General features: G+C 68.3%; 49 protein-coding genes and 1 pseudogene. 23 read left to right on the top strand and 27 right to left on the bottom strand.

Going from position 1 to position 52,690, the window contains the following annotated elements; translation table 11 throughout:
* Positions 1 to 56: 56 nt before the first annotated feature.
* The gene (ddaH, locus tag HMPREF2716_RS16095) at positions 57 to 821 is read right to left on the bottom strand and encodes a dimethylargininase (RefSeq protein ID WP_003086612.1); all 765 of its coding nucleotides are present in this window, start codon (positions 819 to 821) and stop codon (positions 57 to 59) included.
* Positions 822 to 1,031: 210 nt separating this feature from the next.
* Here ddaH and ddaR point away from each other — a divergent pair, with 210 nt between their 5' ends.
* From ddaR to HMPREF2716_RS16070, 5 genes are all read left to right on the top strand, one after another.
* The gene (gene ddaR / locus HMPREF2716_RS16090; protein WP_003112458.1) at positions 1,032 to 2,432 is read left to right on the top strand and encodes a transcriptional regulator DdaR; all 1,401 of its coding nucleotides are present in this window, start codon (positions 1,032 to 1,034) and stop codon (positions 2,430 to 2,432) included.
* Positions 2,433 to 2,444: 12 nt separating this feature from the next.
* Complete coding sequence (locus HMPREF2716_RS16085) at positions 2,445 to 3,215, top strand: NAD-dependent deacylase (RefSeq protein WP_003112457.1); 771 nt, start codon at positions 2,445 to 2,447, stop codon at positions 3,213 to 3,215.
* A gap of 65 nt (positions 3,216 to 3,280) precedes the next feature.
* Positions 3,281 to 3,898, top strand: a complete 618-nt coding sequence (locus tag HMPREF2716_RS16080; RefSeq protein WP_003082470.1) for a C40 family peptidase — start codon at positions 3,281 to 3,283, stop codon at positions 3,896 to 3,898.
* Between the two features lie 82 nt (positions 3,899 to 3,980).
* On the top strand, positions 3,981 to 4,514 hold the full coding sequence (locus HMPREF2716_RS16075) for a C40 family peptidase (protein WP_003082473.1): 534 nt from the start codon (positions 3,981 to 3,983) through the stop codon (positions 4,512 to 4,514).
* Between the two features lie 22 nt (positions 4,515 to 4,536).
* Complete coding sequence (locus HMPREF2716_RS16070; RefSeq protein ID WP_003086626.1) at positions 4,537 to 5,199, top strand: O-methyltransferase; 663 nt, start codon at positions 4,537 to 4,539, stop codon at positions 5,197 to 5,199.
* 7 nt (positions 5,200 to 5,206) lie between these two features.
* Here the strand turns inward: HMPREF2716_RS16070 and HMPREF2716_RS16065 are convergent, their stop codons facing one another.
* Positions 5,207 to 6,121: a LysR family transcriptional regulator gene (locus HMPREF2716_RS16065; protein ID WP_003082475.1), complete on the bottom strand. Its 915-nt coding sequence runs from the start codon at positions 6,119 to 6,121 to the stop codon at positions 5,207 to 5,209.
* A gap of 300 nt (positions 6,122 to 6,421) precedes the next feature.
* Here HMPREF2716_RS16065 and ycaC point away from each other — a divergent pair, with 300 nt between their 5' ends.
* From ycaC to HMPREF2716_RS16030, 7 genes are all read left to right on the top strand, one after another.
* Entirely contained in the window at positions 6,422 to 7,039 is a 618-nt protein-coding gene (ycaC, locus tag HMPREF2716_RS16060) for an isochorismate family cysteine hydrolase YcaC (RefSeq protein ID WP_003082476.1), read from the top strand.
* Between the two features lie 142 nt (positions 7,040 to 7,181).
* Positions 7,182 to 7,589, top strand: coding sequence for an OsmC family protein (locus HMPREF2716_RS16055; RefSeq protein ID WP_003140490.1), 408 nt, complete (start codon positions 7,182 to 7,184; stop codon positions 7,587 to 7,589).
* 28 nt (positions 7,590 to 7,617) lie between these two features.
* Positions 7,618 to 8,175 (top strand): NAD(P)H-dependent FMN reductase, encoded by a 558-nt coding sequence (locus HMPREF2716_RS16050; RefSeq protein ID WP_003082483.1) that lies wholly within the window; start codon positions 7,618 to 7,620, stop codon positions 8,173 to 8,175.
* Between the two features lie 26 nt (positions 8,176 to 8,201).
* Positions 8,202 to 9,149: a pirin family protein gene (locus HMPREF2716_RS16045; protein ID WP_009315491.1), complete on the top strand. Its 948-nt coding sequence runs from the start codon at positions 8,202 to 8,204 to the stop codon at positions 9,147 to 9,149.
* Between the two features lie 159 nt (positions 9,150 to 9,308).
* Complete coding sequence (locus HMPREF2716_RS16040) at positions 9,309 to 9,782, top strand: SRPBCC family protein (protein WP_003082488.1); 474 nt, start codon at positions 9,309 to 9,311, stop codon at positions 9,780 to 9,782.
* Positions 9,783 to 9,784: 2 nt separating this feature from the next.
* Complete coding sequence (gene kefB / locus HMPREF2716_RS16035) at positions 9,785 to 11,626, top strand: glutathione-regulated potassium-efflux system protein KefB (RefSeq protein WP_003086638.1); 1,842 nt, start codon at positions 9,785 to 9,787, stop codon at positions 11,624 to 11,626.
* 166 nt (positions 11,627 to 11,792) lie between these two features.
* Positions 11,793 to 13,292, top strand: coding sequence for a flavin-containing monooxygenase (locus tag HMPREF2716_RS16030; RefSeq protein WP_003082495.1), 1,500 nt, complete (start codon positions 11,793 to 11,795; stop codon positions 13,290 to 13,292).
* Positions 13,293 to 13,308: 16 nt separating this feature from the next.
* On the opposite strand, the gene HMPREF2716_RS16025 is transcribed toward HMPREF2716_RS16030, so the two are convergent.
* From HMPREF2716_RS16025 to HMPREF2716_RS15955, 15 genes are all read right to left on the bottom strand, one after another.
* Positions 13,309 to 14,244, bottom strand: coding sequence for a DedA family protein/thiosulfate sulfurtransferase GlpE (locus HMPREF2716_RS16025; RefSeq protein WP_003112452.1), 936 nt, complete (start codon positions 14,242 to 14,244; stop codon positions 13,309 to 13,311).
* A gap of 169 nt (positions 14,245 to 14,413) precedes the next feature.
* Positions 14,414 to 15,112 carry a pirin family protein gene (locus tag HMPREF2716_RS16020; RefSeq protein ID WP_003086661.1) on the bottom strand — a complete coding sequence of 233 codons (699 nt, stop codon included), beginning with the start codon at positions 15,110 to 15,112 and terminating at the stop codon, positions 14,414 to 14,416.
* Positions 15,113 to 15,230: 118 nt separating this feature from the next.
* Entirely contained in the window at positions 15,231 to 15,866 is a 636-nt protein-coding gene (locus HMPREF2716_RS16015) for an alpha/beta fold hydrolase (protein ID WP_003082501.1), read from the bottom strand.
* A complete protein-coding gene (locus tag HMPREF2716_RS16010) occupies positions 15,863 to 17,092 on the bottom strand; it encodes an MDR family MFS transporter (protein WP_003082502.1) in 1,230 nt (409 codons plus the stop codon). The genes HMPREF2716_RS16015 and HMPREF2716_RS16010 overlap by 4 nt, the downstream gene beginning before the upstream one ends.
* The gene (locus HMPREF2716_RS16005; RefSeq protein WP_024928804.1) at positions 17,089 to 18,048 is read right to left on the bottom strand and encodes a clavaminate synthase family protein; all 960 of its coding nucleotides are present in this window, start codon (positions 18,046 to 18,048) and stop codon (positions 17,089 to 17,091) included. Before HMPREF2716_RS16005 ends, HMPREF2716_RS16010 begins: the two co-directional genes overlap by 4 nt.
* Positions 18,045 to 19,643, bottom strand: a complete 1,599-nt coding sequence (locus HMPREF2716_RS16000; protein WP_070621957.1) for an asparagine synthetase B family protein — start codon at positions 19,641 to 19,643, stop codon at positions 18,045 to 18,047. The genes HMPREF2716_RS16005 and HMPREF2716_RS16000 overlap by 4 nt, the downstream gene beginning before the upstream one ends.
* Positions 19,643 to 21,121: an ANL family adenylate-forming protein gene (locus HMPREF2716_RS15995; RefSeq protein WP_023518494.1), complete on the bottom strand. Its 1,479-nt coding sequence runs from the start codon at positions 21,119 to 21,121 to the stop codon at positions 19,643 to 19,645. Before HMPREF2716_RS15995 ends, HMPREF2716_RS16000 begins: the two co-directional genes overlap by 1 nt.
* Before the next feature lie 9 nt (positions 21,122 to 21,130).
* Positions 21,131 to 21,877, bottom strand: a complete 747-nt coding sequence (locus tag HMPREF2716_RS15990) for a class I SAM-dependent methyltransferase (protein WP_003112447.1) — start codon at positions 21,875 to 21,877, stop codon at positions 21,131 to 21,133.
* Entirely contained in the window at positions 21,874 to 23,241 is a 1,368-nt protein-coding gene (locus HMPREF2716_RS15985; RefSeq protein WP_003082506.1) for a 2-isopropylmalate synthase, read from the bottom strand. The genes HMPREF2716_RS15990 and HMPREF2716_RS15985 overlap by 4 nt, the downstream gene beginning before the upstream one ends.
* Positions 23,238 to 24,116 carry a phytanoyl-CoA dioxygenase family protein gene (locus HMPREF2716_RS15980; protein WP_023518495.1) on the bottom strand — a complete coding sequence of 293 codons (879 nt, stop codon included), beginning with the start codon at positions 24,114 to 24,116 and terminating at the stop codon, positions 23,238 to 23,240. Before HMPREF2716_RS15980 ends, HMPREF2716_RS15985 begins: the two co-directional genes overlap by 4 nt.
* Positions 24,113 to 24,727, bottom strand: a complete 615-nt coding sequence (locus HMPREF2716_RS15975) for an alpha/beta fold hydrolase (protein WP_003086680.1) — start codon at positions 24,725 to 24,727, stop codon at positions 24,113 to 24,115. Before HMPREF2716_RS15975 ends, HMPREF2716_RS15980 begins: the two co-directional genes overlap by 4 nt.
* Complete coding sequence (locus HMPREF2716_RS15970) at positions 24,721 to 25,983, bottom strand: hypothetical protein (RefSeq protein ID WP_023518496.1); 1,263 nt, start codon at positions 25,981 to 25,983, stop codon at positions 24,721 to 24,723. Before HMPREF2716_RS15970 ends, HMPREF2716_RS15975 begins: the two co-directional genes overlap by 7 nt.
* Positions 25,980 to 27,737 carry a non-ribosomal peptide synthetase gene (locus HMPREF2716_RS15965; RefSeq protein WP_229749261.1) on the bottom strand — a complete coding sequence of 586 codons (1,758 nt, stop codon included), beginning with the start codon at positions 27,735 to 27,737 and terminating at the stop codon, positions 25,980 to 25,982. Before HMPREF2716_RS15965 ends, HMPREF2716_RS15970 begins: the two co-directional genes overlap by 4 nt.
* Before the next feature lie 782 nt (positions 27,738 to 28,519).
* Complete coding sequence (locus HMPREF2716_RS15960) at positions 28,520 to 29,677, bottom strand: murein transglycosylase A (protein ID WP_016561665.1); 1,158 nt, start codon at positions 29,675 to 29,677, stop codon at positions 28,520 to 28,522.
* Between the two features lie 95 nt (positions 29,678 to 29,772).
* Entirely contained in the window at positions 29,773 to 30,666 is an 894-nt protein-coding gene (locus HMPREF2716_RS15955) for a LysR family transcriptional regulator (protein ID WP_023518498.1), read from the bottom strand.
* Between the two features lie 84 nt (positions 30,667 to 30,750).
* On the opposite strand from HMPREF2716_RS15955, the gene HMPREF2716_RS15950 reads away from it, so the two are divergent.
* Positions 30,751 to 31,530, top strand: coding sequence for an NAD(P)H-dependent oxidoreductase (locus HMPREF2716_RS15950; protein ID WP_003112444.1), 780 nt, complete (start codon positions 30,751 to 30,753; stop codon positions 31,528 to 31,530).
* A 7-nt stretch (positions 31,531 to 31,537) separates the two neighbouring features.
* Here the strand turns inward: HMPREF2716_RS15950 and HMPREF2716_RS15945 are convergent, their stop codons facing one another.
* Entirely contained in the window at positions 31,538 to 32,164 is a 627-nt protein-coding gene (locus HMPREF2716_RS15945; RefSeq protein ID WP_003082512.1) for an NAD(P)H-dependent oxidoreductase, read from the bottom strand.
* A gap of 105 nt (positions 32,165 to 32,269) precedes the next feature.
* Here HMPREF2716_RS15945 and HMPREF2716_RS15940 point away from each other — a divergent pair, with 105 nt between their 5' ends.
* Positions 32,270 to 32,878, top strand: a complete 609-nt coding sequence (locus HMPREF2716_RS15940; protein ID WP_003123120.1) for a TetR/AcrR family transcriptional regulator — start codon at positions 32,270 to 32,272, stop codon at positions 32,876 to 32,878.
* 38 nt (positions 32,879 to 32,916) lie between these two features.
* Positions 32,917 to 33,765 (top strand): aminoglycoside phosphotransferase family protein, encoded by an 849-nt coding sequence (locus tag HMPREF2716_RS15935; RefSeq protein ID WP_073647858.1) that lies wholly within the window; start codon positions 32,917 to 32,919, stop codon positions 33,763 to 33,765.
* Between the two features lie 76 nt (positions 33,766 to 33,841).
* Here HMPREF2716_RS15935 and HMPREF2716_RS15930 read toward each other — a convergent pair whose 3' ends face one another.
* Positions 33,842 to 34,192, bottom strand: a complete 351-nt coding sequence (locus HMPREF2716_RS15930; protein ID WP_003082515.1) for a hypothetical protein — start codon at positions 34,190 to 34,192, stop codon at positions 33,842 to 33,844.
* A gap of 109 nt (positions 34,193 to 34,301) precedes the next feature.
* Positions 34,302 to 35,108 carry an AraC family transcriptional regulator gene (locus HMPREF2716_RS15925; RefSeq protein ID WP_003082516.1) on the bottom strand — a complete coding sequence of 269 codons (807 nt, stop codon included), beginning with the start codon at positions 35,106 to 35,108 and terminating at the stop codon, positions 34,302 to 34,304.
* A 133-nt stretch (positions 35,109 to 35,241) separates the two neighbouring features.
* On the opposite strand from HMPREF2716_RS15925, the gene HMPREF2716_RS15920 reads away from it, so the two are divergent.
* The 4 genes from HMPREF2716_RS15920 to HMPREF2716_RS15905 are packed head-to-tail and all read left to right on the top strand — an operon-like array spanning position 35,242 to position 38,653.
* Positions 35,242 to 35,439, top strand: coding sequence for a DUF1656 domain-containing protein (locus HMPREF2716_RS15920; RefSeq protein ID WP_003082517.1), 198 nt, complete (start codon positions 35,242 to 35,244; stop codon positions 35,437 to 35,439).
* Positions 35,440 to 35,451: 12 nt separating this feature from the next.
* On the top strand, positions 35,452 to 36,360 hold the full coding sequence (locus HMPREF2716_RS15915; protein ID WP_003112442.1) for an efflux RND transporter periplasmic adaptor subunit: 909 nt from the start codon (positions 35,452 to 35,454) through the stop codon (positions 36,358 to 36,360).
* Entirely contained in the window at positions 36,360 to 38,399 is a 2,040-nt protein-coding gene (locus HMPREF2716_RS15910) for an FUSC family protein (protein WP_012614368.1), read from the top strand. The genes HMPREF2716_RS15915 and HMPREF2716_RS15910 overlap by 1 nt, the downstream gene beginning before the upstream one ends.
* Positions 38,396 to 38,653, top strand: a complete 258-nt coding sequence (locus tag HMPREF2716_RS15905; RefSeq protein WP_031799869.1) for a DUF2790 domain-containing protein — start codon at positions 38,396 to 38,398, stop codon at positions 38,651 to 38,653. The genes HMPREF2716_RS15910 and HMPREF2716_RS15905 overlap by 4 nt, the downstream gene beginning before the upstream one ends.
* 21 nt (positions 38,654 to 38,674) lie before the next feature.
* Here the strand turns inward: HMPREF2716_RS15905 and HMPREF2716_RS15900 are convergent, their stop codons facing one another.
* A complete protein-coding gene (locus HMPREF2716_RS15900; protein WP_058013158.1) occupies positions 38,675 to 39,178 on the bottom strand; it encodes a thioredoxin family protein in 504 nt (167 codons plus the stop codon).
* A gap of 191 nt (positions 39,179 to 39,369) precedes the next feature.
* Here HMPREF2716_RS15900 and HMPREF2716_RS15895 point away from each other — a divergent pair, with 191 nt between their 5' ends.
* Positions 39,370 to 40,152, top strand: coding sequence for an AraC family transcriptional regulator (locus HMPREF2716_RS15895; RefSeq protein ID WP_031800474.1), 783 nt, complete (start codon positions 39,370 to 39,372; stop codon positions 40,150 to 40,152).
* A gap of 2 nt (positions 40,153 to 40,154) precedes the next feature.
* Here HMPREF2716_RS15895 and HMPREF2716_RS15890 read toward each other — a convergent pair whose 3' ends face one another.
* From HMPREF2716_RS15890 to HMPREF2716_RS29855, 4 genes are all read right to left on the bottom strand, one after another.
* Positions 40,155 to 41,666, bottom strand: coding sequence for an MDR family MFS transporter (locus tag HMPREF2716_RS15890; protein WP_070621956.1), 1,512 nt, complete (start codon positions 41,664 to 41,666; stop codon positions 40,155 to 40,157).
* Positions 41,656 to 42,807 carry an HlyD family secretion protein gene (locus tag HMPREF2716_RS15885; RefSeq protein ID WP_003145368.1) on the bottom strand — a complete coding sequence of 384 codons (1,152 nt, stop codon included), beginning with the start codon at positions 42,805 to 42,807 and terminating at the stop codon, positions 41,656 to 41,658. Before HMPREF2716_RS15885 ends, HMPREF2716_RS15890 begins: the two co-directional genes overlap by 11 nt.
* Positions 42,804 to 44,252, bottom strand: a complete 1,449-nt coding sequence (locus tag HMPREF2716_RS15880; protein WP_012614365.1) for an efflux transporter outer membrane subunit — start codon at positions 44,250 to 44,252, stop codon at positions 42,804 to 42,806. Before HMPREF2716_RS15880 ends, HMPREF2716_RS15885 begins: the two co-directional genes overlap by 4 nt.
* A gap of 108 nt (positions 44,253 to 44,360) precedes the next feature.
* Positions 44,361 to 44,495: a hypothetical protein gene (locus HMPREF2716_RS29855; RefSeq protein ID WP_003106937.1), complete on the bottom strand. Its 135-nt coding sequence runs from the start codon at positions 44,493 to 44,495 to the stop codon at positions 44,361 to 44,363.
* A 109-nt stretch (positions 44,496 to 44,604) separates the two neighbouring features.
* On the opposite strand from HMPREF2716_RS29855, the gene HMPREF2716_RS15875 reads away from it, so the two are divergent.
* Positions 44,605 to 46,377 (top strand): S8/S53 family peptidase, encoded by a 1,773-nt coding sequence (locus HMPREF2716_RS15875; protein ID WP_033998033.1) that lies wholly within the window; start codon positions 44,605 to 44,607, stop codon positions 46,375 to 46,377.
* A 22-nt stretch (positions 46,378 to 46,399) separates the two neighbouring features.
* Here HMPREF2716_RS15875 and HMPREF2716_RS15870 read toward each other — a convergent pair whose 3' ends face one another.
* The gene (locus HMPREF2716_RS15870) at positions 46,400 to 48,976 is read right to left on the bottom strand and encodes a PAS domain-containing protein (protein ID WP_070621955.1); all 2,577 of its coding nucleotides are present in this window, start codon (positions 48,974 to 48,976) and stop codon (positions 46,400 to 46,402) included.
* Positions 48,977 to 49,204: 228 nt separating this feature from the next.
* Positions 49,205 to 49,519: a LasR-specific antiactivator QslA gene (locus HMPREF2716_RS15865; RefSeq protein ID WP_003086723.1), complete on the bottom strand. Its 315-nt coding sequence runs from the start codon at positions 49,517 to 49,519 to the stop codon at positions 49,205 to 49,207.
* A gap of 1,041 nt (positions 49,520 to 50,560) precedes the next feature.
* Here HMPREF2716_RS15865 and aprX point away from each other — a divergent pair.
* Together aprX and aprD are read left to right on the top strand one after the other, a co-directional pair.
* Complete coding sequence (gene aprX, locus HMPREF2716_RS15860) at positions 50,561 to 51,805, top strand: type I secretion system-dependent protein AprX (protein WP_003122213.1); 1,245 nt, start codon at positions 50,561 to 50,563, stop codon at positions 51,803 to 51,805.
* A gap of 86 nt (positions 51,806 to 51,891) precedes the next feature.
* Positions 51,892 to 52,690: pseudogene (gene aprD, locus HMPREF2716_RS15855) on the top strand (alkaline protease secretion ATP-binding protein AprD); the annotation flags it as partial.

Raw genomic sequence — 52,690 nt, 5'->3', positions numbered from 1 at the left:
AGCCTGCGCCGGGGTGCGACGGCGGGAGGCGGCGGGTCGGTCCGCCGCGGCATGGTTCAGAAGCGCAGCGACATGCAACTGACGCCGCCGTCGATCTTGCGGTATTCGGAGGTGTCCACCTCGATCACCCGGTAGCCGAGGCGGGCGATCTTCTCGCGGGTCCGGGGATAGCCGGCGGGCATGATCACCCTTTCGTTGACCCAGATGCAGTTGGCGGCGTAGGACTCCTCTTCGGGGATCTCGATGATGTTGAAGTCCTGGAACTCCGGCTTGCTGACGAACTCGCCGGCGGCCAGCAGGTTGTTGTGTTCCAGGTAGGCGAGCCCGGTCTTCAGGTGCAGGACCTTTTCCAGGCGCACCACCGAGCCGCTGAGGCCATGTTTCTCCAGGATCGCGATCATCTGCCGGGCGCCCTCGGCGTTGGTGCGGGCCGATTCGCCGATGTAGAAGTGGTCGCCGACCATCATGATGTCGCCGGCTTCCACCGTGCCGGGTGCCTCGATGCGCTCGACCTTGCCCGGATAGAAGCGCTGCACGGTTTCCTCGATGATCTCGGTCTCGCCGCGCCGCGATTCGGCGCCGGGGCGGGTGATGATGGCGCAGCGCGAGGTGCAGAGCACCGGGTCCTCGACGAACACCGAGTCGGGGAAGCGTTCGTCCGGCGGCAGCAGGGTGATGTCCACGTCGCAGGTCTGCAAGGCGCGGATGTAGGCGTTGTGCTGCTCCAGGGCCTTGGCGTAGTCCGGCTTGCCGAGGTGGCTGGAGGTCAGGCCGTCGACCAGGCTGCGGGCGGGCGTGCGAGCGATGATGTGCTTGAACATGACGATTTTCCTCGTGTGGGGACGACGAGGTCGTTGCAAGCCACGCGCCAGCCAACGCCCGGGAATTGCCTTGGAAATCCTTGATAAATCGGAGGATTTTCCTGGTTTTCCGAGGGCTTGGTTGATCCACGCCAAGGATGCTCGGTCGCGCTGCGTCGAAGATGGGTCAACTGACGAGATTTCGACATCCGGGAAACCGAGGGGGAGAGCATGGCGCTTGTCGAGGAGCCGACGATTTCCACGCGAAGCGGTGAACTGGCCTGGTTGGTGGACTGCCTGGCGCCGATTTTCGACGGCCTGCGGCAACCGGTCACGGTGGTCGACCCCTCCGGTCGCTTCGTCTACTACAACCGTGCCAGCGGCCTGCTCGATGGTCTCGACCCGCAGCGGGCGTTGGGTATGCACCTGTTGCAGAGCGCTCCCTGGCTGGCGGCCGAGCAAAGCACGCTGTTGCGTTGCCTGGCCGAAGGGCGGCCGTCGATCGATACGCTGCAGGCCTACGTGGGGGCCGGCGGCGAGCTGTTGCAGTATCGCCACCGGGCGATCCCGCTGCGCGGGCGCGACGGTTGCCTGCTCGGCGCGATGGAGCTCGGCGAAGTCGTCGCCGAGACCGAAGAGGCCGCAGGCCTGGCGGATTGCCCGAACATCCTGAGCGTGGCGCCGAGCCTGCTGCGGCAGTTGCAGCGTCTGGACGTTTTCGCGGCCACCGACCTGCCGCTGCTGATCCATGGCGAGACCGGCACCGGCAAGGAACTGTTCGCCCGTCGCGCCCATGCCCTGAGCCCGCGACGCAGCGGTCCGATGATCAGCCTGAACTGCGCAGCGATTCCCGAGACGCTGCTGGAAAGTACCCTGTTCGGCACCACCCGCGGCGCTTTCACCGGCGCCGAGAACCGCAAGGGCATGTTCGCCCTGGCGCAGGGCGGCAGCTTGTTCCTCGACGAGATCAATTCCATGCCGATGGCCATGCAGAGCAAGCTGCTGCGGGTCCTGCAGGACGGCAGCTACCTGCCTCTGGGCAGCCTGAGCCCGCAGCGGGCCGATGTGCGCCTGATCGCGGCGAGCAACCAGCCGCCGCGCCAGGCGATCGCCGAGGGACGCCTGCGCGAGGACCTGTACTACCGTCTGGACGTGGGCAGCCTGTGCATCCCGCCGCTGCGCGAGCGCCCCGGCGATGTGGAACTGCTGGCACGGGCGTTCGTCCGTCGCGATGCGCGCAGCCTCAACCCGCGTGTCACCGCTCTTGGCGAGCGGGCGCTGGCGCAGTTGCTGGCCTGCGACTGGCCGGGCAACGTCCGGCAACTGGAAAACGTGATCCGGCGCAGCCTGTTGCTGCACGGGGAGGGCGGCGCACTGCTGGATGAGGTGGCGTTCGCCGACGACGGCGCCGAGGCCGTGGGCGGCGAGGCCGCGCTCTCGATGAACAGCGCGGCGGTCGGAGGCCTGCGCGAGGCGCTGGCGCAACAGGAGCGCAACCTGATAGAAGACGCCTTGCGCCAGGCGCGCGGCAATCTCTCCCGGGCCGCCGCCCGGTTGCGGATTCCGCGCACGACCCTGCTCGGGCGCATGCGCCGGCTCGGCTTGCCGGCTTCCCTCGATCCGCCAGCCTGACAGGAGCCAACCATGGACAGCCACAGCCCGATCGCCACCGTCGCCCAGGCCCTGCGGCGCGCCGAACGCATCCTGGTCATCACTGGCGCCGGCCTCTCCGCGGATTCCGGTATGCCCACCTATCGCGGCCTAGGCGGTCTCTACAACGGTCGCACGGAAGAGGGCCTGCCGATCGAGGCGGCACTTTCCGGACCGATGCTGCGGCGCGATCCGGCGCTGTGCTGGAAGTACCTCGCGGAACTCGGCAAGGCTTGCCTGGCGGCCCGACCCAACGCCGGCCACGAAGCCATCGCCGAGTTGCAGAAGCACAAGCCGGAATGCTGGGTGCTGACCCAGAACATCGACGGCTTCCATCGCCAGGCCGGCTCGCCGGCCGAGCGGCTGATCGAGATCCATGGCGAACTGGCGCCGCTCTACTGCCAGTCCTGCGGTGCCGAGAGCGGCGGCCTGGAGGAGCATCTGCACGGCCAGTTGCCGCCGCGCTGCGCCGCTTGCGGTGGGGTGCTGCGGCCGCCGGTGGTGCTGTTCGAGGAAATGTTGCCGGAAGAGGCGATCGATACCCTGTACCGCGAATTGCGCAAAGGCTTCGATGCGGTGCTGGTGGTGGGAACCACCGCGAGCTTCCCTTATATCGTCGAACCGGTGCTGCGCACGCGGCAGGCGGGAGGCTTCACCGCGGAGGTGAATCCTGGCGTGACCGACCTCAGCGAGCGGGTCGATGTGAAAATGACAGGACGAGCCTTAGACATCATGCCGCAGGTGGTAAGTCACATTTATCGATAAAAAACTTGCATAGGATTGATCGAGAAGGCAAATTAGCCCGCTAGTAAAACTAATGAGACACGGTCGTGCCCATGCTTAAACGCTTAGCACCCCTCGTGCCCATGAGTTTCGTTCTGCTGCTGGCCGCTTGCGCCAGCCATTCGCCGGAGCCGCAGGTCGCCAAAGAGCCGACCGCAGCCAAGAGCAGCATCGACGTCGAACGCGACGCGATCGCTTGGCAGGATGTTGAGGACGAAGGGGCGGACAATTCATCGGCTGGTACGCCTGCGCTGGCGTCCAGCATCCTCGAGCGCGCTTTCGAACTGATCGGTACGCCGTACCGTTTCGGCGGTACGACGGCGAAAGGCTTCGATTGCAGCGGCTTCGTCGGCTACCTGTTCCGCGAGGAGGCCGGCATCAAGCTGCCGCGCTCCACCCGCGAACTCATCGATATGGACGTACCGCTGGTCTCCAAGGACGAGCTGCAGCCCGGCGACCTGCTGTTCTTCAACAACCGTGGCCGTGGCCGCGTCAGCCACGCCGGCATCTACATCGGCGATGGCCAGTTCATCCATTCCGCCAGCCGTCGCGGCGGCGGGGTGCGGGTGGACAGCCTGGACTCCAGCTACTGGAGCCTGAGCTACATGGAAGCCAAGCGGGTGCTCGAACCCGGCTACAAGGATGCCCTGACGAGCAAGCGCTAAACTTAAAGTTTTACTTTAAGTATTGCGTTTAACTCCTTGTCGTAGCAAAGTGGAAGCATTCCTCACCAGGAAGGCTTCCACCATGCATGCACTGGCCCGATTCTCGATCCTCGCCTTTGCTGCGCTGCTTACCGCCTGCGCCAGCAAAGCGCCGCCCCCCGCGCCCGCCAAACAGGTCGTATTCCGTCCGGCGACGAATTTCTCGCCCGCCGCCGACGATGTGCTGTTCCGTGCCCTCGGCCTGGTCGGCACGCCCTACCGCTGGGGCGGCAACACGCCCGATTCGGGCTTCGATTGCAGCGGCCTGATCAACTTCGTCTACCGCGACATGACCGGCATCAAGCTGCCGCGCTCGACCCGCGAGATGATTTCCATGCGCGCGCCCAGCGTGCCGGTGCAGGCCCTGCAGACCGGCGACCTGGTGTTCTTCGCCACCTCCGGTGGTCGCACCGTGAGCCATGCCGGCATCTACGTCGGCGAGGGTCGCTTCGTGCATGCGCCGCGCACCGGCGGCACGGTGCGCCTGGACAGCTTGCAGAACAGCTACTGGCAACGCGCGTACCTGGACGCCAAGCGCGTGCTGGTCGCGCCGTCGCCGTTGGCGCGGGTGCCCTGAGGCGGGGAGGTCCGGGGCCATCATGACCACCCGCACCCTCAATCTCGACGACAACCTCTATCGCTACCTGCTGGACGTTTCGCTGCGGGAAACCCCGCTGATGACCCGCCTGCGCGAGGAAACCGCGAAGCTGCCCAACGCACGCTGGCAGATCGCCCCCGAGCAGGGCCAGTTCATCGCCTTGCTGCTGACCCTGATCGGCGCGCGGCGGGCGCTGGAGGTCGGGACCTTCACCGGCTACAGCGCCCTGTGCATGGCTACCGCCCTTGGCGAGCAGGGGCGTCTTACCTGCTGCGACCTGCCCGGCGACTACCACCTGACTGCGCGCCGCTACTGGCGCGAAGCCGCTGTCGAGGAGCGCATCGAGCTACGCCTCGGGCCCGCCCTGGAAACCCTGCGTGCGTTGCTCGACGAAGGCCTGGCCGGGCAGTTCGACCTGGCCTTCATCGACGCCGACAAGGCCAACTACCCCGAATACCTGGAGGCCGCGCTGGCGCTGGTGCGCCAGGGTGGGCTGGTGCTTTTCGACAACGTGCTGTGGAGCGGCCGGGTGCTCGAAGCGCAGCCGAAGAGTGCGGATACCCGCGGCATCCAGCAGCTCAACCTGGCGCTGAAGAACGACGCGCGGGTGGACTACTCGCTGCTGCCGATCGGCGACGGGCTGAGCGTCTGTCGCAAGCGCTGAGCGAGGCTCAGCGCACGCCCCACGGCGGGCTGCCCAGGGCCTGCTGGAGAAACTGGACGAACAGCTTCACCTTCGGCGAGAGGGTTGCCGCTCGCGAATACATGGCGTAGATCAGGTCGTCCAGCGGCCGCTCCTGCGGCAGGGCCTCGACCAGCCGGCCGGCGGCCAGGTCCTCGGCGGCGATGAACAGCGGCAGCATCGCCAGGCCCAGGCCACGCACCGCGGCGTCGCGCATGGTCTGGCCGTTGTTGGTGTTGAAGCGTCCGCGCGGGGTGATCATCCGCGCCGGCTCGCCGGCCACCCGCGGCTCGAAGCTCCATAGCTGCGACGGGGTGTTGTGGCTGTAGCCGATGCAGGGATGGCAGAGGATGTCTTCGATGCGTTGCAGCGGGCCGTGCCGTTCCAGGTATTCCGGGCTGCAACACACTACCCGGCGGCTGGTGCCCAGTTGGCGGGCGATCAGCGAGCTGTCCTGCAGGCGGGTGATGCGGATCGCCAGGTCGTAGCCTTCCTTCTCGAAGTCGACGATCCGGTCGTCCAGTTGCAGGACCACTTCCAGGCGCGGGTTGCGCGCCATGAATTCCATCACCAGCGGCCCCAGCCAGAGCGTGCCGAAGCTCATCGGCGCCATCACCCGCAATTCCCCGCACAGGTCGTTCTCGCGCAGGGCCACGCTTTCCGCGGCGTTGTTCAGGTCCTGCAGCGAGGCCTTGGCCGACTTGTAGAAGAAGCCGCCGGCCTCGGTCGGCTCGACGTTGCGCGTCGAGCGGTAGAGCAGGCGCACGCCGAGGTGGCGCTCCAGGTCGCTGACGCGTTTGCTGATCACGGACTTGGACAGGCTCATGCGTTCGGCGGCGGCGCTGATGCTGCCCAGCTCGACCACGTTGAGGAAGGCCTGTATGTCTTCAAGGCGCAGGCTCATGGCGAATCTCGAAACAATCGGGAGGCAGACTGTCGCATGCGGGAGAACTCCTGGTAAGGGGATGCGCGCGTCGAACGTGCGGGAAAGACAATGGCAGGGCAAGCGTAGCGCGCCCGGGGAATGGCATTGTTCTCGTATCGAGAACACCGTTTTCGCATTTTACCGGGCGGTAAATCGCTGTCGCTGTCACTACTCTTGATGGGCGGCGTGCGCTCCCGAGACCGCCCATGCTTGCCTCCCAGGAGGCGCTTCGTTTCACACCGCGCGGCGACGGACGCCGCCCGAGACCGGAGAAACACCATGTCCTTCACCTACAAGCGACTCGACAAGAACGATGCGGCGGTGCTGTTCGTCGACCACCAGGCAGGCCTGCTCTCCCTGGTCCGCGATTTCAGCCCGGACGAGTTCAAGAACAACGTCCTGGCATTGGCCGACATCGCCAGGTTCTTCAACCTGCCGACCATCCTCACCACCAGCTTCGAGGATGGCCCCAACGGCCCGCTGGTGCCGGAACTCAAGGAAATGTTTCCGCAGGCCCCGTACATCGCCCGCCCCGGCAACATCAACGCCTGGGACAACGAGGACTTCGTCAAGGCGGTCAAGGCCACCGGCAAGAAGCAACTGATCATCGCCGGCGTGGTGACCGATGTCTGCGTAGCCTTCCCGACCCTCTCGGCGCTGGAGGAAGGGTTTGACGTATTCGTCGTCACCGACGCCTCCGGCACCTTCAACCCGGTGGTGCGCGACGCCGCCTGGGCGCGCATGACCGCCGCCGGCGCGCAACTGATGAACTGGTTCAGCGTCGGCTGCGAACTGCACCGCGACTGGCGCAACGACATCGAAGGCTTCGGCGCCATCCTCGGCGGCCACCTGCCGGCGTACGCCAACCTGATCCAGAGCTTCGGCACGAAGAAGTAAGCCGGCTTCGCCGCTGTCCCGGACACAAGGCACTCCGACCATCGGGTGCCTTGTGTCGTTTTCCGTCCAGGTGTTTTCATCGGAACGCCGCTTCGCCGGAACCCGAGGTTCCGGCACGCCCCCCATGCACAGGAGAAACCCCATGGCTACCCAGGTCGTCAACGCTTCCCTCGGCGCCACCCCTTACCGCGTGACCCTCGGCGACGACAGCCACCAGTGGCTGAGCGACGTGCCGGCCGCCCTCGGCGGCGGCGACAGCGGTCCCTCGCCGCACGAGATCCTGCTCTCGGCGCTGGGCGCCTGCACGGCGATCACCGTGGCGATGTACGCGCAGCGCAAGGAGTGGCCGCTGGAGGGGATCGACGTGCAACTGAACATCGTCGAGGAACGCACCAAGCCGGAGCCCTTCACCCATATCCGCCGCGACATCCGCCTGGCCGGCGATCTCGATGCCGAGCAGCGCCAGCGCCTGCTGGAGATCGCCAATGCCTGCCCGATCCATCGTGTACTCTCCGGAGAGGTCAGCGTCAGCAGCCAACTGCGCGACTGAACCCCGCACACACATCGAGGAGCACGGCATGAGCGACGACATCAAGGTATTGGGCATTTCCGGCAGCCTGCGCAGCGGCTCCTACAACAGCGCGGCGCTGCAGGAGGCGATCGGCCTGGTCCCGCCGGGCATGAGCATCGAGCTGGCGGACATCTCCGGCATCCCGCTGTACAACGAGGACGTCTACGCCCTCGGCTTCCCGCCCGCGGTGGAACGCTTCCGCGAGCAGATTCGCGCGGCGGACGCGCTGCTGTTCGCCACCCCGGAATACAACTATTCGATGGCCGGGGTGCTGAAGAATGCCATCGACTGGGCCTCGCGGCCGCCGGAGCAGCCGTTCTCCGGCAAGCCGGCGGCGATCCTCGGCGCCAGCGCCGGGCGTTTCGGCACCGCGCGGGCGCAGTATCACTTGCGCCAGACGCTGGTGTTCCTCGACGTTCATCCGCTGAACAAGCCGGAAGTGATGATCTCCAGCGCGCAGAACGCCTTCGATGCCCAGGGCCGGCTGCTCGACGACAAGGCGCGCGAGCTGATCCAGCAGCAGTTGCAGGCCCTGCAGCTATGGGTGCGCCGCCTGCGCGGTTGAATGCCTCGTCACCGGAGAGCCTGAACATGAGCAATACCGAAGAGCGTTGCGACCTGTCCTCCTCGCGGGACTGTCCGGAACGCCACGAACACCTGCTGCAACGGGTCACCGCGCGTGCCGCGGAAATCGGCGGCGGGATCACCGTCAGTCGGCTGATGCCGTCGCGCCAGCGGCGGATGATCGGTGCCTGGTGCTTCCTCGACCATGCCGGTCCCGCCGAATTCGAACCCGGCGGCGGCCTGGCCGTGGGCCCGCACCCGCACATCGGCCTGCAGACCTTTACCTGGATGATCCAGGGCGAGGCGTTGCACCGCGACAGCCTGGGCAACGTCCAGGTGATCCGCCCCGGCCAGGTCAACCTGATGACCGCCGGCCATGGCATCGCCCACACCGAGGAGTCACTGCCCGACGAGCGCCACGCCCACGCCGCGCAGTTGTGGATCGCGCTGCCCTACGAGCAGCGCGACATCGCCCCGGCCTTCGACCATCATCCCGACCTGCCGCGCTGGCAGGAGCAGGGGGTCACCTTCACCCTGCTGGCCGGCGCTCTGGACGGGCGGCAGGCGCCGTGCCGGCTCTACTCGCCGCTGCTCGGTGCCGACCTGGCCTGCCACGACGCCTCGACCCTGCAACTGACGCTCGACCCGCACTTCGAGTACGGCCTGCTGCCGCTGGAAGGCGGGTTGGAAGTGGGCGGCGAGCATTTCGCGGTGAACGAACTGGCCTACCTGGGCGACGGCCGCGACGGCCTGCAACTGCAACTCGACCCTGGCGCGCGGGTGCTATTGCTGGGTGGCGCACCGTTCGGCGCGGAGATCTTCATGTGGTGGAACTTCGTCGGCCACAGCAAGGGTGAGATCGCCCGGGCGCAGAAGGCCTGGGAGGAGGGGGATGCTCGCTTCGGCCGGCTCGACGCCCTGGAAGGGCCGCGCTTGAGCGCTCCGCCGATTCCCTGGAAGATCGACGCCGAGTGAGGTCGATGTGCCGCCGGGTGCCCCGGCGGCGTCCTCGAATGCCTGTCGGCGATCGTTGCGGACCTGCGGTCTGGCGATTCGCCGGCAGCGGGAAAACTTTCTGCACCCATCGCCGGTCAGAACTCGCCTATCGCATGCACCGAACAGGAAGTGAGCCACATGCAATTCGAACACCTGGTCCAGGTCAACGACCGGACGCTTGTCGACCTGCCGGTCCTCGACCGGCTGCAACTCTGGGAAGGCCTGGTCTGCCGTGCGCGCGAGCCACAGTATTTCGTCGTCGGCCTGGAGCGTTTCGAGATCCTCGTCGATGACGGCGACCGCCTGCACCGGCGCCTGTACCTGCCGGGTCTGGTGGTCGAGGACGAAGTCGTGCTGAAGGCGCCGGACAGTGCCCACTACAGCATCAAGCCGAGCGCCGAGGTGGCCGGCGGCAGCCTCGACATGACCATCGAGGAGCCGGAGCCCGGCTCGCTGTTCGTGCGTTTCGCCTACTGCACCCGCTACCTGCAGCCGCTGGGCGACGAACTGCCCTACGACGCCTTCGTCAAGCAGGCCTATATCGCCATGGATGTGGAGACCATCGCCACCATCCGCGACCGGTTCGGCGCCAGCGCCGCCAGCGGGAGTTGAGCGTGGAACACGGAAGCAGTTTTCTCCAGTCCGGCGTGGTCTTCCTGATCGCGGCGGTGTTCATGGTGCCGCTGGCCAAGCGCCTGCAACTGGGCGCGGTGCTCGGCTACCTGCTGGCCGGCGTGCTGATCGGTCCCAGCGTGCTGGGCCTGGTGGACAACCCGGAAAGCGTCGCGCAGATCTCCGAGATGGGCGTGGTATTGCTGCTGTTCATCATCGGCCTGGAGCTGTCGCCGCGGCGCCTGTGGGTGATGCGCAAGTCGGTGTTCGGCGTCGGCCTGCTGCAGGTGCTGCTGACCGGCGTGGTGATCGGCACCGTGGCCCTGGTCGGCTTCGACCAACCGGTGAACAGCGCGGTGGTGCTCGGCCTGGGCCTGGCGCTGTCGTCCACCGCCTTCGGCCTGCAGATCCTCGCCGAGCGCAAGGAACTGACCCAGCCCCATGGCCGCCTGGCCTTCGCCATCCTGCTGTTCCAGGATATCGCGGCGATCCCGCTGATCGCCATGATCCCGCTGCTCAGCGGTGCGCACAGCGACGCCGGCGGCAGCGAACTGACCCAGACCCTCAAGGTAGTCGGCAGCATCGCCGCGGTGGTGGTCGGTGGCCGCTACCTGCTGCGCCCGGTGTTCCGCATCGTCGCCCAGACCAAGCTGCAGGACATGTCCACCGCCACCGCGCTGCTGGTGGTGATGGGCACCGCGCTGCTGATGGAGCTGGCCGGCGTGTCCATGGCCCTCGGTGCCTTCCTCGCCGGCCTGCTGCTGGCCGACTCGGAGTACCGCCACGAACTGGAGGCGCAGATCGAGCCGTTCAAGGGCCTGTTGCTCGGCCTGTTCTTCATCAGCGTGGGGATGAGCGCGGACATCAGCCTGCTGCTCAAGTCGCCGTGGATGGTGCTCGGCCTGACCGTGCTGCTGATCGCCCTGAAGGCGCCGGTGCTGTACTTCGTCGGACGCATTTCCGGCGGCCTCGACAAGGCCTCGGCGCTGCGCCTGGGCGTGGTCCTGGCGGCCGGCGGCGAGTTCGCCTTCGTCGTGTTCAAGATGGCCCGCGACCAGGGCCTGTTCCAGAACGACCTGCACAACCTGCTGGTGCTTTCCATCACCCTGTCGATGGCCCTGACCCCGTTGCTGGTACTCGGCCTCGCGCGCCTGCTGGCGAAGGAGCCGGAGGCGACGAAGCCGCCGCCGGAAATGGAACGCATCGACAACGACGACACCCCGCGCGTGGTGATCGCCGGGGTCGGCCGCATGGGCCAGATCGTCGCTCGCGTGCTGCGCGCCCAGCGCGTGCCGTTCATCGCCCTGGACACCTCGGTGGAGACCATCGAGCTGACCCGTACCCTCGGCGCGATCCCGATCTTCTACGGCGACCCGATGCGCCCGGAGATCCTTCGCGCGGCCCAGGTAGAGAAGGCCGAGTTCTTCGTCATCGCCACCGATGACCCGGAGACCAACATCGAGACGGCCAAGCGCGTGCGCAAGCTGTATCCGCACCTGAAGATCATCGCCCGCGCGCGTAACCGCCAGCACGTCCACCTGCTGCTCGACGCCGGGGTCGAGCCGGTGCGCGAGACCTTCTTCTCCAGCCTGGAGATGAGCCGCATGGTGCTCTGCGGCCTGGGTCTGAGCGAGGAACAGGCGGACGCGCGGATCCGTCGTTTCCGTCGGCACGACGAAGAGGTCCTGGCCTCCCAGCACCTGTTCTACAACGACCGCGACGCGCTGATCAAAAGCGCTCGCGAGGCGCGGGTCGAGCTGGAGACGCTGTTCCAGACCGACCAGCTGGAAGACCGTGGCGCGGTAGCGGCGGAGACCCCGGAGAAACCTTCCCGCGCCTCCTAGCGCCCGACCCATGCCGGTACGCCGGCATGGGTGATTCCCCCGCCTGGGTCCATACTTTGCGGATATCGCAGTACGAAGGTTGGGATACCCGCGCGGCATCCCCTCTGTAGGGTGGAGGGCATCAGCCCAGCAGACGGCTGGACGCTTCCGCCGATCGAGGAACCTTATGCCTGTCGAACACCTGGACGTACTCATCGTCGGCGCCGGATTGTCCGGCGTCGGCGCCGCCTACCACCTGATGAAGCATTGCCCCGGCAAGAGCTTCGCCCTGCTCGAAGGGCGCGCGGCGATGGGCGGTACCTGGGACCTGTTCCGCTACCCCGGCATCCGTTCCGACTCGGACATGTTCACCCTCGGCTACAACTTCAAGCCATGGAGCGATCCCAAGGCCATCGCCGACGGTCCGTCGATCCGCCGCTACATCGAGGAGACCGCACGGGAGAACGGCATCGACCGGAAGATCCGCTACCGCCACCGGGTGCTCAGGGCCGACTGGGATTCCGCCAATGCGCGCTGGAACCTCGACGTGCAGCGCGGCGACGAGCCCGAGCCGCTGCGCATGACCGCGCAGTTCCTGCTGATGTGCACCGGCTACTACCGCTACGAGGCCGGCTATACCCCGGAATTCGTCGGTCGCGAGGATTTCGCCGGGCAGGTCGTCCATCCGCAGCTGTGGCCCGAGGACCTCGACTACAGCGGCAAGAAGGTGGTGGTGATCGGTAGCGGCGCGACCGCCGTAACCCTGGTGCCGTCGCTGACCGACAAGGCCGCCCACGTCACCATGCTGCAGCGCTCGCCATCCTACGTGATCACCCTGCCGCAGAAGGACGCGATCTCCAATTTCCTCCGCCGCTTCCTTCCGGAAACCTGGATCTACCGCCAGGCGCGGGCGCGCAACGTGGCCATGCAGATGGTCTTCTTCATGCTCGCCAGGACCTTCCCCGGCCTGGTCCGCAAGGCCCTGCTCAAGCTGGCCAGCCTGCAACTGGGCAAACGCTTCGACATGCGTCACTTCAGCCCGCGCTACAAGCCGTGGGACGAGCGGGTCTGCGCGGTGCCGGACGGCGACCTGTTCAAGGTGCTGCGCAAGGGCAAGGCGTCGGTGGTCACCGAGCACATCGACCGCTTCGTCGAGCGGGGCATTCGCCTGAAGACCGGCGAGGTGCTGGAGGCGGACATCATCGTCACCGCCACCGGCCTCGACCTGGTGATGTTCGGCGGCGCCGAGCTGGCGGTCGACGGCAAGCCGTTCCAGGTCAACCAGAGCATGGGCTATCGCGGCATCATGCTGCGCGACCTGCCGAACCTGGCGGCGGTGGTCGGCTATACCAACGCCAGTTGGACGCTCAAGGCGGACCTCTCCAGCGAATACTTCTGCCGCCTGATCAATCACATGGATGCCACCGGCATGCGCCAGGTGACCGCCCGCGACAGCACCGGCGACGTGCGCGAGGAGCCCTTCCTCAACCTCGACTCCGGCTACATCCAGCGCGCCGCCGAGCGCATGCCCAAGCAGGGCGACCGGATGCCCTGGAAGCTTTACCAGAACTACGTCCTCGACCTGGCGCTGCTGCGCTACGGCAAGGTCGAGGACGGCTACCTGGTGTTCTCCTCGCCGGCGCCGCAGCGGCAAGCCGGCGGCGCGGCGGTGCAGGCCCTGGGCTGAACCCGGTGGGCGTCGCTCAGGCGTTCGCCACGACCTGCCCGTAGGCCTTGCGCCAGGCGTCCAGGCCGCCGGCCAGCGCCCAGGTGCGGGTGAAGCCGGAGGCGTTGAGGCGCTGGGCGAGCATCGCGGCGGAAAGTTCGTGGGGACAGGCGCAATAGATGACGATGCTGGCGTCCCTGAGGTCGCCGGGGAGGTCCTTCAGCGACACGTTCAGCTCCACCGGGATGGCTCCCGGAATGCCGCTCGGCTCGTCTTCGTGATGGGCGCGGACATCGAGGATCACCGGCAATTGCCCCTGTTCGCGAAGGTTTTCCAGTTCCTCCACGCTGATTCGCGGAATCCGCCGGCTGCGCGACAGCAGGCGCTGGCGCTGCCAGAGCTTCCAGGCGATGAAGGCGGCGAAGGCGCCGGCGATCAGCAGCGCGCCGATGGCCGCGTAGTCGCTGAGCAGGGCCAGCAGGTGGTCTACCGCATCGCTGAAGATCACCCCCAGCAGCAGCGCGGAACCGGCCCAGAGTGCCGAGCCGGCGGCGTCGTAGGCGAGGAAGCGGCGCAGGTGGGTGCGGGTCATGCCGGCCAGGGTGGTGGACAACGCACTGGCGCCGGGCAGGAACTTCGACATCAGCAGCGCCCTCGGACCGACCCGCAGGTACATGTTCTGGCTCTGGCGGATGCAACTGTCCTGGGACAGCGAGACCTTGCAGATGCTGCGCAGGAGGAAGCCGCCGTAGCGGCGTCCGGCCAGGTACCAGGCGACGTCCGCCAGCAGGCAGGCGAGCACCACCACCAGCAGGACCACGCCCAGCGGCGCGCCGACGCCCTGCATGGCCAGCGCGCCGGCGACGATCAGCGCCGGGTAGGCGGGGATCGGCAGCCCGGCCTGCTCGCAGAGCACGTTGAGGAACAGCAGGAGCAGCCCGTGGTTCTCCAGCAGGGGTTGCAGTTCACGCATGGCGGAGCCTCTCGAATTCTTCTGGGGGTAGTGTGAGCGCGAAGCGTGAAGCTGGGAAGAACCCAGTCGGCAGGGCCGGAGGCGTTGCGGCGGATAACGCCGCTGCGTCGAGAGAGGCTGGGGCGCAACGAAAGCAGCCCCTCGCCCGTGGGGGCGAGGGGCTGTCGGGTCAGGCCACTTCCACCAGCAGCACTTCGCTGTCTTCCAGGGCGGTGACCTTCAGGGTCGGTTCGTCGCGTACCGCCAGGCCATCGCGGGCCTCGGCGCGCACGCCGTTGACCTCGATGCTGCCGGTGGCCGGCACCAGGTAGGCGCGGCGACCGTTTTCCAGGGCGTACTCGGCGCTCTGGCCGGCCTTCAGGGTCACCGCGGCGACCTCGGCGTCGGCGCGGATGTGCAGCGCTTCGCTGTCCTGCTCGTCGCCGCTGGCGAGAGTGACGAAACGACCGTCGCGCTCGGCCTTCGGGAACGGTTTGGAGCCCCAGCGCGGTTGGTCGCCGCGGCGGTCCGGGATGATCCAGATCTGGAAGATCCGGGTGGTCTCGGCTTCCAGGTTGTACTCCGAATGGACGATGCCGGTACCGGCGCTCATCACCTGCACGTCACCGGCCTCGGTGCGGCCCTTGTTGCCCAGGCTGTCCTGGTGGGTGATCGCGCCTTCGCGGACATAGGTAATGATCTCCATGTCGCGGTGCGGGTGCGGCGGGAAGCCGCTGCCGGCGGCGATCTCGTCATCGTTCCAGACCCGCAGGCGGCCCCAGTCCTCGCGCTCCGGATCATAGTAGTCGGCGAAGGAAAAATGATGACGCGCGTTCAGCCAGCCGTGGTTGGCATGGCCCAGACGGTCGAAGGGACGACGTTCGATCATGATCGGATCTCCATTGGGCCCGTCGCCGCTCGTTTGCGCGAGGGGGGCGGGCGGTTGATGGGGTCATCATCCGTCAGATCATTGCGATAAAAAAGCGCGTATTTTCGGCTTTATCTATCTAATTATTAGATTCGATAAGGGCGCGAAGGAAGCGCGGGTCCGCCAGTGCGGCGAGGTGCCCGCCCGGGTATTCCCGCACTCGCGCGTCCAGGCGGTGGGCGAAGGTACGTTGCAGCGGCGGCGGGCTGAGCCGGTCGGCGGCCGCCACCACGTAGGTGACCGGGCAGGCTGGACGAACCTGCCGCGGCGAGTCGATCAGCAATTGCGCGGGTTCGCTGGCGCTGGTCGGCACCTCGGCGCCGAGCAGTTCGAGGAAGCCGGCGCGGTCTTCCAGGCGGACCCGCCCTCCGAGCGGGTCGAGGCGGCATAGCCCGAGGAGATTGTCCTGGCCGCTGTCCTGGTAGCTTTCCAGCGCGCCGCCGCCCTCGCTGACCAGCGCGCTGAACAGGTACAGGTGCGCGGCGCGCTCGCCCAGGCGGGCCGCCAGGCATTGCGCCAGGTAGCCGCCGAAGCTGTGGCCGCAGAGTATCACCCGCTCCTCGCCGGCCAGCGTGGCGGCGGCCTGGTCCAGCCAATGCGCCAGGTCGCATCCGGGCGCGTCGCGCAGATGGTCGCAGCTTCGCCAGCCGGCGCCTTCCACGGACCAGGCGGAGCGGCGCAGGAAAAATCCCGAGACCAGCAGCGCGCCGCTCATCCGCCGGCCCGCTCGGCCTGGCGCAGGCCGACCGCGCCGACCTGCAGCAGCATGATCACCCCGCACAGCGCGGCCAGGCCGAGGTACAGCGCCTGGCTGCCGGCATGGTCGAGCATGATCCCGCCGTACAGCGGTGCCAGCGCGGTGCCGAGGCTGTAGAGATTGGCCGCGCCGAAATAGCTGCCGCGCAAGTCGTCGGGGGTCAGTTGGTCGACCTCCACGCTGAAGGTCGGGAACACGATCAGTTCGCCGAGGCTGAGTACCACCGTGGCCAGCGCCAGGCCGGCGAACAGGGTCACCGGGGTCCAGGCGAAGCCTAGCTGGGCCAGGAGCATGAGCAGCATGCCGAGCATCAGGCGGCCGCCGGTGCCGGTGTTTTCCAGCAGGCGGAGGAGGGGAAACTGGGCGACCACTATGGTCAGCGCGTTGATGGTCACCAGCAGGGCGATGCTGTTGACCACGTCGGGCAGACCGCTGCGGGTGAGGTACTGCACGAGGGTCGAATCGAAGGTGGCGTAGATCAGCGCGGCCAGCATGTTGCACAGCAACAGCAGGGTGAAGGCGCGATGCCGGGCCATGCTCAGGCAGGCTTCGAGGAACCCCGTCGAGGATCGCGGGGCAAGGCTGCGCCGCTTAAGTTCGAGGTGGTGCAGCAGGCGCCAAAGCAGCAGGCCGTAGCAGAAGTAGACCAGCGCGGTGACCAGGAAGGTGCCGGCCTGGGCGGCTACGCCGAGAGTCAGGCCGATCAGCGGGCCGAGGGCGGCGCCGAGGTTGATCAGGAAGTACCGGCAGTAGAGCGCCAGTTCCCGCGAGCGGCGATCCTCGACGCGGTCGCCGATCAGCGCCTTGCAACTGGATTCGAGCAGGGCGCAGCCGATGCTCACCCCGGAGATCGCCAGTCCGTAGGACAGCGGCTGGCCGCTGAAGCCCAGCAGCACGAAGGAAAGCCCGCTGAGGCTGGTGCCGAAGAAGATCAGGCGCTTGCGCCCGAAACGGTCCGACAGCCAGCCGGTGTAGATGCCGCTGAGCGCGCCGCAGACGGTCGCCAGCGCCAGCAGCAGGCCGATGGCGCTGGCGGACAGCCGGAACTCGCGCCACAGCAGCAATGCCAGGAACGGCCAGACCATGAAGTAGGCGCCGCGGGTCAGCAGCGTACCGACGAGCATCACGTGGATTTCCGTCGGCAGGGCGCGGAAGCGTTGCACGCTGAAGGTGTTGTCGCTCACGGGCGGGGCTCCTGGGCGAGGGGACGGATGCCGCCGCGCAGGCTGCCGGCGGCTACCTGGTGGAACAGCGGCAGGAAGCTTTCCGGCAGTTCGCGGGTGAACTCGCTGCTCAGCCAGCAGCGCAGCAGGCAGCGGCGCTGCCCCTCGTCGTCGCTGAACTCGGTGCGCGCGTGCAGGGTGGTGTGGTTGTTCACCAGCACCAGCATGCCCTTGCTGAAGTCCAGTTCGGCATAGCCGTCGGCGCGTTCGATCGCCTCGTCCAGCGCGTCGAGCATGCTTCGCACCTGCGGGGCGAGGCTTAGCCCGTGGCGCGTCACCGATTCGTTGAACTTGCGGATATAGCGCAAGACGAAGGTCCGCGGGGTTTCCGTGAGCAGCGGCACCAGCGCGTAGTCGGCGTCGCCTTCGTCGCGCAGGTCGTGGGGGATCGGCTGGCCGAGCAGGGGCAGCCAGGCCGGATTGGCGGCTTCCAGGGTGGCGAGGACGTCGGCCGAGGAACGGATGCGGAAGGCGCCGCCCCGGCGTGCCGGCGACCAGCAGGCGAGCACCGTGAGGTCGGCGCGATCGGAGTGGAAGGCCAGTTCCTGGCTGGTCAGGTGGCCGCGCTGCGGCGCGTCGCGGGCGTCGCGCAGGCCGAGGTCGCGCACTTCCTTGAGGTACTCGCCGTTGCGGTTGATCGCCACGGTGCGTCCCAGCCATTGGCAGAATGCGCGGAACACCCGCTGGAATTCGTCCTCGGCGAGTCCGCGCAGCAGCGCGGAATCGTGCAGCAGCACGCCGCTGCCGTGCTCCAGTTCGTGATGCAGGCGCTGGCGCAGGAGAGCCTCCGCGCTATCCGCGGGACGCCGCTCCAGCAGGCGCGCGAACAGCGTTTCCAGGCCGGCGGCGAAAGCGGCCGAAGCGCAGAACACCGCGTTGCCCCGCCAGGGCGCGGGGCGACGATGGATGGTTGTCATAGCGAGGCTCCGTATTCCTGCTGCCAGAGCGACAGGGTGGTGAGGGTGAACAACTGGTCGCCGGGCAGCGCCGCGACGCTCGGTGCATCCAGGCCTTCCAGGCCGAGGTCGTGGAGCGCCGGCAGGCGTTCGGCGAGGTGCCGGCGCATTTCCCCGAGGGCCTGCGGCCACCGTTCGAACGGCAGGCGGAAATGCCGTTTCGGCTGCGCCTGCCAGCGTTTCTCGCGCTGCTCCAGGAGCGCCACCAGCGGTGCCTTGGCGGTGTCGCCGACGATCCGCTGGAGGCGCCCGGCGCGCTGCGCCAGGGCGCCATGCAGGTAGGGGGTGCGCGCTTCGATGGTGCGCGACATCAGCAGATGGTCGGCGCGGCGCAGCAGCGGCTCCAGCGAGTAGTGCAGGTCGAACTGGCCGATCGCCGCCTCGAGGCCCTGGCCGAGGGCCTCGTGGGCGAGTTCCTCGATCCGCTCGGCGACCCGTCGGCCCGCCGGTTCCGCCAGCAGCGCGGCCTTGCACCGGTACTCGCCGAACCAGGCGGCGGCGAAGCGCCGCGGTTCCGGCGCGTCGCGCCGGCGCCAGAGTTCGAGATGGCGCGGGTAGCCCCAGAACAGTTCGTCGGCGCCTTCGCCGAGAAGCACGCAGTGATAGCCCTGCTCGCCGATACCGTCGGCCAGGCGCTGGTACATCAGCAGGCTGGACATCCGTGTCGCCCCGCCGAAGTTGCCGACCGCGCGACGCAGCAGCGGCATGAAGGCTTCCTGGCGCAGCTCGAAGCGTTGCAGCCGAGGGTGTGGCAGCAGGCTTTCCTCGTCGCCTTCCAGGCACAGGTGAAAGCGTTGCAACTGCGGGTCCAGGTAGCTGCCGAGCAGGTTGGAATCGACCCCGCCGCTGACCAGCAGGGCGCAGGGGCGGAAGGTCTGGCGGCAGCGTTCGAGGGTTTCGCCGAGCTGCTCGTCGAGGCTGTCCACCTCGCTGGCCGGGGCGGTGGCCAGCCGCTGGCGCTGGCAGAGGCGCGGACGCTCCTGGGAGAGATCGAAGCGCAACACCTCGCCGGGCAGCAGCAGACGGACCTGCTGGAACAGCGTCTGGCCTTCCAGCGGCACGCCGGCGGCGACCACCTGGGCGATCGCCTCGGCGTCGGCGCGGGCGCCGCCGAGCAGGTGCAGCAGCGCCCGCGGCTCGGAGGCGAAGGCCAGCAGGCCGCGCTCGGGCTGGTAGCTGTAGTACAGCGGCTTGATGCCGAACTCGTCGCGCAGCAGGGTCAATTGCCGGGTCTGCGGGTCCCAGCTGGCGAGGGCGTACATGCCGTCCGGCAGTACCCCGCGCTGCAAGCCGTCGAGCAGCAGGCGGATCTCGCCATGGATTTCGCAGCCGGCCTGGTAGACCTCGCCGTTGTAGGCGACCCGCCGCTGGCCCTCCTGCGGCGGCAGCGGTACCGCCGCGGCGCCGGACATCGGCAGGCGGGTCATGCCGATGGCGCCGTTCGGCAGGGCCGCGATGCCCTCGCCGAACGGGCCGCGATGGGCCAGCAGGCGTAGCGCTCCGGCGAAGCGCGAGACACTGAAACCGGTGCCGACGTAACCGAGGATGCCGCACATCACGAGGCTTCCCGTTGCAGCAGGGCGGCGAGCGCACGGCGGTCGTGCTTGCCGGCGCCGTTCAGCGGCAGGGCCTGGTGCGACAGCACCACGCGCTGTGGCGCGCGGAGGGTGCCGAGCTGCTGCTGGAGCCAGGGCAGGAAGGCGAACTCGACCTGCGGCGCGGTGTGGATCACGGCGACATAGTCTTCGCCATAGAGCGGGCAGTCGACCTTCAGGCAGCAGACGTCGATCACCTCGTCCAGGCCGTTGAGCGCCCGTTCGCATTCATTCAGGTGGAACAGGTTGCCGCCCTTGTTGATGGTGCCGTCGCAACGGCCGAGGACGTGCACGCAGCGGTCCTCGTCGAAGTAGGCGAGGTCCTGGGTGTTCAGCCAGCCGTCCTCGAGCACCTGGGCGGTCAGGTCGGGGCGGTTGACGTAGCCGGAGAACAGGCTCGGCGTGCGCACCCACAGGCGCCCGCGTTCGCCGCTGCCCTCCAGCGGGCGGCCGTCGGGGTCGGTCAGCTTGAGTTCCAGGCCGACGGCAGGTCCCACCGAGTTGTCGAACGCATCGCCGCGACGCTTGCCGAAGAGGAAGGCGAAGCCGCACTCGCTGAGGCCGTAGATGTTCGCCAGCGCCGCGTAGTCGCGCTGGAAGGCCGCCTGCAGGTCGGCGTCCAGGCGCGCCGAGCCGGCGACGCAGAGCAGGCGCTGCAACGGCAAGCGGCGCGGCGGCGGGGAGCCTTCCTTGACCATGTGGTTGACCACCGGCGGCACCAGGTAGAGGAAACTGATGCCGAAGCGTTCCACGCATTCCCAGAAGCCTTCGCTGTCGGCCCAGCAGTGCAGCGGCAGGAGCACCGCGCTGCCGCCGTACAGCAGCGGGAAGAGGAAATTGATGCCGAGGATGCCCAGGCCGCTGATCCGGTAGAAGCAACCGGAGCGCGTGTGCTCGCCGATGCCCAGGCAGTCGCGGCCGATGCGGTAGGCATGGAGCATGGCCTGCTGGCTGAGTTCGATGCCTTTCGGCTGGCCGGTGGTGCCCGAGGTGAACAGGATCATGTGGCTGTGCGCGGCGCGGTCGAGCCGGCGCGTCGCGCGGCGCTCGAAGTCCAGCGCCAGGCGCAGCCCGGCCAGCGCGCCCTCGAGCGGATGTTCGCTGGCCAGCGCTTCCAGGCGCATCTCGTCGACGATGGCCTGCTTCGCGGCCTCCCCCCACTCGGGATCGATCAGCACCAGATGCTTGCCCGCGCGCATGACCGCATAGATCAGGCAGAGGTTGCGGTAGCTGTTGTCCAGCAGCACGCCGACACTGCGGTAGGCATGCGCGGCGATCTGCTCGGCGAGGGCATCGACCTGGCGGTCGGCGTCGCCCCAGGTGTATTCCAGCGGTCGCTCCGGCTCGCGGGCGTCGATCAGGAACGGCCGCCGCGGGTCGGCGCTGCCGAGATGGCGGAGGGTGCTGTCGAGCGATACGGGTACGGGGAGGCTGCTCATGCCGGCTCCTCAGCGATTCAGCGCGGTGAAGGCGTGGATGTCGAAGTTCACCGCCACCTGCGGCGCGCTCTCGATCTCGCGCACCGCGGCGATGAAGCGGTCGGCGTAGTCTTCGCCGCCTTCCTGCTCGATGTAGCGGGTCACGTAGCTGGTGGAGAGGAAGAACAGCGCGACCTCCTCCGGGCTGAGGAAGATGATGTTGGCGAACACTTCGCGGCGGCAGTCGCGCAGGTGCGGGCAACTGCCCATGATCTCCAGGGTGTCGTCATAGCGGGTCAGGCGCGGGTCGCGGTGTTTGGCCCACTTGTTCACCAGTTCGTGCTCGATGAAGTCGCGCAGCGGCCCGTAGGCGATCGGGAAGTCGTACTTGTAGGCGCAGAACAGCCCGCCGGGGGTCAGCCAGTCGGCCATGCGCGTCAGCACCTGCTTGCGGTCCATCCAGTAGAAGGAGGTGGCGCTGGTGACCAGGTCGAAGCGGCGTTGCGGCGCGAAGGTTTCCGCCGGCGACACGCTGAAGCGGATCTCCGGGTAGTTCTCGCGGGCCTTGGCGATCAGCGCCTCGCCCAGGTCGCTGCCTTCCACGTAGCGGAACCAGGGTTGCAGGCGGACGGTCGAGACGCCGTTGCCGCAGCCGATGTCCAGCGCCGCTTCGCGTGCCGGGGCGCGTTCGGCGAGGTTGCGGTAGAGCGAATCCGGATAGGCGATCTTGCCGCGGACCACGTTGTAGGCGTCTGCGTGCTTGTCGAACTGCTTCATTGGGTAATCTCCAGTAGGCTCTCGTGGTAATCGCCCTTGTGGACGAAATTGATGTAGGTGCCGCTGCCGCCGAGGTAGCGGTAGCTGTGCTCGACGCCGGCGGGGATGAACACGCTGGCCGGGCTCTGCAAACGGCGCAGTTGGCCGCCGAGTAGGACTTCCACCTCCAGGCCGCGGTAGTCCTCGTCGCTGCCGAGGAACAGGAACACCGAGTCGCAGTTGTGCACGTGGCTGTCGACGTGGCCCGGCCCGCCGTCGCCGACGTCGTGGAACTGGCGGGCGATGAAGTAGAACGGCGAGCCGTCGAGCAGGCGCCGGTCGAGCATGACGAAGCGCTTGCCGGGGCCGTGGCGGTGGTACTTCAGTTCGCTGGCGGATTTCTCGAAAGGCGTGAGGAACAGGGATTGGCGGTGCATCGGCGTGTAGCGTTGCAGCGAGACGCGGCCGTTGATCAGTTCCGGATCGAAGGCGCTGTAGGCGTCCTGGTTTTCCTGCATGGCCAACTGGTGCAGGCGGGCGACATGGACGAAGGCGTTCTCGCCGACCACCGGGTGCATCGGTGAACGCTTGATCCGGCTGTGCGCCTCGACCAGCTCGGAGACCGCGAGGACGTTCTTAAGGTTGAAGCGGTCGGCGGCGAACTTGGTGTGCAGCAGGGTCAGCAACTGGAAGGTGTCGGTGATCCCGGCGCGTTCGCCGATCCCGTTGCAGCTCGCCGAGTGCCACTGGACCCCGGCCTGGATCGCCGCCAGGGTATTGCCCAGGGCCAGGCCGCGGTCGTTGTGCACGTGGTACTCGAAGACCACGTCGGGGAACTCGTGGCGCAGCAGCGAGAGCACGTCGAAGGTCTCGTCCGGCAGCAGGATGCCGACGCTGTCGGCGAAGCAGATGCGATCGGCGCCGGCGTCGCGCGCGGTGGCGATCATGCTGACCAGGTCGCTGACCGAGGTGCGCGCGGCGTCTTCCACCGTGGCCCGGACCCGCAGGCCGCGTTCGCGGGCGTAGCGGATCGCGTCGTGGAACAGTTCGAGCACCTCCTCGCGGCTCATGCCCTTGAACTTGGTTTCCAGCGAGATCGCGTTGATCGAGGCGAACAGCCCGACCCACTGCGCACCGGTTTCCAGCACCGCGTCGATATCCTCCCGGCGCGCCCGGGCGTGGGCCAGCACCGGCGTGGAAACCGCCGCCACCACGGCGCGTACCCGCTCGCGTTCGTCCGCGGAAATCCGCGGGTGGCCGCACTCGATCATATCCACCCCCAGCGCCGCGATTTCCCTCGCCAGCTGGACCGACTGCGCGCTGTCGAAGCTGCACTGGCGGGCCTGGCACCCCTCGCGCAGGGTGCAGTCGATGACCCGGATCATCGTCTCGCTCCCGCGTCCGAGGCCGACAGCGTCGCCAGCCGCGGCTCCCTGATGAAGTCGTGGATCTTCGGCGCATGGCCGAACTGGCGGGAGAAACGGGCGAGGAAGGAGACCATCTTCAGCGAGTAGTCGCACAGCTGCGGAAGATAGTGGTCGAGGTTGTCCTCGGTGATTGCCTCGTCCGGGAACACGCTTTTCAGGTTGGAAGCGATCCAGGTTTTCATGCTGTCCTCTCGATTCAGTTGGTGGAATTCGTCGTCGTCGACGAAGACGATCGGCATGCCGATGCGCAGCTGGCCGCTGCGGTTGTTGTGGCTGCCATGTGCGGTGCGGGCGGGCCAGACCAGGACGTCGCCGGCGTCCAGCTCGGCATCCACCAGTTGCTCGCGGGAAATGCCGTTGGCCTGGAGGTCGATGCACTTGAACATCGGGTAGGCGAGGTCGAACTCGTGGGGGAAGATCGTGCGGTCGTCGGGGTAATAGAACATCCCACCGTTGTCGTTCCGCGACGGGGTCAGGGCGACCCAGAAGGTCTGCGCGCTTTCGTAGCGCTTCTCCCATAGCGCGATGTCCTGGTGCAGCGGGATGTAGGACTCGTCGGCGTGGCGCTTGATGAACGCCGCGTGGCGCAGCAGGCGCGGCTTGCGCAGATGGTCGCGGACCAGCGCGTCGAGCCCGGAGCGGGCGAACCAGTCGTCCCAGAAGAGCGGGTCGTGGCGGTGCAGGTTGCGCACCTTCTTCGCCTCGCGGCGCTCGTCGTCGGCGATGTCGAATTCCGGTTCCAGCGCCGGGTCCGGCCGCTGCGCCGCGGCGAGGATCCAGTCCAGCGCCTGTTGGCGCAATTGCGGGGATACCACCTGCCGATAGTGTTTCATTGGACGGACTCCTTGCTGACGGTGTGGACGATGAAATCGATCACCGCCGGGTCCTGCAGGGCCAGGTGGTGCGGACGCTCGCAGGGGAAGGTGTCGAGCCGCTCGATCAGGTCGCACCAGCGTTCGGCGGCCGGGTCGCGGCCGGCGTCGTCCCGGCAGCGCACCCAGCTGGCGCGGGCGAGGCGATGGCGGGGCTGCCAGCGGCCGAACAGCTCGACATTGCGCAGCAGGACCTCTTCGCGCAGTTCGCCAAGCTCGCTCATCAGGGCGATCCATTCGCGCATCTCGGCGCTCAGCCAGCGCTGGTATTGCTCGCTCGGCGGCATTCGCCGCAGGGCCGGCCAGGGCAGGTGGCTGTCGATCATCAGCAGGCGGCTGGCCGGCAACTGGCGGGCCATCTCGTAGCCGACCAGGCCGCCGAAGGAGTAGCCGATCAGCCAGTCCGGTTCTTCCGCCAGGCCGTCGAGTACCTGGCTGGCGAGGGCTTCGATGCTGGCGTAGGCATCCAGCCGGTGGTAGTCGACCGGCCGGCAGTCCGTTGCGCCGAGGCGTGCCAGCAGCCCGCGGAAGCAGCTCGGGTGGCCGATGAAGTCAGGCAGCAGGATCAGCATGGGCGTAGCGCCTCGGCCATGGCCGCCGCCAGCGCCAGGGTCCGTTCGCGGCCGAAGCGGCTGGCCAGGCTGGCGTCCCAGCCGCCGTCGTCGCGCCGGACCAGGGTCAGGGTCAGCGGCAGGCGGCTCTTCAGTGTCGGCCGGTGGATGAACCCGGCGCTGCGGAATGGCTGGTCGATGACATTGATCATCACCTGGGCGTCGGCATAGCGCAGCCCGGCCCGTTCGGCGATGGCCTCCGCCGGCAGCAGGCTGTGCTCGAAGGCCTCGAGCCTGTGTCGTTCGAAGGTGTCCTCGGCGGTCGCGGCGTCCAGCAACAGCGGCACCAGGTTCAGCCAGCAACCGGAAACCGCCGTGCCTCGGCGACTGCGCAGGCTGACCGGGGTCAGCGCCAGGACCTTGCCGGTGGCGCCCTGGCTGGCCAGGGCGAGAGCCAGGGCGCAGGCGAGCCGGGTCAGCAGGGCGGCTTCGCCGCCTCCTGGCGTGGCGGCCAAGCGGAAATCTTCGCAATGGCTGGCGCGCTCCGCCCAGGGCAGGCTCGCCAGTTCGCGGAACGCCTCGCCGCGCTCGCTCCAGTAGTCTTCCAGCCTGGTCCTGCGCTCGCGCAGCTGGCGCTCCAGGCGCCATTGCTGCTGGAGGAAGCCGAACTCGGGGGCCGCCGCTTCGGTCGTGGGGTCGGCGTTGAGCACGGCCAGGCGGGCCAGCAGCACGCTGGCGAAGTCGGCGTCGGCGACCAGGTGATGCAGCCAGACGCCCCAGCGCGCACGTCCTCCGCAGCGCCCGTGGAACAGTCGCAGCAGGCCGCGCTCGAACAGGGAATGCGGGCGTTGCAGCAGCGCTGCGATGAGCGCGTTTTCGTCGGCGAAGGGGCCGACTTCCAGCGCCGGGCTCTCCTCGGACTGCCCGTGGACGACCAGTTCGAAACCTTCCGCGCCGCTGTCCACCTGGCTGTCGAGCAACGGGAACTCTTCGCGCAGGCGCCGTCCCAGGCGCGTCAGGTCGGATGCCGGCACCTCGGCCGGAGCCAGGTAGCAGAGGCCGAAGCGGGTCAGGTCGGCGCCGAGCAGCTCGCTGAAGACCATCCCGCAGGACCAGGGCGACAGGTCGACGCGCAAGGACTGCGCGGCCTCATCCGGCATCGGTTGGTGCCGCAGGCGGTCGCGCTCGGAGGGGGACAGACGGTGCCAATCGCCGACCACCACCAGGTGCTCGCGGAACCAGTGGTAGCGCACCTCCGCGGAGAGACCGACGTTCATGCCGCGCTCCTCGACAGCACCAGCGGCTGCTCCGGCGTCGCCGCCCGTTCCAGCAGACGCTCCGGCGCCAGGCCGTGGCTGCGCAGGAGACGGCTGAACTGGTCGAGGCGCGAGTTTGCCTGCAAGTCGGCGAGTCCCAGGTTTGCTCCCGCACCCGCCGATTGACAGAGGGCGACCAGTTGCAGGGCGAGCAACGAGTTGCCGCCGCAGAGGAAGAAATCCTGGTCGGCGGCGCCGACCTCGCAACCCAGCAATTCGCTCCACAGCTGCGCGCAGCCGCGTTGGTCGGGATCGAGCGCGCTGGCGCAGCGCTCCAGCGGTTCTTCCAGGCGGCGCAGCAGGGCGGCGCGGTCCAGCTTGCCGTGCGCCGTCAAGGGCAAGGCCTCGACCCGGACGCAGGCATGCGGGCGCTGCCAGGTGGGCAGTTGGCGGAGCAGGGCCTGCGGGCTGGCGTCGGCTTTTCCCGTCCAGGCGCAGAGCAGTTGCTTGACGCCGTTGCGCTCGCGGACCAGCAGGGCGCAGTCGAGGATGCCCGGCTGGCGGCGGAAGCGCTGTTCCAGGGCGGGGAGGTCGAGGCGATAGCCGTTCAGCTTGACCTGGCCATCGCCGCGGCCGATGAAGCGCAGCCGGCCCTGCTCGTCGTAGCGAGCGCGGTCGCCGGTACGGTAGGCACGCAGGAGGCGGCCGCGATAGGGCAACTCGACGAAGCTGGCGCGGGTGCGCGCCGCATCGTTCCGATAACCCTGCGCCAGGCCGGCGCCGAAGGCGACGATCTCCCCGGCCCGGTCGGGCTCGGCGATCTCCTGTCCGTGCTCGTCGAGCAGGAGCACCGCGGTGCCGGCGATGGCCTTGCCGATGGGGATGTCGTCTTCCTCGAGGTCGTCGTCGGTGACGACATGGCAGCAGGTGAAGGTGGTGTTCTCCGTCGGTCCGTAGCCATTCACCAGGTGCAGTCGCGGATGCCGCAGCAGCGCCCGGCGCACGTGCGGCACCGAGAGGATGTCGCCGCCGGTGAGCAACTGGCGAAGGCCGCCGAGACAGTCCGGGTCGAGGTCCACCAGGGTGTTGAACAGCGAGGCGGTGAGCCAGGCGCTGTCGGCTCCGCGCTCGTCGATCAGCCGGCGCAGCACGCCCGGGTCGAGGGGGCCGAGGTCGTTCAGCACGCAGCAGCCGCCGTTGAGCAGCGCGCCCCAGATCTCCAGGGTCGCCGCATCGAAGGACAGCGGCGAGTTGACCAGGAAGCGCGTCTGCGGAGCGAACGCGAGGAACGACTGGCCCAGGCACAGACGGGTAATGCCGGCGTGGGTGCAGGCGATGGCTTTCGGGCGGCCGGTGGTGCCCGAGGAGAAGTTGATGTAGGCGATCTGGTCCGCCGCGAAGCATGGCCGGGCGACCGAGGCTGGAGCGGCAGGCAGGTGCCTGACCGGGACGCAGGGAAGACCGTTGGCGGGCGTCGGCGTGGTCGAGCAGTCGAGGATCAGGCGGCAGTCGACCTGCCGGCACAACTCTGCATTCCAGGCCGCCGGTTGTTTCAGGTCTATATATAAGTAGTGATGGCCGGATAATAGTATGGCGAGCAGGCAGACAATGCTTTCCCGAGAATATTCGCCGTACACTCCAAGACAAACTCCCGGCTGAGGATAATGCTCGAGAAGATAGTCTGAAAGTTGTTCGGCGCTATGCAGGAGTTGCCGATAGTCGACACTTCCGAAACGGTCCCTGATGGCTTCGCGATGGGGATGAAGCGCTGCCATTTCGCTGAAGCGGGCCACCACCGTTGGGTGCGCGTACAGGTCGAGCAGGGAGTTCTGGGACATTCTGGCGATCGCCTTTTTTCGAAAAAATGAGTCCATCTGCCGGCTTCTTCGGCTAAATGAAGGGTTTTTGGTTTTTCGTGAGGACGGCGGCCGAGTCTTCCCGGGAACTGCCAGTCGTCCGCCGCCCACCGGCTCGCTCACGCGAGCGGCAAGCGTCGAGGCGCCTTGCCCGGAAAAAACGTTATGGAAATACGGAGTGCCGTCGACTCAAGGGCAGTCAACTGCTGCCATGCAGACTTATCGTCAGGAAAGAGAGAAAAGCGATGAGAATGGATTCACGGTCACGCATTGCACTTCCACCTTGCGTTGGGTTTCCGAAGTGTTTCGCTGTGTGTGTTTTTATATGTTTCGTGGGTATTTAAAATAAGATACAAATTTCCCCTCACAACTATGAGAATTGGTAGTTGGCGAAAGGGCGCCATGAGGGGCGTCGAAGCGCGCCGGCTGATGGCTTTTTGCCGAGGCAGGCGGCCGCGGCTACGCCTGCCGGGGGTAGCACGGACAAGTGGTGTCGGGGGGCCTGGCCGCTGCGGCGAGGCGCGGAGGTCCGGCTGGCGCGGCGATCATCACAGAAGATTCTGCGGCGTCATTCATCGTTTGAATGGTTGCTGCCGCAAGCGCGCCCGGCGCCGTCGATGCTGGTCGGCGGTGTCGGGCGCTCGCTGGCGTTGCGTTGGCCAGCCGTCCCGGCCGGGTGCGTCGGCACCGGCCGGAGGTTTTCAGGAGGCGGGCAGCGGCGCACCCTTGGGCCATAGCAGCCAGAGCCGGCCCGGCTGCTTCATGTGTCCGGCGAGTTCGCCGGCGGCGTCGCCGGTGCCCCAGAACAGATCGGCGCGGACCTCGCCGACGATGGCCCCGCCGGTATCCTGGGCCGCCACCGGACGGACCACCGCGCTGCCGTCGTCAGGGCGGGTGGTGGACAGCCACATCAGGCTGCCCAGCGGAATCACCTTGCGGTCGATGGCCACGCTGTAGCCGTCGGTCAGCGGTACGTTCAGCGAGCCGCGCGGACCTTCGTCGCTGTCCGGGCGCAGGCTGAAGAACACGAAGCTGGGATTGCTCGCCAGCAGTTCGGAGACCCGCTGCGGATTGGCCTCGGCCCAGTCGCGGATGCGCTTCATGCTGATCTCTTCCTTCGGCACCAGGCCCTGCTCGACCAGCCAGCGGCCGACCGGCTTGTACGGGTGGCCATTCTGGTCGCCGTAGCCGATCCGCAGTTGCCGGCCGTCTTCCAGCTGGATGCGCCCGGAACCCTGGATCTGCAGGAACTGCAGGTCCATCGGGTCGCCCAGCCAGGCGAGCACCGGCGCGCTGGAGCCGTTGTCGCGGATCGTCGCGGCGTCGTCGTAGGGTTTCAGCACCCGGCCTTCCAGGCGTCCGCGCAGGCGCTTGCCCTTGAGTTCCGGGTAGACGCTTTCCAGCGCGACCACCACCAGGTCGTCCGGTACGCCGTAGACCGGCACCGGGGTTTTTTCGCCCTGGCTCAGGCTGCCGTGGTAGACCGGTTCGTAGTAGCCGGTGATCAGGCCCTGGTCGCCGTTGCTGGAGGAACGCAGGCTATAGACCTGCATCCGCTCCTGGAGGAACGCGCGCACCGCCGTCGGATCGGCGGCGACCGTCGTGGCGCTCGCACAGGGCTCGCCCCATACCGGGTCCTTGGACAGCCGCGCGCAGGCCGAGCGCCAGGCATTGAAGCCGGCGAGCAGGTCGGCGTCGCTGGTGGCCGGCAGGGCGTCCCAGGGCACGCTGTTGTAGGTGGTGACTTCGGCGGGTTTGGGCGGGGGCTCTTTCTTGCCGTCGTCGCATGCCGTCAGCAGGGCGGCGAAAGGGAGCGCGCAGAGCAGCAGGCGGCGCCAGGGATGGAACGGAAACTTCACGCCAAGGACTTCCTGGTGGTGGATCGAAGCCCGCTAGCTTGGGCAAAGCGCGACGGTGCGTCAAACCGCGGCGACGACCGAAGCGTATCGCCGCGTTACACCGAGGCGGCGATGAGTTCGCGCAGCCAGCGATGGGCCGGATCGCGGTGCGAGCGCTCGTGCCAGAGCATGGCCAGGTCGTAGCCGGGCACCTCCAGGGGCACCTCGACCACCCGCAACCTGTCGCGCTCGCGTACCAGTCGCGACGGCAGCAGCGCCACCAGGTCGGTGCTTTCCAGCACCGCGCGGAGGAACAGGAAGTGCGGCACCGACAACGCCACCCGGCGTTCCGCGCCGAGTTCGGCGAGCGCCTGGTCGGTGGGACCTAGGAAGCCGCCGCCGTCGGGCGAGACGATCGCCTGCTCGAGGCGGCAGAACTGCTTCAGCGTCGGTCGCCGACGCAGCCCCGGATGCCCGGCGCGCCCGGCCAGCACATAGCGCTCGCTGAACAGCCGGCGACAGCGCAGTCCCGGCGGCGCTTCTTCGAGGGTGTGGAAGGCCAGGTCGATCTCGCCGCGTTCCGCCTGCCTGACGATTCGCGTCGGCGCCAGCTCCAGCACCGCCAGGCGGCTGCCCGGCGCCTGGCGGCGAAGACTGGCGAGGATCGGCAGGAGGATCGCCGACTCGGCGTAGTCGGTGGCGGCGACGCGCCAGGTATGCCGTGACTGCGTCGGATCGAACGGCGCGGCCGGCGCCACCGCCTGCTCCAGGGCTTCCAGGGCCAGGCGTAACGGCTCGCGCAGCTCCTCCGCCCGCGCCGTCGGGCGCATCCCGCGCGGGCCGGGAAGCAGCAAGGGATCGTCGAAGATCGCCCGCAGCTTGGCCAGGTGCACGCTCACCGAGGGTTGGGAAAAATTCAGGCGTTCCGCCGCGCGCGTCACATTGTGTTCGGTGAGCAGCACGTCGAGGGTCACCAGCAGGTTCAGGTCCAGTCGCCGGAGATTAATCATCCATATACCTGGAATTTCGGATATTCATTTCAACTATATCCGGCGATGGCCGATCCTGCGCCCACCTTTTGCCGGAGACCCGCCATGAACGTACTCATCGTCTATGCCCATCCCGAGCCGCGCTCCCTCAACGGTGCGCTCAAGGACTTCGCGGTCGCCCGCCTCGAGGCGGCCGGCCATGCGGTGCAGGTTTCGGACCTCTACGCGATGGGCTGGAAGGCCGTGCTCGATGCCGGCGACAGCCTCGAGCGCGAGGCCAGCGAACGCTTCGATCCTTCCGCAACTTCCCTGCGCGCCTTCGAGAACGGTTGGCAGAGCGTCGACATCGCCGGTGAGCAGGACAAGCTGCGCTGGGCCGATACGCTGATCCTGCAATTCCCGCTCTGGTGGTTCAGCATGCCGGCGATCCTCAAGGGTTGGATCGATCGCGTCTATGCCTGCGGCTTCGCCTACGGGGTCGGCGAACATTCCGACAGCCACTGGGGCGACCGCTACGGCGAGGGCCGGATGCAGGGCAAGCGGGCGATGCTGGTAGTCACCGCCGGCGGCTGGGAGTCGCACTACGCCGCGCGCGGTATCAACGGACCGATGGACGACCTGCTGTTCCCCATCCACCACGGCATCCTGCATTACCCCGGCTTCGAGGTATTGCCGCCGTTCGTCGTCTATCGCAGCGGCCGGATCGACGCGGAGCGTTTCGCCGCGCTGAGCGAGCAGTTGGGCCGGCGCCTCGATGACCTGCAGCGCGCTGCGCCGATCCCGTTCCGCCGGCAGAACGGCGGCGACTACCTGATCCCGGCGCTGACCCTGCGCGACGAACTTGCCCCGCAGCGGGCCGGTTTCGCCATGCACCTGGCCGAATGACCTGGGGTCAGGCCTCCAGCGGCTGCGCCTGGGCGGCCCCCTGCGCGCCGCGTGCGGCGAAGAGCTGGCTGCCGATGTGCAGGGCCTGGTCCAGATGCCGGATCGGATCGGCGCTCTCCGACTCCAGCAACAGTTCGGAACGGACCACCCGTGCGCCGCAGTAATCGAAGATGCCATGGTCGATCTGGGTGCGCATCGCCCCGGCGTAGCCGTGCCGCTCGAAGGTGCCGGCATCGGCGCCGCCGACACCGACCAGCACCACGCGCAGGCGCTGCAGCTTTTTCCGCAGGTCGCCGCCGATGCTGTAGTCGAAGGCCCAGCCATTGGAGAACACGCGATCGATCCAGCCCTTGAGTAGGGCCGGCATCGACCACCAGTAGATCGGGTAGACCAGCACCAGGGTATCGGCGCGATCGATGCGCGCCTGCTCGGCGAGGACGTCGGCGGGAGGCGACGCCTGGCCGCGATGCACGGCGTGGTCGGCCAGGCCGAAGCGCGGCTCGAAGCCTTCCGCCGCCAGGTCGGCGGTTTCCGCGGAATGACCGGCGCGGACCACGCCTTCGGCGATGCGCGCGGCGAGGGCATGTGTGAGAGAGCGAGGATGGTGATGGGCGACCACGATCAGGGCATGCATGGGCGAATTCCTCCGGGAATTGCGGGAAGGGGGGCAAGTCGATAGTCTGGGTAAAACCTACTTTCCGTAGGTTACCTTTAGTAAGTTACTTTTAGTAGGTTATCTATGTCAACGCACTCCCCAGACGACCCGTCGCCACGCCGCCGCCTGTCCCGCGACGAGCGCCAGCGCCAGTTGCTCGAGGTGGCCTGGCGGCTGGTCCGCGAAGAAGGTACCGAGGCGCTGACCCTCGGACGCCTGGCCGAGCAGGCCGGGGTGACCAAGCCGGTGGTCTATGACCACTTCGGCACCCGCGCCGGCCTGCTGGCGGCGCTCTACCAGGATTACGACCTGCGCCAGACGGCGCTGATGGAGGCTGCCCTGGAAGCGAGCGAGGCGACCCTGGAGGGGCGCGCCGACGTCATCGCCCGCGCCTATGTCGACTGCGTGATGCAACAAGGCCGGGAGATTCCCGGGGTGGTCGCGGCCCTCGCCAGCTCGCCGGAGCTGGAGCGGATCAAGCGCGACTACGAGGTTCTCTTCATGGACAAGTGCCGCGCCGTGCTGGAGCCCTTCGCCGGCGGCGGACGGCTGACCGTCGCCGCTCTGCGCGCAATGATCGGCGCCGCCGAAGCGCTGTCGCACGCGGCCGCCACCGAAGAGATCGCCCCGGAAGAGGCGCGGCGGGAACTGTACGAGGCGATCGTGGCGATGGTCGCGCGGAGTCGTCGGTGAAGGAACCGCGTGCCCTGGAGGAATATCGCCGGGCGATAGTGGCGGCCTGTCCGGAGCTGGCGGACGCCACTTTCGCCATCCTGGCCTCGGGCTGGCATTCCACGGCGGTGGAGGTCGGAGGGCGCTGGGTGTTCAAGTTTCCGCGCGGCGCGGAGGCCGAGGCGGCGCTGCTGCGCGAGGCCGCCGTGCTACGCCTGGTGCGTCCGGCGGTGAGCCTGCCGGTGCCGGCGCCGCAGGTGTTTGCGGGACCGCCGCTGTTTTCCCGCCACGAGAAACTGCCTGGCGGTTACCTCCTGGGCGAGGACTACCGGCGCCTGGACGAACCCGCACGGCAGGCGGTCGGCGATGCGTTGGGGCGCTTCTACGCCGAGCTGCATCGACTGCCACCGGCGCGCATGCGGGCGGTTGGAGCCTTGCCGGTGCGTCCCTGGGAGTCGCCCGCGGCGATGCGCAGGCGCGCCTTGCCGCTGCTGCCTGCGGCCTGGCGCGAACGCGCGGAACGCTTGGTGCGGGAATATGCCAAGCTGCCTGCCGATCCGCTGGGTTCGATCTTCGGCTTCTTCGACGGCCATGGCTGGAACATGGCATTCGATAGCGAGGCCGGGCGGCTGAACGGTGTGTACGACTTCGCCGACGCGGGCATCGGTCCGCTGCACCAGGAATTCATCTATTCCGCGTTCATCGATGCCGACCTCACCGAGCGCATCGTCGCCGCCTACGAGCGCTTCAGCGGTCGGCGCCTGGAGCGTCGGCGGATCGCCTTGCTGACGGCGGCGCATCGGTTGTCGGAGCTGGCCGAGCTGGCCGACGAGCCGCGCCATCTGCCGGACATGCTCGCCGGCGCCCTCGACGGCCTGGCCCTGGTGGAGGCGCAGGGCCTGGCCTGATGAGGGGACGCGCGGTCGTGCTGGGCAGGACGGATATGACCGCGTGCGGACATCCGCCGCGAAGTACCGCTACCGCTCAGAGATAGGCTTGCGCGCGGCGCCGCGAGCGCGGCATGCGGTTCTTCCCGGACAATTCGTTGAGACGCGCCTGCCAGGCCTTGCGGGCGGCATCGCGGTCCTGGCGCTGCGCGGCGGCGAGCCTGGCCTCGGCTTTCGGCCGCGGCGCGGCCTTGTCGATCACTGGCGCAGCGGCGGTGGGGGTGACAGGGGCACTGGCCGGAGCGGCGTTTTCCTGGGCCTGGGCGAAGGCGTTGGTGCGCCGGCAGGTCTTGCAACTGACCTGGCCGACGTCGCTCGAGCCGTTCACGTTGCTGTCGCCGCGCCCGCAGGCTGCCTGGCCGGATTCGCTCAAGAAGTGCGTAACCATCTGATCCTCCTGGAGAAAAAAGGGCGGCATTATTCCCAGAAGTGTCTTCGAGTGCCAGCCTCGGGGGAGAACAGCTGACGAACTGCAAGACCTTTCCGTCGACCTCCGTTCAGTCGGCTGGCCGCCGCATGCTGTCGCGCACGTAGCGGGCCGGGGGGCTGCCGAGCGCCTTGCGGAACATGCCGATGAACGAGCTGACCGACTCGTAGCCGAGGATCTCGGCGGTGCGTTGCACCGAAACGCCGGCGGACAGTTGCTGCAGGGCGATGATGATCTGCAATTGCTGGCGCCACTGGCCGAAGGTCATGCCGGTCTCCCGGCGCACCATCCGCGCCAGGGACCGCTCGCTCATCGCCACTCGCCTGGCCCATTCGGCCATGCTGGCGCGGTCGCCGGGGGCGCGGGTCAGTTCGTCGGCGATGCGGCGCAGGCCGCGGTTGTCCGGCAGCGGCAGGTAGAGCTGTTCGGTCGGCGCCTGTTCCAGGAGTTCCAGCAGCACCCCGGCGAGACGTGCGAGCGGGCCGTCGTGCGGATAGTCCTGCGGTTGCGCGCTCAGGTGCAGGATCAGTTCGAGGACCAGCGGCGACAGGGCCAGGGTGCAGCAGTCGCTCGGCAGGCGTGCCGCCCCCGGCTCGACGAAGAGGAAGCAGACCTTGCCGTTGGCGGTGACCCGGTTGCTATGGGCGATGCCGCCGGGAATCCACACACCGAACCCGGCCGGCACCATCCACAGGCCATCGGGCACCGTGCAGGTGATGCCGCCGCGGCAGGCCACCACCAGCTGGCCCTTGCGATGCCGGTGCACCGGCACTTCGGTGTCGTTGTGCCGGGCCTCCAGCTGCAGGGCCAGGGCCGGCTGGCCGAGCGCGTCGGGATCGAAGCGTTGGGCGAGGTAGGTCTGCGGTTCACGGCTCACGGCAGGTCCTTTGGTTGTCCGAATTCGATTATTTTCTGGCTGAGTAGTCGATATTTGCAAATCGCCACGACCCGTAGCCTGTGCTCGTCAACCCGACAGGAGCGGCCGACCGCTCCGCGCCCTCGATACCCTGGTGCCCTGCATGCTGAGCGAAGTCTCCGTTTCCGGCCTCTACGTGCCGCCATTGTTCCTCTACCTGTGCCTGGCGATGCCGCTCTACCTGCTGCTGGAGCGCCTCGCCTGGCGCTGGCTGGAATGCGCCTGGCATCCCGGCCTGCTGCGTTTCTTCCTGTCGTTCATCGTGCTGTCCGTGCTGGTGCTGAAGTTCTGAGCCGAGGTCCCCATGTCCATCGTTCGTCTTTCCAAGGTGGCTGCGACCTTCGCCTGCGGCCTGCTCGCCCTGTGCCTGGCGTTGCAGTTGTGGCAAGCCTACGTGCTGGCGCCCTGGACCCGCGACGGGCGGGTCAGCGCGCAGGTGATCCGCATCGCGCCGGAAGTCTCCGGCAGCGTCGAGGCGGTGTTCGTCGCAGATAACCAGCGGGTGGCCCGCGGCGATCCGCTGTACCGCATCGATCCGCGCAGCTATCGCCTGGCCGTGCGCCAGCGCGAGGCGGAGCTGGAGCAGGCGCGGGAAACCCTGCGCCAACGTGACGAGCAATGGCGCCGACGCATGCAGTTGGCCGGCGCGGTTTCGCGCGAGGAGGTCGCCAACGCCGGTCGCGCCCTGCGTATCGCCCGCGCCCGCGCCGAGGCCGCCGGGGCGGCGCTCGACCAGGCGCGGCTGGACCTGCGGCGCAGCGAGTTGCGCTCGCCGGTGGACGGCTATGTGACGCAGTTGCGCGTGCAGCCCGGCGATTACGCGGCGGCGGGCCGGACCAACATCTTCATCGTCGATCGGCGAAGCTTCTGGGTCACCGGCTATTTCGAGGAAACCAAGCTGCGCAATGTACAGGTCGGCGCGCCGGCGACGATCAAGCTGATGGGGTTCGATCCGCTGCTCGACGGCCATGTCGCGAGCATCGGTCGCGGTGTCGCCGACCTCAACGAAAGCCGTGCCGACAGCGGCCTGCCGCAGGTCAGCCCGAACTTCAGCTGGATACGCCTGGCGCAGCGCGTGCCGGTGCGCATCGAACTCGACCGGGTACCGGCGGGCGTGGTGCTTGCCGCTGGCATGACCGGCAGTGTCGAGGTGCTGCAGGCGGGGACCGCGCGGCACTGGCGGCTGACCCGCTGGTTGCAGGAGTACCTTTGATGGCGGCGTCGGCGTCCGGCGGGCGCGATTGGTACGCGGCGTTGCCGTTGCCCTGGCGGACCGACAGCCTGGACTACGTGCTGCGCAGCATCGGCGCTGCCGCTCTGGCGCTCGGCCTGGGGCTCTACCTGCAACTGGATTCGCCGTTTTCCGCGGCGTCCACTGTGCTGTTGCTGATCAATCCGGTGCAGGGAGCGGTGGTCGGCAAGGGCTGGTGGCGCGCCGTGGGTACCCTGGTCGGCACGCTCGCTGCCTTCGTCCTGACCGCGCTGTTCGCCCAGAAGATGCTGCTGTTCGTCGTCGCCCTGGGTTTCTGGCTGGGTCTCTGCGTCGGCGTCATGAGCCTGGTCCGGCACTTCTACGCCACCGCCGCGGTGGTCGCCGGCTACACCGTGTGCCTGGCGCTGGGATCGGCCATGGTCGAGCCCGAGGCGGCCTTCGAGCACATCGTCACCCGCGCCTCGGCGGTAATCGTCGGGGTCTGCTGCCTGAGCCTGGTGACCGTGCTCTTCAGCCGCAGGACCGTGTCCGGGCGGGTGCGCCAGCGTCTCGTCTCGCTCTGCGCGGCGACGCTGGCGCTGGTCGCTGCGCGGCATGCCGGTGCGGCTGACGGGGAACTGGAGCGCCGTCGCCGGACGCTGGCCGGCGAGGTCTACGCGGTAGACGACCTGCTGGGTGTCGGTCGAGCCGAGTCGCGGGCGCTGAGCGCTGCGCTCCCGGCGATCCGCGGTGGCCTGGCGGCGCTGTTTTCCACGCTGATGGAGTTCCGCTTCGCCGGCGAGACGCATTGGGCCCGGCGCTTGGCGGAGCGTGGACTGGCGCTGCCGATGGCCGACGACCTGTGCCTGCTGGGCGGCCAACTGGAGCGCGGCGAGCTCGACTTCGCCGGCGCCGCGCGACGGCTCGCGAGCTTGCGCGGTCGCCTGGCGGCGATTCGGCGCGGACTTCCGACAGACCAAGCGGATGCCTGTCGCGAAGGGCTGTTCATGGAGCGTCTCGACGAGCAACTGGATGACCTGCAGGCCGCCCTGCGGGGGTTCGCCCGGCTCGACGGCCGGGCCCGCGCCGACGTCCGCCCAGCGGCCTTCCATCGACATTACCGCGAGGCCTTGCGCAACGGCGCGCGAGCCTGGCTGGCGATGCTGGTCGGCGGCGCCCTGTGGTTCCTCAGCGGGTGGGACCAGGGGCCGACCCTGCTGGCGGTGCTCGGCCCCTACTGCACGCTGCTGGCAGCCTCGCCCTTTCCCGCCGAGGGCACGCGCAATTTCATTCGCGGCACGCTCTACGCGATACCTGCCGCATTGCTCTGCAAATTCCTTCTGCTACCGCTGATCAACGGTTTTCCATTGCTGCTGCTGTGCCTCGCCTTCTTCTGGTCGTTCGGTATCCAGGCCACCACAGTGCCCAGGCGGGCGTTGCAGGGAATCGCCTACCTGATCGCCTTCAACACCCTGGTCGCCACCGGCAATCTCGCCCGCTTCGATTTCGGCGACTTCGCCAACCAGTCCTGCGCCTGGGTGCTGGCGCTCTGCATCAGCCTGCTGGTCTACCGCCTGCTGCCGAAGGACCTGGAACGGCATTCGGCGTCGCTGCTCGACCATCTGCGCCGCGAGACCCTCGCCTTGCTGCGTCGTCGCGCCGGTTTCGACGCGCATGCCTGGCAGGCCCGCCAGCAGCATCGCATCGCCCAGTTGGGCGCGCTGCATGGCATGGAACATCCGCGCAGCGCGCTGGCCCTGCGCCTGGGCTTCGTATCCCTGCAACTCGGCCGCGAGTCGCGGCGCCTGTGGCGCGCCCTGGCCGGGCTCGACCCGGCCGCCGCGGAGGCGCGGTGGATCGAGCGCGCACTGCGAGCCATCGCCGTCCGCCATCGCGATCCGCCGCTCGCCGCGCGGCACGCACGCCGTGCCGGCGCCCGCCTGGCGGCCGCCGGCGAGTGGCGCCTGGCCGCGATCCTCACCGACCTCGCCTGGTTGCTCCGGGCCTATTCGCAAAGCGTCTCGTCCGACGGGGCGCAGCATGGAGAAAAGACCTCATGAAAACCTCGTTCTTGCTGGCCTTGCTGCTGTCCTGCTGGTCCCAGGTCCAGGCGGCGGACGACGACGGGAAAGAGTTGCCGCCGATCGAGCGCTACGACTACGGCATGCCGCTGGACATCGAGCGGGTGCTTTCCGTCACGCCGGTGCCGGCCAACTGTGGCGTGGTGCCGCTGGTGATGCTCTACCGCGACAGCGCCGGACGCCTACATCGCTTGCAGTACCGAGGCCTTGGCGCGGGCTGTTCGCGGCACTGAGAAGCGGGCGAAGGCGCTGTCTCAGCGCGCCGCGCCTTCGATGATCGCCAGGACGTCGCCGATGGCGTGCTCCAGGTAGTCGCCCGCCTTGTACGCCGCAAGCGCCTGCGGACCGCCGTCGAGCACCGCCTGCGGCCGTTCGACGAAGCGTCCGAGCAGGTTGAACTCCTCGTCCAGCACCAGTACCAGCGGAATCGGGATTCGCTCCAGCGCCAGGCGCTGGCGCAGGTCGTCCTCGGCGCGGCCCTTGGAAATGATCGCCAGCTCGATGTTCGGTTGCAGGCGCTGCGCGAAGTCCAGCGCGGCCAGGTTGATCTGGCAGTCCGGGCACCACATTTCCCCGGCGACCAGCAGGCGATAGCGCCGTTCGATGCTTTGCAGGCGTTCCGTCAGCGCGCTCGGCAGCCCGTTGCTTTCCAGCTTCTGCCGGAACCGCGCGACCGCGCCCTGTTCCGTGGCCAGGCCATGGCCGACGAAGGCGGCGAAGTCTTCTCCGATATCGAACAGTTCCGCGTAAGAGGCCATGCTGGTTTCGCTCCTGTACTTGGGGAGGGATGGCGCGGCGGATACGCCAGGTAGTCGCGCCACGCCGGGGCGGCCAGGGTAGCGCGCTCGCCGCGTCGCGGCGAGCGCCGGCGTGCTTCGCCGGGACTGGTCGTTAGCATGGCGCGGCTGGTAAAAAGACAGCGCCCCCACTGCCCGCCAAGGCCCGCCCGATGCTGATCGACCTGCCTTCCACCCGTCCGGTCTTCGCCTATGCCCAGGATTATCTCCACGGCGAGCGCGTCGAGCTGCACCTGCATTCGCGCGCGCAATTGATCCATGCGCTCAGCGGGGTGGTCACGGTCGGCACTGCCGAGGGCACCTGGGTGGTGCCGCCGGGACGCGGTGTCTGGTTGCCGGCCGGTATCGAGCATGCCCTGCGTTTCGCCGGCCAGGTGCGCATGCGCACCTTGTTCATCGCCCCGCAGGCGCGCCACGACCTACCGCGGGACTGCCGGGTGGTGGACGTGCCGCCGTTGCTGCGGCAATTGATCGTCGCGGCGATGCGGATCGCCCCGGACTACCCGCCGGGTGGCCGCGACGAGCGGGTGATGGAGCTGATCCTCGATGAACTGCGGGTGCTGCCGATCCTCGCCCTGCACGTGCCACAGCCGGTCGATCCGCGACTGGCGGCGCTGTGCCGCAGCCTGCGCGCCGAGCCGGCCGCCGACTGGAGCCTGGGCGATGCCGCGCGTCGCCTGGGCGTCAGCCCGCGGACCCTGACCCGCGCCTTCCAGCGCGAAACCGGTCTCAGCTTCGCCCAGTGGCTGCGGCGCATGCGCCTGCTCGCCAGCCTCGATGCGCTGGCGGCAGGGCACTCGATCCTCGAGGTCGCACTGGACCTCGGCTACGACAGCCAGAGCGCCTTCAGCGCCATGTTTCGCCGGACCCTGGGCGTTTCGCCGAGCCTCTATTTCGGCCGCGGCGCCGCCTACGGAGTGGCCGAGGGCGACTGAGTTCAGTCCTTCTGGCGCAGCATCAGCGAGGCCAGGGCGCAGGCCAGGAGCGCCACGCAGGAAAGGTAGAAGGCGTCGGAGTAGGCCATCAGGTAGGCCTGCTGGCGCACCCCGTGGTCGAGCAGGGCCAGCGCCTGCTGCTGCTCCGGCAGTTGTATCCGCACCTGGCCACCGCCCAGGCGCTGCTGCAGGGCGCCGTCGAAGATCGTCAGGGTCTCGCCGATCCGCTCGGAGTGGAAGCGCTCGCGCAGCGAGACCAGTTGCGTCAGCAGCGCGGTGCCGATCGCGCCGCCGAGGTTGCGCAGCATCGAGATCAGCGCCGAGGCCGAGCCGGCCTGGGCCTTGTCCAGGCCCTTCACCGCCAGTACCGAGAGCGCGACCATGATCAGCGGCTGGCCGATGCCGCGCACGACGATGGAGGGGATGATCACGTTGCGTCCCGCGTCGGCGTTCAGGTGCGCGCCCATCCAGCAGCCCAGGGCCATGATCGCGAAGCCGCCGGCCACCAGCAGCTTGGGGTTCAGCCAGCGCATCAGGCGCGGCAGCAGCGGCGCCAGGAGCAGTTGCACGAGGCCGTAGAGGATCAGGCTGTCGCCGATCTGCCGGGCGTTGAAACCCTGCAACTGGGACAGGTAGTTGGGCACCAGAAACACCAGGCCGAAGGTCGCCGCGCCGAACACCGCCATCGCCAGGCTGGACACGCCGAAGTTGTAGCTGCCCAGCAGGCGCAGGTTGATGAACGGCCGCGCGCCCCACAGTTGGCGCTGTACGAAGAGCAGCAGGGCGAGCACGGCGAGGACGGCGAAGGTGCGGATGAAGCCGGACTCGAACCAGTCGCGGCGGCCACCTTCCTCCAGCACGATCTGCAGCGCGCCGAGGCCGGCGACCATCGCGCCGATGCCGAGCCAGTCGGCCTGGCGCAGGCGTTCGCGGTCGCCGTCGCGGGGGCGGATCGACCAGGCCACCGCGGCCAGCATGGCGATCCCCGGCATCAGTTGCAGGAGAAAGATCCAGCGCCAGGAATAGGCATCCGCCAGCCAGCCGCCGATCGACGGGCCGGCGGCCTGGGCCACACTGTTGGAAAGGCTGAACAGCGCCATGCCGAGGGGTACCCGGCTGGACGGCAGCTCGGTGAGGATCAGTTGCATCGACAGCGGGATCAGCACCGCCCCCGAAGCCCCCTGGATCACCCGGATCAGGATCAGCGTCGACAGGTTCGGCGCCAGCGCGCAGCTCAGCGAACTGAGCAGGAACCCCAGCGAGCCGAGGAGCATCACCCGGCGCAAGGAGAACACTTCCACCAGCCAGGCGGTAAGCGGGATCATGCTGATTTCCGCGACCAGATAGGCGGTGGAGATCCACGAGCCCTCCTCGAAGGTGGCTCCCAGCGCGCCTTCTATCTCCGGCAGCGCCGCGCTGGTGACGTGCACGTTCATGCCGGCCATGAAGCAGCCGAACAGGCCGCCGGTGACGGCGACCCAGGCACGCAGCGATACCTTGTCGTCAGCGCTCATCGGCGGAGGCTCCGTCCGGTTCGCGAGTGTCCACGGTGGCGATCACCGACATCCCCGGAAGCAGCCGGCCCCGCTCGGCGGCGTCGGCGTCCAGGCGGATACGCACCGGGAAGCGCTGGACGATCTTGGTGAAGTTGCCGGTGGCGTTGTCCGGCGGCAGCAGCGCGAATACCGCGCCGGAGGCCGGCGCCACGCTGTCGACGCGGCCGCGCCAGCGGCGGCCGAACGTGTCCACCTCCAGCTCTACCGGTTGCCCGGGGCGGATGCGTTCGAGCTGGGTCTCCTTGTAGTTGGCCACCACGTAGGCCTGCTCCAGCGGCACCACCGCCAGCAGCGGCAGCCCCGGCGTGACGTACTGGCGCAGGCGCACCTTGCGCTGGCCGACGCGGCCGGCGAATGGGGCGCGGATTTCGGTATCGTCCAGGGCGTGGCGCGCCAGTTCGCGCGCTGCCGCGGCTTCCTGCAGCTCCGCCTGGCGCTGGGCGAGCGCCGCCTCCGCCTCGCGTCGCCGGCTCTTCAGTACGTCCCTGGCGGCGCGCTGGCGGCCTTCCTCGGCGCTTGCCCGCCGCGCCGCCGCCCGCGCTCGCTGGTGCGCCGCGTCGGCGTTCTCCAGGCGCTGGCGACTGGTGGCATGCTCGTCGGCCAATTGCCGGTAGCGTCGCCAGTCGGTCTCGGCGCGGCGCCATTCGGCTCGCGCCGCTTCGCCATCGGCGCGGGCGCGGCTGATCGTCTGCGCCTGCTCCAGCAGTTGCCGATCGAGGGTCTCCAGCTTCGCGCGCTGGGCTTCCAGCGCCGCCTGCGCCGCCGCTTCGCGGGCCTCGGCGGCGCGCAGGCGCTGGCGGAAGTCGCGCGGGTCCAGGCGCAGCAGCAGGTCGCCGGCCTGGACGTCGGCGTCGTCGGCCACCAGCACCTCGGCGACGTAGCCGGAGACCTGCGCGCTGACCGCCACCCAGTCGGCGCGTACATAGGCATCGTCGGTGCCCTCCAGGAAGCGTCCGCTGCTCCACCACCAGGCCAGCAGGGCGGCGAGCGCGATGGCGCCGGCGAGGCCGCCCAGCAGCCAGGTTCGGCGCCGGCGCGTGGCTGCTGGCATGGTTTCGCCAGTGGTGTGTTCGATGGGTTCCCTGATTGCCTGGTTCATTGTCCGTTTTCCTGATGGGAGGGGCTGGGAGCGGCTTGCCAGCCGCCGCCGAGAGCCCGGAACAGTTCGACCTGGCGCTCGGCGACGCGCATCTCGGCGTCGACCAGGCGCGCCCGGTCGGCGACCAGGCTGCGTTGGCTGTCGAGCAGCTCGAGGGCATCGAGGGCGCCGGCGCGATAGTTGCTGCGCGCCAACCGGTAGGCGTGGCGCTGCTCGTCGAGGGCACGCTGGAGGTCGGCACGCCGCTGGCGCTCGCCGGCATACAGCGCCAGGGCACGCTCGACCTCGCGCAGGGCGCCGAGCACCGCTCCGTCGAAGCGCGCCAGGGCGGCGTCGCGCTCTGCCGCTGCGCTGTCCAGGCGGCCTCGCGCGCTTTCCCGGTTGGGGAAGCGCCAGCTCAGCAGCGGGCCGGCCGCGTAGGCCAGCGCGCCGCTGCCGCCGAGGCCGGCGAGGGTCACTGCGGAGGTCTCGGCGCCGACGGCGAAGCTGATGCGCGGGTACAGCTCGGCTTCGGCCAGCGCGCGCCGGGCGTCGGCGGCGGCGAGCCGGCGCTCGGCCGCGCGGACGTCCGGGCGGCGCGCCAGCAGGCTCCAGCCGTCGCCGGTGGGCAGGGCACGGCGCAGTTGCGGTATGCCGGCGCAGGTCGCGGCAGGAGCGTCCAACTGGCGCGGCGAGCGCCCGCTGAGCAGCGCCAGTTCGTAGAGTGCCGCGCGCCGCCGCGCCTCGAGCATCGGCAGCGCGGCGCGGGTCCGCTCGCGCAAGGCCAGCAGCCGGCGTCGCTGCAGCTCGCTGGAAAGGCCGGCGGCGAGCTGGCGTTCGCTCAGCGCCAGGCTCGCGTCGAGCAGGCCGACCGATCGGCGTTGTACCTCTGCCCGTCGCGCCAGGGCGCAGGCGCGGACGTAGGCGAGGGTGGTCTGGCTGGCCACGCTGACCCTGAGCAGGTCGCGCGCCGCTTGCGCCGCTTCGGCATCCGCCTTCGCCGCGGCGATGCGGGCGCGGACTTCGCCCCACAGGTCCAACTGGTAGGACAGGTCGAGGCGGGCGGTGTGTTTCCACTGGCTGTGCAGGTCCTCGTCGGTGGCTTCGGCGAGGGTCTGGTCGTCGCCGTCGCGCCCATACTGGTAGCCATAGCCGACCTCGGTCCGTGGCCAGCGTTCGCCCTGTGCGCCGCGCAGATGGCCGAGGAGCGCGCGGGCATGGGCATCGGCTGCGGCCAGGTCGCGGTTGTGGCGCAGCGCGGCGGCCACCAGGTGGTTCAGCCCAGGGTCCTGGTAGAGCGTCCACCACTGGGCGGGCAGCGCGTCGCCGCGGGTTCCCGCCACCCTCGACAGGCCAGGGTCGAGGCTTTCCGCGCGTGGCGCGGGTTGGTTGCGGTTCGCGCAGCCCAGCGCGGTGGAGATCCCCAGCGCCAGCGCCACGCAACGCAGATGACTGGCAAGCGGCATTGCCCTGCTCCCGTGTCTGAAAGAGCGGGGAACGGTAAGGCAGGCGCAGGCGGCCTGCGCCGGCAAAAGCGCCAGTCATCGTCGCGAAATGGACAGTCGGCGGATTTTTCAGCGTTGCCGCATCAGGTACGGGCCGCAGCCCTGGGCCAGCAGCCCGGCCGGGATGGCCAGCAGGGAGATGCGGTGGATCTGCCGGGAGCAGCGGTTCACCCCGCCTTCGACGAGGCGCAGGCGCTGGAACAACTGGTGGGCTAGCCTGCGCCTTGGCGTGGCCGGGGGCCCGCCTTCAACCTGAACGAAGCGTTTCGCCAGGTGGTCGGAACAACAGGTCCCCGTTATGGAAGCCGAGTCCATGCCGCTGCGCCGTGCCGTTTTCGCCATCCTTTTCGCGTCCCTGGGCAGTCCTTTGGTCGCCGCCGAAACACCCCTGCGCCTGGAGCGCCTGGAGCGCTGCGGCGATCTCCTGGCCAGCGAGCGGCAGGAGTGGTGCCTGCGCGTGCGCGGCCTGGGCGCCGGCCTGCCGCGCCTGTTGCTGGACGGCCGCGAACTGCCGGCCACCGCCCTGCGGCGCGAGGGCGACGGCCTGCGGCTCCGCCTGGACCGCCGTGGCCACGCCAGCGGTCCGCTTTGGCTGGAGCAGGGCGGGCGCAGCAGCAATCCGGTATGGCTGACCCTGAACGGCAGTCATGTGCTCGCCGCCGGTCCCGACGAGGTGGCGAAGAACATGGATGGCCTGACCACCTACGTCGACCTGGTCAGCCTGTTGATCGAGGAGAACCACGACGGTCGCCGGGAGGCCGAACGCCTGGCCGATAAATATGGCGCGCGGGTGGTCGGCGCGATCCCGCCGTTGAACCTCTACCAGTTGCGCCTGCCGGCGCGCGACCTCGTCCAGCGCGACGCGCTGGTCCTCCGCATCGGCAGCGAGACCAGCGTGGACGCCGTGGTGGTGGAGGAGTCCGCGCCGGAGAAGGGCGAGGAAACCGAGGCGGCGCGCCGGCCCGTGGACAAGCCGGACAGCGACTCCGACGAGTGGGCGGCCAATCGTTTCATGGACGCGGTGAACTATTACCAGCGTCGGGTCCGCGCCCGCCAGGCGCCGCTGGAGACCCGCCCGGTGCGCATCGGGGTGATCGAGCGCGACGTCGACTTCGACGCTCCCGACTTCGCCGACTACCTCGGCCCCTGCAAGGCGCCCGCACCGCGTACCTGCCTCTACGCGCGCGATGCCGAACGTCCCGACAACCACGGTTCGGCGGTCGCCGGCATCCTCGCCGCGCGCTGGGACCAGGGCGGCAACAGTGGTTTCCTGCGTGGGTTGGACCGCGCCAGCCAGGGTTTCGAAGTGATCGTCGAGCGCAATTCGGATGCTGGCATCACGGCCAACGTCGCCGCCTCGGTGAACCTGGTGGAGGATGGCGTGCGGGTGCTCAACTGGAGCTGGGGCATCCACCGCGTCGGCGCTCGCGACGTCGATGGCGACGAGGTGGATTCGCTGGTGCGCTCGGGGATTGCCATGAGCGGCTACGAGGAGTTGCTCGAGGAGTTCTTCCTCTGGCTGCGCAAAGAGCATCCGGACGTGCTGGTGGTCAACTCCGCCGGCAACGGCTCGTCCTACTCCGGTACCGACGAATACCGCCTGCCGTCCTCCTTCGTTACCGAGCAGTTGCTGGTGGTGGGCGGCCACCAGCGCAGCGAGCGCCAAGGCCTGGCGGTGGACGACCCGGCCTACGCGGTCAAGCGCAGCACCTCGAACGTCGACATGCGGGTGGATGTCACCGCCGCCGCCTGTACCCATGCCTCGACCCTGGAGCGGGACGCGCGGGGCGAGGTGCACTGCGGCACCTCCTATGCCACGCCGATGGTCGCCGGCACGGTCGCCGCCATGCTTTCCCTCAACCCGCGGCTGCGACCCGAGGAGATCCGCATGCTGCTCCGGCGCAGCGCCATGACCATCGGCGGCGACTACGATTTCGAGCCGGCCGATGCCGAGGACCTCACCGCACCGATCCTGCCCTCGGAGCGCGGCTACCGCCTGGACCACCGCGACGTCGGCCGCTCGGCGCGGCTGGACATGCAGAAAGCCCTGGACCTGGCGGTGAAGAGCCGCGAGCGCGTGCGCTGAGGCGTTCCGCCGGCCCGGGGCCTCACGGCGAGGCTTCCAGCAGCCGGGCGAGGCGTTCGGCGAGTTCGTTGTGGCGGAACGGCTTGGTCAACACCTCGAAGCCGTTGAGTTGCTCGGGCCTGAGGTTGGCGTAGCCGGTGATGACCAGCACCGGCAATTGCGGGAAGTGCTGGCGCAGTTCCTCGGCAAGCTGCACGCCGGTCTTGTCGGCCATGAGATGGTCGGTGACCAGCAGGTCGGGCGCCAGGCCGCGCTCGACCTCGCCCAGGGCTTCCTCCGCCGACGCCGCCTCGCTGACCTGGTAGCCGAGATCGCCGAGCAGCAGCGCGGTGGTGTAGCGCACCATCCTGTCGTCGTCGACCAGCAGCACGTGGGTCGGCCGCAACGCCTCCGGTGCGTCCGGGCAGCTTTCTGCGGTGGATTGCGTCTGCTCCGCGGTGATCGGCAGCCAGATGCTCACCCGGGTCCCCTTGCCGATCTCCGAGTGGATGCCCAGGCCGCCGCCGGACTGGGCGACCAGGCCCTGGACCATCGACAGGCCGAGGCCGGTGCCCTTGCCCACGCCCTTGGTGGAAAAGAACGGCTCCATGCAGCGGGCCAGCACCTCGGCGGGCATGCCTCCGCCGTTGTCGGCGACTTCCAGGCACACGTAGCGGCCGGCGCCGAGACCGTCCACCGCGCCGTCGATCACCAGGTCGGTCCGCGCGCCTATTTCCAGGCGGCCGCCTTCGCCCATGGCGTCGCGGGCGTTCACCGCGAGGTTGAGGATGGCCAGTTCGAACTGGTGCGGATCCACCACCACCGCCGGCAGGCGTTCCGGGATCTCGATGCGGACCTCGATGGTCGGGCCGAGCGAGCGCTCGATCAGGTCGTGCATGCCTTCGACCAGCTCGCGCAGGGCCACCGCCTGCGGCTTGAGGGTTTGCCGGCGGGCGAAGGTGAGCAGGCGACCGACGAGGTTCCGCGCCCGTTCGGCGGACTGTAGCGCGCCGTCGATGAGGTCGGTGGAGCGGGCGTCGTCGAGCCGCCGGCGGATCAGTTCCAGCGAGGCCATGATCGGCGTCAGCAGGTTGTTGAAGTCATGGGCGATGCCGCCGGTCAACTGGCTGACCATCTCCATCTTGCGTGCCTCGTGAAGCTGCGCCAGGGCGCTTTCGCGCTGGGCGAGCATGGTCGCGACACGTTCTTCCAGGCTTTCGTTGAGTTCGCGCAGCTCGTTCTCGGCGCGTACCCGCGCGCTGATGTCCATGCACACGCAGAGCAGGCCGCTGGCGGCATGCTGCTCGTCCACCAGCGGCGTGACCTGGTTCTGCACCCACACCGTATCGCCGTCGGGGCGAACGTAGCGGCCGCTCATCTCGAACGCCGCGCCGGTCGCTCCGCCTGGCGCCGCGGGGAGGGCGAAGTCGGCGGGGTCGAGGATGTCCTGCATGCGCAGGCCGAGCAGGGTCTCGCGCGAACGGCCGGCGATCTCGCAGTAGCGATCGTTGACCCGGGTGAAGCGCCAGTTCCGGTCGCATACCGCGATGCCCGCGCTGGCCTGGTCGAACATCGCCGCCAGTTGCGCGGAACTGGTGCGCAGCGCCAGCTCCGCGCGGGCATGGGTGAGCGAGGTCCAGGCCAGCTTGGCGGCTTCCTCCGCCAGGCGGCGCGGATCTTCGCCGAGCGCCTGCGGATGGGCGAAGTGGATCGCCAGCAGCGCCTCCAGCCGGCCGTGGCGCAGCACCGGGACGTGCAGCGTGGCGCCCAGCCCCAGGCGCGCGCGGCTCGCCGCCTCGTCGAGACTCATGCCGCGCTCCCCGGCGAGGTCTTCCCGCGCCACGCTGCGTCCGGCATGCAGTTCGCCGGACAGGGTGGCGCCGAACGCCAGGTAGCGATGCCGACCGACCGCCGAGCGGCCGTCGTGGAGATAGTCGCGATGAACCTGGAAGGTCATGCCGTCGCCGTTGTCCTCGCCGAAGAATATCCGCGACGCGCCCAGCTCCTCGCCGAGCCGGCGCAGGGCGGTGGCTTCGATTTCCAGGGGATCGGCCAGGGACGGCAGGGTCTGGCCCAGTTCTAGGAGGAACGCCTGGCGGCGTTCGAAACGCACCCGCTCGGTGGTCTCGGTGACGATGCACAGCACGCCGCCGACGGAACCGTCGGTTTCCCGCACCGCCGAATAGGACACGTCGAAATAGACCGTCTCGCCGCGTCCATGGCGTTCGATGTAGAAGGGCCGATCCTTTGCCGCGAAGGTTTCACCGGTCTCGTACACCCCGCGCAGCAGCGGTTCGAGGTCATCCCACAGCTCCCGCCAGTTCTCTATCGCCGGCCGGCCGAGGGCGCGCGGATGCTTGTCGCCGATGCTCGGCGCGTAGGCATCGTTGTACAGGGCGACGAATTCCGCGCCCCAGAACAGCACGATCTGCGCCTTGGCCGGCAGCAGCGTGGCCATCGTCGTCTTCAGGCTCGCCGACCAGGCGTCCGGCGGGCCGAGGGGCGAACCGGCCGCGTCGAGGCTGAGCAACAGTTTCCCGACCGCTCCTCCGTTGGCCAGGAAGGCCGGTGGATGGTCGAGGGTGTTCGGGTCCGGTTCGATGGTGAAAGGCTGTGCCATGTCTGCGGAGTCTTGCTCGGTTCCGGTTGAGGTGGTGGGTCGTATGGAACATAGGAGGGCGGTGGGTGCGCTTGCGTTCAATCCGGCTGGGCGGGATGGCGCACGGGGGCGCTCGACCGTTACCGCGAGGCGGAGCCTGGCGACGATTTCGTACGCGGTGCCCGAGACCGCGATGGAGACCTGACGTCGGGGCGAACGACGCCACCGGCGTCATTCGCCATGGTCGGGTCAACCGGAACGTCGAGCGGCTACCAGGCGCTGCTGCAGGCGCGTCAGGAAGGCCACTTCGAAGGCGGTCTTCTGCATCGGTGTGGGCAGGCTGTCGCGGCCGAAGGCGAAGGCGGTCCAGAGCTGGCCTTCGATCTGGTCGGCAAGCCAGTTCTCGGCCTGGCGGACGCCCTTGTCGATGGCGGGCTGGGCGGGAACCGGCCAGAGCAGGGAGAGACCGGGTTGCCGGTCGGCGGGGGGAATCTCGACCATCAGGTCCTTGTAGCGTTCGATGATTGCGTCGACGTGGGTCTTTTCCTTTTCATCCTTCGTCATGCTGGGTACTCCGTTTCTGAGAGTCACATGACCTGCCGCCTTCGCTGTCAATCGATGGAGGCAGGATCGCGCAGGGTTGACAGACCGGGAAACGGAACCGGCAGACCACGAGGGTCTCCCCACGCGATCCGCCATGAAGGCCCGCAGTTGGAAAACTGCGGTCGAGCCGATGCCTGCAAAAGCATTCGCTGCTTTCGCATGCACCGCTCGGCGCATCGCGCCGTCTCTTCGGGCTGTCAAACCCGGTCACGGATTTGGCCGTGACGGGCGCAGGATAGGGGCAGGCAAGGCGGGGAGCAAGGGCGGGAACGGGTGACGGCAGAGGCTATCGGCAGGCAAGGCGTTGGCTGAAGCGATTCATGGAAATAACCCGGCCTTGGAGCGCGCCGTTAATCATCGTTTACCAGGAGAAAACAATCCGCCTGGACTGTTCGATTCAATATTTTGTGATGCGCTTCACGTAATAAGAGTATTCCTTATGAGCCACGCAAAAGTGTCATTCGCTTCTTCGAAGAGGGCGCTGCCGAAGTTTCACGCTAGTTGGGCACGCCGCGAGGGCGGCTCGGCACTTTGGTGCATAAGGATATAACCCTTTCTTCATTTCTGATTTTCGTCAGAGTTCGTACCGGGGCGACCGTCCGTCATTCGATATTAATTAAAAGCGTCAATAATCCGTTTAGGAATCAGGGGCTTGGAAATCCACCTGGCAGAACTGACAGGTCGGTATGCCCAACCAAAGTATTGAACTGATTTAAGTGGTGGTACAAATTTGCCTTTCCCATGTTAGTCCTACTTAACAGGCGAAGCGGTGGAGAGCGCTCTGTTGCGGGCTGCTCGGGATTAAATGGGTTTCGCCCTCGGGGGGCTCCTGTCTTCCAATAAAAACAAGTTGTCGCCAGGCCTGATGAACTTTCAGGTACCCGCGTTCCGTTTTCTCGCGGAACTCACTGACTGCGCTTAACCGCGTGACCGGTTCGGTCGGTAAACAGCGACCTGCGCCGGAAACGCGATAACCGAGACAACTCAATCGAGGAACAGAAGATGGGATTATTCAATGCAGCCGCGAACCTGTTCGGCCAGGTCTACGAGCGTGCGACGCAGGTGGCCGCCACCGCCGTCACGGCGGTGGCGGACGTGGCCAGGACATTGGTGGGCTCCACCGTCGACGCCGTGGAGCAGCAGGTGCACGAAGCGCTTACATCGGTGCATGACGCCGTTGCCAGCGTGGAGCAGGCGCTGGAGGGTACGGTCGGCGCGGTGGCCGGCACGCTCGGCGAGATCGCCGGCGACGCCCTCGACACCGTAGGCTCCGCGGTCGGCACGCTGGGCGGGCTGGCCGGCAACTCGCTGGCGATCGCCGACGACTTGTTGCACGGGCGCGTCGAGCCGGAGGATTACCTGAAGCTGGTCGGTGACCTGGGGCAGGGCGTCGGTGCCACCGTCGGCCATGCCTGGGAATTCGGCAGCGACAGCCTGAAGGCCGCCAACGATCTCTACCACGCCGCCTACCAGGGTGGCTCGCTAAGCCTCGGCAATAGCGACGGCCTGCTCGGGGTCAATGTGATCGGCTCGCTGCTCGGCGGCAATCACGACCAGGGCGTGATTCCCGATAGCCGCGGCATCCTCGGCCCGCTGCCGATCAACGTCTCCCTCACCGAGCAAGGCCTGACCTTCGGCGGCGAGACGCCGCTGACTCCGCTGGTCACCGCAGCCCTGGCGCTGAATCCGATCACCGCGCCGCTGGTGCCGGTGCTGGCGCCGCTCAACCTCGGCGGCCTGGGAGTGGTCGGCTCGGTCGACAAGGAAGGCTTCAGCGCCAAGTTCTACGGTATCGCCGGACCCAGCTACAACCTCGGCGTGGCCAATCTCGGCGGCACCCTGGAGCTGGGTAGCTACAACGAGGTCAAGCTGCTGAGCTGGAACGAGGTGACCCTCAAGGACCTGCCCATCGTCGGCGGCATCCTCGGCTACGTGCCGGTGGTCAAGGACATCGGTGTCTCGCTGCCGACGCTGGACCTGCACTTCGACAGCAAGCTGTATGCGCAAACGATTGCCGGTGTCGATGTCGCCGGGGTCGGGCCGAAGGGCCAGATCGAGCTGGTGCATGACCTCGACAATGACCTGTCGATCGTCGCCGGTATCGCCGGGGATACCGCGCACAGCGCACTGGACGGGGCCGGCAAGGTGCTCGCGGCGCTGCTCGGCCACGGCGGCGAAGCGGCGCCGCCGACAATCCAGCTGATCGGCGCCGACCCGGCGCCGGAGCATCAGGCCCTGGCCGCCTGACGGCGAGGGAACGCCCGGCACAGGGAGGTGCCATCCGGGCTCATTCGGGATTCCAGCGGCAGTCGTGGCAGAAGTGAGCGCGCTCGATGGCAAGGCTCGGTTCCAGCGTTACCAACGAAATCAAACAGGCCCTGGCGGCCAGCCGCGGCGCATTGCGCAGCGTGGCGGCGTTCTCCGGGGTGATCAACCTGCTGATGCTGGTGCCCTCGCTGTACATGCTGCAGGTGTACGACCGCGTGCTGTCCTCGGCCAACGAAGTCACCCTGTTGATGCTGACCCTGATGGCGCTTGGCGTGTTCGTCTTCATGGGCGCGCTGGAGGCGCTGCGCAGCTTCGTCCTGGTGCGGGTCAGCGAACGCTTCGACGGCCAGTTGCACGGGCGGATCTACGCCGCCGCCTTCGAACGCAACCTGCGCGCCGGCGGCCAGGAGGCCAGCCAGGCGCTGCACGACCTGACCACCCTGCGCCAGTTCATCACCGGCCAGGCGCTGTTCGCCTTCTTCGACGCACCCTGGTTCCCGGTCTACCTGCTGGTGATCTTCCTCTTCGACCCCTGGCTCGGCCTGCTCTCGCTGGTCGGCGCGCTGGCCCTGATGGCCCTCGCCTGGTTCAACGAACGCGCCACCCGTGCGCCGCTGGCCAAGGCCGGCGAGTTGTCGATCAAGTCCGGCCAACTGGCCAGCAACAACCTGCGCAACGCCGAGGTGATCGAGGCGATGGGCATGCTCGGCAGCATGCGCGGGCGCTGGGAACGGCTGCACCAGGCGTTCCTCGACCAGCAGAGCCTGGCCAGCGAGCGCGCGGCGCGGATCAACGCGCTGAGCAAATACCTGCGCATCGCCCTGCAATCCCTGGTGCTCGGCCTCGGCGCCTGGCTGGCGGTGG

Source organism: Pseudomonas sp. HMSC076A11 (assembly GCF_001810205.1).
In the GTDB taxonomy this organism is placed as follows: domain Bacteria; phylum Pseudomonadota; class Gammaproteobacteria; order Pseudomonadales; family Pseudomonadaceae; genus Pseudomonas; species Pseudomonas aeruginosa.
This window is presented reverse-complemented; position numbering and strand designations above follow the sequence as displayed.

Bases quoted from the DNA above. Each gene is read 5' to 3' on its own strand.
- HMPREF2716_RS16055 (WP_003140490.1), top strand. From the start codon at position 7,182: ATGGCTACCCAGGTCGTCAACGCTTCCCTCGGCGCCACCCCTTACCGC.
- HMPREF2716_RS15940 (WP_003123120.1), top strand. From the start codon at position 32,270: ATGTCAACGCACTCCCCAGACGACCCGTCGCCACGCCGCCGCCTGTCC.
- HMPREF2716_RS15950 (WP_003112444.1), top strand. From the start codon at position 30,751: ATGAACGTACTCATCGTCTATGCCCATCCCGAGCCGCGCTCCCTCAAC.
- HMPREF2716_RS16045 (WP_009315491.1), top strand. From the start codon at position 8,202: ATGAGCAATACCGAAGAGCGTTGCGACCTGTCCTCCTCGCGGGACTGT.
- HMPREF2716_RS16020 (WP_003086661.1), bottom strand. From the start codon at position 15,112: ATGATCGAACGTCGTCCCTTCGACCGTCTGGGCCATGCCAACCACGGC.
- HMPREF2716_RS16000 (WP_070621957.1), bottom strand. From the start codon at position 19,643: ATGTGCGGCATCCTCGGTTACGTCGGCACCGGTTTCAGTGTCTCGCGC.
- HMPREF2716_RS15905 (WP_031799869.1), top strand. From the start codon at position 38,396: ATGAAAACCTCGTTCTTGCTGGCCTTGCTGCTGTCCTGCTGGTCCCAG.
- HMPREF2716_RS16005 (WP_024928804.1), bottom strand. From the start codon at position 18,048: ATGACAACCATCCATCGTCGCCCCGCGCCCTGGCGGGGCAACGCGGTG.
- ddaR (WP_003112458.1), top strand. From the start codon at position 1,032: ATGGCGCTTGTCGAGGAGCCGACGATTTCCACGCGAAGCGGTGAACTG.
- ddaH (WP_003086612.1), bottom strand. From the start codon at position 821: ATGTTCAAGCACATCATCGCTCGCACGCCCGCCCGCAGCCTGGTCGAC.
- HMPREF2716_RS15890 (WP_070621956.1), bottom strand. From the start codon at position 41,666: ATGAGCGCTGACGACAAGGTATCGCTGCGTGCCTGGGTCGCCGTCACC.
- HMPREF2716_RS16015 (WP_003082501.1), bottom strand. From the start codon at position 15,866: ATGAGCGGCGCGCTGCTGGTCTCGGGATTTTTCCTGCGCCGCTCCGCC.
- HMPREF2716_RS15930 (WP_003082515.1), bottom strand. From the start codon at position 34,192: ATGGTTACGCACTTCTTGAGCGAATCCGGCCAGGCAGCCTGCGGGCGC.
- HMPREF2716_RS15965 (WP_229749261.1), bottom strand. From the start codon at position 27,737: ATGGCAGCGCTTCATCCCCATCGCGAAGCCATCAGGGACCGTTTCGGA.
- HMPREF2716_RS15915 (WP_003112442.1), top strand. From the start codon at position 35,452: ATGTCCATCGTTCGTCTTTCCAAGGTGGCTGCGACCTTCGCCTGCGGC.
- HMPREF2716_RS15895 (WP_031800474.1), top strand. From the start codon at position 39,370: ATGCTGATCGACCTGCCTTCCACCCGTCCGGTCTTCGCCTATGCCCAG.
- HMPREF2716_RS15900 (WP_058013158.1), bottom strand. From the start codon at position 39,178: ATGGCCTCTTACGCGGAACTGTTCGATATCGGAGAAGACTTCGCCGCC.
- HMPREF2716_RS15885 (WP_003145368.1), bottom strand. From the start codon at position 42,807: ATGAACCAGGCAATCAGGGAACCCATCGAACACACCACTGGCGAAACC.
- HMPREF2716_RS15975 (WP_003086680.1), bottom strand. From the start codon at position 24,727: ATGCTGATCCTGCTGCCTGACTTCATCGGCCACCCGAGCTGCTTCCGC.
- HMPREF2716_RS15995 (WP_023518494.1), bottom strand. From the start codon at position 21,121: ATGAGCAGCCTCCCCGTACCCGTATCGCTCGACAGCACCCTCCGCCAT.
- HMPREF2716_RS16050 (WP_003082483.1), top strand. From the start codon at position 7,618: ATGAGCGACGACATCAAGGTATTGGGCATTTCCGGCAGCCTGCGCAGC.
- HMPREF2716_RS15985 (WP_003082506.1), bottom strand. From the start codon at position 23,241: ATGATCCGGGTCATCGACTGCACCCTGCGCGAGGGGTGCCAGGCCCGC.
- HMPREF2716_RS15880 (WP_012614365.1), bottom strand. From the start codon at position 44,252: ATGCCGCTTGCCAGTCATCTGCGTTGCGTGGCGCTGGCGCTGGGGATC.
- HMPREF2716_RS16085 (WP_003112457.1), top strand. From the start codon at position 2,445: ATGGACAGCCACAGCCCGATCGCCACCGTCGCCCAGGCCCTGCGGCGC.
- HMPREF2716_RS15970 (WP_023518496.1), bottom strand. From the start codon at position 25,983: ATGAACGTCGGTCTCTCCGCGGAGGTGCGCTACCACTGGTTCCGCGAG.
- HMPREF2716_RS16025 (WP_003112452.1), bottom strand. From the start codon at position 14,244: ATGCGTGAACTGCAACCCCTGCTGGAGAACCACGGGCTGCTCCTGCTG.
- HMPREF2716_RS15955 (WP_023518498.1), bottom strand. From the start codon at position 30,666: ATGATTAATCTCCGGCGACTGGACCTGAACCTGCTGGTGACCCTCGAC.
- ycaC (WP_003082476.1), top strand. From the start codon at position 6,422: ATGTCCTTCACCTACAAGCGACTCGACAAGAACGATGCGGCGGTGCTG.
- HMPREF2716_RS15865 (WP_003086723.1), bottom strand. From the start codon at position 49,519: ATGACGAAGGATGAAAAGGAAAAGACCCACGTCGACGCAATCATCGAA.
- HMPREF2716_RS16030 (WP_003082495.1), top strand. From the start codon at position 11,793: ATGCCTGTCGAACACCTGGACGTACTCATCGTCGGCGCCGGATTGTCC.
- HMPREF2716_RS15870 (WP_070621955.1), bottom strand. From the start codon at position 48,976: ATGGCACAGCCTTTCACCATCGAACCGGACCCGAACACCCTCGACCAT.
- HMPREF2716_RS15875 (WP_033998033.1), top strand. From the start codon at position 44,605: ATGCCGCTGCGCCGTGCCGTTTTCGCCATCCTTTTCGCGTCCCTGGGC.
- HMPREF2716_RS15945 (WP_003082512.1), bottom strand. From the start codon at position 32,164: ATGCATGCCCTGATCGTGGTCGCCCATCACCATCCTCGCTCTCTCACA.
- HMPREF2716_RS16075 (WP_003082473.1), top strand. From the start codon at position 3,981: ATGCATGCACTGGCCCGATTCTCGATCCTCGCCTTTGCTGCGCTGCTT.
- HMPREF2716_RS16070 (WP_003086626.1), top strand. From the start codon at position 4,537: ATGACCACCCGCACCCTCAATCTCGACGACAACCTCTATCGCTACCTG.
- HMPREF2716_RS15980 (WP_023518495.1), bottom strand. From the start codon at position 24,116: ATGAAACACTATCGGCAGGTGGTATCCCCGCAATTGCGCCAACAGGCG.
- HMPREF2716_RS15990 (WP_003112447.1), bottom strand. From the start codon at position 21,877: ATGAAGCAGTTCGACAAGCACGCAGACGCCTACAACGTGGTCCGCGGC.
- HMPREF2716_RS15910 (WP_012614368.1), top strand. From the start codon at position 36,360: ATGGCGGCGTCGGCGTCCGGCGGGCGCGATTGGTACGCGGCGTTGCCG.
- HMPREF2716_RS16040 (WP_003082488.1), top strand. From the start codon at position 9,309: ATGCAATTCGAACACCTGGTCCAGGTCAACGACCGGACGCTTGTCGAC.
- aprX (WP_003122213.1), top strand. From the start codon at position 50,561: ATGGGATTATTCAATGCAGCCGCGAACCTGTTCGGCCAGGTCTACGAG.
- HMPREF2716_RS16065 (WP_003082475.1), bottom strand. From the start codon at position 6,121: ATGAGCCTGCGCCTTGAAGACATACAGGCCTTCCTCAACGTGGTCGAG.